The organism is Pseudomonas fluvialis (genome assembly GCF_014207935.1).
Taxonomy (GTDB): Bacteria; Pseudomonadota; Gammaproteobacteria; order Pseudomonadales; family Pseudomonadaceae; genus Aquipseudomonas; species Aquipseudomonas fluvialis_A.
In genome coordinates this window covers 56417-113162 of the sequence record NZ_JACHLL010000007.1, presented here as the reverse complement: position 1 = coordinate 113162, position 56746 = coordinate 56417, and the positions used below count along the sequence as shown (strand labels likewise).

Genomic DNA, 56746 nt, shown 5'->3' with positions numbered 1-56746 from the left:
CCGATGACGTCACCGCCGTAGCCACCTGGAACCCGCTGCTGGCCGAAATCGAAGCCACACCGAAAGTCAGCAAGGTGTTTGATTCCAGCCAGATCCCCGGCGAGATCATCGACCTGATGGTGGTCAACAGCGACACCCTCAAGGACAACCCGGAGCTAGGCAAGGCCCTGACCGGCGCCTGGTACGAAATCATGACCATCATGAAAACCGACAATGCCAAGGGCAAGGCCGCCCGCGAGCATATGGCCAAGGCTTCCGGCACCGATCTGGCCGGCTACGACGCCCAGCTGGCCGCCACCAAGATGTTCTATTCCGCCAAGGATGCCGTGGTCTTCGCCAACAGCCCGAAACTGCCGGCAACCATGACCAAGGTGGCGGAGTTCTCCTTCAGCCACGGCCTGCTCGGCGAAGGTGCGCAAAGCGCCGAAGCCATCGGCATGGCGTTCGCCAAGGGCGTGGTCACCGGCGACAAGAACAACGTCAAGCTGCGCTTCGATCCGAGCTACATGCAGATGGCGGCCGACGGCACGCTGTAAGCGCCTGCTGATAGCCCCCTCTCCCTCCGGGAGAGGGTTGGGGTGAGGGGAACTCCGAGCTGCTTGGAACCCCTCACCCCCGCCCCTCTCCCAAAGGGAGAGGGGAATGCCGAATCCCGAGGAAGCGCCATGCGCCTGATCAACCGACACCCGGACCGCGGCGGCCGCCTGCTGCTGATCCTGTTGCCCTTCGCCCTGCTGCTGTTTGCCTACTTTACGGGCTCGGCAGCACGGCTGACGGACAACCCCAACGACAAGCTGCTGCCCAGTGCCAGCCAGATGGTCAGCGCCATCGACCGCCTGGCCTTCACCGAGGACAAGCGCAGCGGCGAATACCTGTTCTGGCAGGACAGCGCTGCCAGCCTGTCGCGCCTGGGTATGGGCATCGGTATCGCGGCCCTGGCGGGGCTATGCCTGGGTATCGCTGCCGGCATCCTGCCGCTCTTCCGTGCGCCGCTGTCGCCGCTGCTCACCGTGCTGTCGATGGTGCCACCGCTGGCGATACTGCCGATCCTGTTTATCGTCTTTGGCCTGGGAGAACTGTCCAAGGTGATGCTGATCGTTATCGGCATTACTCCCGTGTTAGCCCGTGATCTGGATCAGCGCGCCCGCGAAATCCCTCAGGAAATCCTGATCAAGGCGCAGACCCTCGGCGCCAGCACCTGGACGCTGATTCTGCGCGTGGTGCTGCCGCAACTGCTGCCGCGCCTGCTGATCGCCCTGCGCCTGGTGCTGGGCTCGGCCTGGCTGTTCCTCATCGCCGCCGAAGCCATCGCCAGTACCGACGGCCTCGGCTATCGCATCTTCCTCGTGCGCCGTTACATGGCGATGGACGTGATCCTGCCGTACGTGGTGTGGATCACTCTGCTCGCCTGGCTGATGGACCTTGGGCTGCGCCAGCTCACCCGCCTGTGCTTCCCCTGGTATGAAGGAGCCAAGGCATGAGTGCGTTCATCGAGGTGAAGAATGTCTGGCAGGAGTACGGCGATCAGGTCGTACTCGAACGCCTGAACCTGTCGATCAACGAAGGCGAGTTCTGCACGCTGGTCGGCGCCTCCGGCTGCGGCAAGTCGACCTTCCTGCGCCTGCTGCTGGGCCAGGAACGGCCGAGCAAGGGGGAAATCCTGCTGGCCGGCCAAGCACTGCCCGGCGAGCCGGACAGCAGCCGCGGCGTGGTGTTCCAGCGCTACTCGGTGTTCCCGCACCTCTCCGTGCTGGACAACGTCGCCATCGGCCTGGAGCTGCCACGCTCGCCACTGCTCGGCAGGCTGTTCGGCGCCGCCAAGCGCGACGCCCGCGCCCAGGCCGAAACCATTCTGCGCAAGGTCGGCCTCGGCCATGCCCTGGACAAGTACCCCAGCCAGCTTTCCGGCGGCATGCAGCAGCGTCTGGCCATCGCCCAGGCGCTGATCATGAAGCCACGCGTGCTGCTGCTCGACGAACCCTTCGGCGCGCTGGACCCGGGCATCCGCAAGGACATGCACGCCCTGCTGCTGGAACTGTGGCACGAGACCGGCCTGACCGTTTTCATGGTCACCCATGATCTGAGTGAGGGTTTCAGCCTCGGCACCCGCCTGCTGGTGTTCGACAAGACCCGCATCGATCCGCATGCGCCGAACGCCTTCGGCGCGCGCATCACCTACGACATCCCCCTGAACAGCGACCGCCGCGCCCAGCGCGCCGCCGTCGCGGCGTTGCCGGCGCACATCACCGGCGACCTGCAACCGGCCCTGTAAGGAGCATCCCATGACCGCTGCACTCACCCTGCGCCCCACGCTGTACGAGGAACTCGTGCCCGGAGGCGGCCACACCTCCTTCGTCCTCAAGCGCGGCCAGCTGCTGCGCATCACCGATATCGAAGGCGGCGCCAACGTCAGCCTGCTGCTGCTCAATGCCCATGAGAAAAGCGAGCGCCTGAACCTGCCGGACACCCTCAAGTGCCAGCACACCGCCAGGCTCACCGCCGGCCACTGCCTGTACTCGGATATGGGCAGAATCCTCGCGGCCATAACTGCCGACACCTGCGGCTGGCATGACAGCATTGGCGGCCTGCTGAACGCGGCAGAAGTGGCCGAGAAGTACGGCCAGGGCCGCTATCAGGAGCTGCGCAACGGCTTCTTCCGCAATGGCATGGACAACCTGCTGGTAGAACTGGGCAAGTGGGACCTTGGCCTCGCCGACCTGCTGATGAACCTCAACCTGTTCAGCAAGGTCACGGTCGATGGCGACGGCTGTTTCCACTTCGAAGCCGGCAACTCCAAAGCCGGCGACTACATCGAGCTGTATGCGCCGATGGACACCCTGGTGGTGCTCACCGCCCTGGAACACCCGATGGACCCGAATCCGCAGTACGCGCCCAAGCCAGTGCAGCTCAGCTGGCAGCAGGTGCAGAGCGATGGCATCAGCGTGCTCTGCCGCACCTCGCGTCCGGAAAACGGCCGCGGCTTCCACAATACCGAACGGCTTTACCTGTAAGGAGCGGCGCCATGAGCCTGATCGAAAGCACCCTGCATCCCGAGGCCGCCGTGTTCCGCCATGTGATCCCGGCCGGCGAGCCATACCTGTTCGAGGTCAAGGCCGGGCAGACCCTGCGCCTACTCGACCTGGAAGGCAACCAGGCCGTCGACACCCTGTTCTTCAGCGCAAAGAACCCGCGCGAGCGCTACGACCCGCAGCGCACCCTGCGCAAGCAGAACAGCGTGTACCTGACCACCGGCACCGTGCTCTGGTCCAACCTCGGCAACCCGCTGCTGACCATCACCGCCGACACCTGCGGCCGCCACGACACCCTCGGCGGCGCCTGCGCCCAGGAGAGCAACACCGTCCGCTATGCCCTGGAAAAGCGCTACATGCACAGCTGCCGCGACAACTTCCTGCGCGGCGCGCTGCACGACGGCCGGCTGAGCAAGCGCGACCTCGGCGCCAACATCAACTTTTTCATGAATGTGCCGGTCACCCCGGAAGGCGGCCTGACCTTCGAGGATGGCCTCTCGGCCCCGGGCAAGTACGTGGAGCTCAAGGCGCACATGGACGTGATCGTGCTGATCTCCAACTGCCCGCAGCTGAACAACCCCTGCAACGCCTACAACCCGACTCCAGCCGAGGTGCTGGTATGGGAGTGAGATCACTCGGACAACCCCCTCTCCCTCTGGGAAAGGGCGGGGGTGAGGGGCTTTAACCTCGTTTCCTCACCCCAACCCTCTCCCCAACGGGGAGAGGGAGCAAAGCATTCACACCCCGGACGACCGTGGTGCAGACCGAATACCGGCGGGACGACCCGCCTCCTTCGAGGACTCCTCGAATGTTCGACAAACTCCTGATCGCCAACCGCGGCGCCATTGCCTGCCGCATCCTGCGCACCCTGCACCAGCTCGACGTAAAGGGCGTGGCCGTTTACTCCGAAGCCGACGTCGCCAGCCTGCATCTGCAGCAGGCCGATGAGGCCCATAGCCTGGGCGAAGGCCCGGCGGCCACTACCTATCTGGTGGTCGACAAGATTCTGGAGATCGCCAGGCGCAGCGGCGCCAAAGCCATCCACCCCGGCTACGGCTTCCTCTCCGAAAACGCCGCCTTCGCCGAAGCCTGCGAGGCTGCCGGTATCGCCTTTGTCGGCCCCACTCCAGAACAATTGCGCGTTTTCGGCCTCAAGCACACCGCCCGCGCGTTGGCCAAGCAGCACGGCGTGCCGATGCTGGAAGGCACCGAGCTGCTGGAAAACCTCGACGCCGCGCTCAGGGCCGGTGAAGCGGTCGGCTACCCGGTGATGCTGAAAAGCACCGCCGGCGGTGGCGGCATCGGCATGCGCGTGTGCCGCAGCGCGGAAGAACTCTCGGATGCCTTCGAGGCGGTCAAGCGCCTGGGCCAGAACAACTTCAGCGACAGCGGCGTGTTCATCGAGAAGTACATCCAGCGCGCCCGCCATCTGGAAGTGCAGGTATTTGGCGACGGCCAGGGTGATGTCCTCGCCCTCGGCGTACGCGACTGCTCGGTGCAGCGGCGCAACCAGAAGGTGCTGGAAGAAACCCCGGCACCCAACCTGCCGGCCGGCATGGCCGAGGAGCTCTGCGCGGCGGCGATCAAGCTGGCCAAGGCCGTGAATTACCGCAGCGCCGGCACCGTGGAGTTCGTCTACGACAGCGAGGCCGAGCGCTTCTACTTCCTCGAAGTGAACACCCGCCTGCAGGTCGAGCATGGCGTCACCGAGCAGGTGTGGGGCGTCGACCTGGTGCGCTGGATGATCGAGCTGGCGGCCGGCGATCTGCCGCCGCTGAGCGAACTGGCGCAAGAACTGAAACCCAGCGGCCACGCCATCCAGGCGCGCCTGTATGCCGAAGACCCGGGCCGCGACTTCCAGCCCTGCCCCGGCCTGCTCACCGCCGTCAGCTTCCCCGAAGCCGATGGCAAAGCTTTGCGCATCGATACCTGGGTCGAAGCCGGCTGCGAGATTCCGCCCTACTTCGACCCAATGATCGCCAAGCTCATCACCTGGGCGCCGACTCGCGAGCAGGCCAGCGCCGCCCTCAGCCAGGCCCTGGCCGATACCCTGCTGTACGGCGCGGAAACCAACCGCCAGTACCTGCGTCAGATCATCAGTGACGCGCCCTTCGCCGAAGGCAATCCCTGGACCCGCTGCCTGGAAGGCCTGGCCTACCGCGCCAGCACCTTCGAAGTGCTGTCTGCCGGCACCCAGACCACAGTGCAGGACTTCCCCGGCCGCCTCGGCTACTGGGCTGTCGGCGTACCGCCCTCCGGGCCGATGGACGACCGTGCCCTGCGCCTGGGCAACCGCCTGCTGGGCAATGACGAAGGCGCCGCCGGCCTGGAAATCACCATGAGCGGCCCGCTGCTGCGCTTCAACACCGAGGCGGTGGTGGCGGTGACCGGCGCCGATATCCCGGTGACGCTGGACGGTGTGGCGCAGCCGATAAACACCGCGCTGCTGATCAAGGCCGGCAGCACCCTGAGCCTCGGCACCATCGACGGCAGCGGCGCACGCGCCTATCTCACCCTGCGCGGCGGCCTGCAGGTACCGGAATACCTGGGCAGCAAAAGTACCTTTACCCTCGGCCAGTTCGGCGGCCACGGCGGCCGCGCTCTGCGTGCCGGCGATGTGCTGCATATTCCGCCTCTCGGCGATACGAGCAACGGCGCACAGTTGCCCGCCGCACTCTGTACTGCCCTGCCCGCCGTACGTGAACTGCGGGTGATCTACGGCCCGCACGGCGCGCCGGAATACTTCACCCCGGCCTATATCGACACCTTCCTCGCCACCGACTGGGAAGTGCACTTCAACTCCAGCCGCACCGGCGTGCGCCTGATCGGCCCGAAACCGGAGTGGGTGCGCGACAGCGGCGGCGAAGCCGGCCTGCATCCGTCGAATATCCACGACAACCCCTACGCCATCGGCGCGGTGGACTTCACCGGCGATATGCCTGTCATTCTTGGACCTGATGGCCCGAGCCTAGGCGGCTTCGTCTGCCCGGTAACCATCATCGAGGCCGACCTATGGCAGCTCGGCCAGCTCAAGGCCGGCGACAAGCTGCGCTTCGTGCCGGTGAATATCGACACCGCCCGCCAGCTGGCCAGGGCCCGCCATGCAGAAGTTGCCGGACTGCAGGCCGTGCCCGTCGACTGGCAGCCGATCCCGCTGGAGCCGCCAGTGGTGCTGGACATCGGCAGCCTCGACAAGCGCCTGGTAGCCCGCCTCTCCGGCGACACCCACCTGCTGCTGGAAATCGGCCAGCCGGAACTGGACCTCGTCCTGCGCTTCCGCGGCCATGCGCTGATGCAGGCACTGGAGGCGAAGAACCTCGATGGTGTGATTGATCTGACGCCCGGCATCCGCTCCCTGCAGGTGCACTACCAGCCGGAAACCCTGTCGCTAGCCAGATTGCTCGCTGCGGTGATCGGCGAGTGGGATGCGGTGTGCAACGCCACCGACCTGCGCGTGCCGTCGCGCATCGTCTACCTGCCGCTGTCCTGGGACGACCCGGCCTGCCAACTGGCCATCGAGAAATACATGACCACGGTGCGCAAGGACGCGCCCTGGTGCCCGAGCAACCTGGAATTCATCCGCCGCATCAACGACCTGCCCAACCTGGATGAGGTCTACCGTACGGTGTTCGATGCCAGCTACCTGGTAATGGGCCTGGGCGACGTCTACCTCGGCGCGCCGGTGGCCACCCCGCTGGACCCGCGCCACCGCCTGGTCACCACCAAGTACAACCCGGCGCGCACCTGGACTGCCGAGAACTCGGTGGGCATCGGCGGCGCCTACATGTGCGTGTACGGCATGGAAGGCCCCGGCGGCTACCAGTTCGTCGGCCGTACCCTGCAGATGTGGAACCGCTACCGCGAAGTGGCCGCGTTCAACGGCAAGCCCTGGCTGCTGCGCTTCTTCGACCAGATCCGCTTCTACCCGGTCTCGGCCGAGGAGCTGCTGCAGATCCGCCGCGACTTCCCGCTGGGCCGCTATGAACTGCGCATCGAGGACAGCGAACTGGCCCTGGCCGACTATCAGGACTTCCTGAGCCAGGAAGCCGCGGGCATCGACGCCTTCCGCAGCCAACAGCGTGCGGCGTTTGCCGCCGAACGCCAACGCTGGATCGACTCCGGCCAGGCGCATTTCGAGGTCGAGGAAGTCGGCCCGGATGTGGGCGAGGACGCCCCGCTCGGTGCCGGCCAGCATGGCATCGACAGCCACATCGCCGGCAACCTCTGGCAGGTGCAGGTGGAGACCGGCAGCACGGTGAAAGCCGGCGATGTGCTGGTGATCCTCGAGTCGATGAAGATGGAAATCCCCCTCACCGCCCCGCGCGACGGCGTGGTGCGTGAAGTTCGCGTGCAGCCCGGTTCCCCGGTGCGCGCCGGTCAGCGTGTTGTTGTTCTGGAGGAAGCCTGATGCCCGCCTTTGCCCATGATTTGCGCCTCGGCGCCCTGAAAGCCGCCTACACCAGCGGCAGCCTGAGCCCGCGCCAGCTGATCGGCGAACTGCGCGAACGCGCCGCCGCGCTGAATCCCGAGTTCAACCTGTTTATCCACCTGCTCAGCCAGGCAGAGCTGGAGCCCTACCTGGCCGCGCTGGACGCCAAGTCACCGGCCGAGCTGCCACTGTACGGCGTGCCCTTCGCCATCAAGGACAATATCGACCTGGCCGGCATCCCGACCACCGCGGCCTGCCCGGCCTTCGCCTATATCCCCGGAGAGAGCGCAAGCGTTGTCCAGCAACTGATCGCCCTCGGCGCCGTGCCACTGGGCAAGACCAACCTTGACCAGTTCGCCACCGGCCTGAACGGCACCCGCTCGCCCTACGGTGAATGCCGCAACAGCGTGCATCCGGATTACCCGTCCGGCGGCTCCAGCGCGGGCTCCGCCCTGACCGTGGCGCTGGGCGTGGCCAGCTTTGCCTTGGGCACCGACACCGCAGGCAGCGGCCGGGTGCCGGCGGCGCTGAACAACCTGATCGGCCTCAAGGCCAGCAAGGGGCTGATATCGACCGCCGGCGTGGTGCCGGCCTGCCGCACGCTGGACTGCGTGACCTACCTCACCACCACCGCCCTTGAGGCCAGCCAGTTGCTGGCGCTGACCGCCAAACTGGATGCGCGCGACGAATACAGCCGCGCCAACCCGCTGTGGAACGATGCCAGCGCCTTCGGCAAGCCGCGCGCTGGCTTTCGCTTCGGCGTGCCAGCGCAGCTGGAGTTCCTCGGTTGCCCGGAAAGCCCGGCGCTGTTCGCGCAGGCAATCGAGCAGTTGAAAGCCCTGGGTGGCGAAGCAGTGGAAATCGACTTCGCGCCCTTCCTCGAAGCGGCGCGTCTGCTCTACGAGGGCCCCTGGGTGGCCGAGCGCTACAGCGTCGCCGGCAAGCTGATCGAAGAGCAGCCGGATGCCGTACTGCCGGTGATCAAGGCCGTGCTGGAGAAAGCGCCCGCCGTCAGTGGCGTCGATACCTTCCGCGCCCAGTACCGCCTGCAGGCACTCAAGGCGATCTGCGACCGCATCATCGCCGATCTGGACTGTGTGCTGACCCCGGCCTATCCACGCCCGGTGACCCTGGACGAGCTGCACGCCGAACCGGTCAAGCGCAATTCGGACCTGGGCTACTACACCAACTTCATGAACATGCTCGACTATGCCGCCGTGGCGGTGCCAGCCGGCTTCATGCAAAACGGCCTGCCGTGGGGCGTGACCCTGTTCGGTCGTGCCTTCACCGACCAGTACCTGCTTGGTCTGGCCGATGCCCTGCAGCGCCAGCATGGCCTTCCTCTGTCCGGTGAACGCACATTGGAGTCGCCTGCCCCGGCCACCCTCGCCCGCCACGACAGCGCCCGCGTGGTGGTGTGCGGCGCGCACCTCGATGGCCTGCAGCTCAACTGGCAGCTCAGGCAACGCGGCGGCCGTCTGCTTGAGGCCACGCAGAGCTCGCCGGACTACCGGCTGTACGCCCTGGCCGGGGGCCCGGTGCAGCGCCCCGGGATGGTTCGGGTCGCCGAGGGTGGCGCGGCCATTGCCGTGGAAGTCTGGGAGCTGCCGAGCAGTGAACTGGGCTCCTTCCTCACCGGCATCCCGGCGCCCCTGGGGCTGGGCAAGGTGCAGCTGGCCGATGGCAGCTGGGAAACCGGCTTTATCTGCGAGGGTTATGGGCTCGCAGGCGCCAGCGACATCACCGCCTTTGGCGGCTGGCGCGCCTGGCTGGCCAGCCGCTGAAACACGCGGCACGGCGCCGCACTCGCTGGCGGCGCCGGCCTCTGCCACACTAGGGCATGTCTATCGAGCCTTGGAGCGCTCTGCATGCCGCTGACCAGCCGCCGCCATAGGACCCTTGTGCCACTGCGCCTGCTGTTGCTGTTCCTGCTGCTGGGCGGATTTCTCACCACCACCCTGTTCAGCTACTACACCTCGCTGAAGGCGGTACGCAGCAGCATCCTCAGCACCGAACTGCCGCTGACCTCGGACAACGTCTACTCGGAGATCCAGCGCGATCTGGTGCGCCCGGTGCTGATCGCCTCGATGATGGCCAACGACACCTTCCTGCACGACTGGATCAAGCACGGAGAGCAGGACGTCGGGCAGATCACCCGCTACCTGCGCGAGGTACAGAACCGCCACAACGCCTTCACCAGCTTCTTCATTTCGGAGAAGACCCGCACCTACTTCCAGAGCCGCGGCGTCCTCAAGCAGGTGGCCCAGGATGAACCACGGGATGCCTGGTACTTCCGCGTCCGCGAGCTGAATGAGCCCTACGAGATCAATGTCGACATCGACATGGCCAACCAGGACAGCATGGCCATCTTCATCAACTACCGGGTACTCGACGAGGCACAGCATTTTCTTGGCGTCACCGGCGTCGGCCTGTCCGTGGAAAGCGTGGTCAAGCTGATCGACACCTACCAGAAGCGCTTCGACCGCACCGTCTATCTGGTCAACCAGCGTGGCGTGATCAGCCTGACAGGCGAGGCAGGCGGGCCGTTCGGCAACCGTGCCGGCAAGGCAATTGCCGATATCGAGGGCCTCGACGGCCTGCTCGCGCAGATGCCCAAGTTGCAGGACGGCAGCTACGAATACGAGTACGAAGGCCACCGTTACTTCGTCAATGTGCGCTACATCCCCGAGCTGAAGAACTACCTGTTCGTCACCAAGCACGATGGCGGGCAGACCGCCGAAATCCGCCAGTCGCTGTGGCTCAGCGTGCTGATGTGTCTGCTGGTCACCGCCGTCGTGATGACCCTGTTCAGCCTGCTCATTCGCCGCTACCAGCTGCGCATCGAACGCCTGGCGGCCACTGACCAGCTCACCGAACTGCCCAACCGCCGCGGCTTCGAGATGCTCGCCGGGCAGGCCATCGAGGAGGCCCGCCGCGAGCAGCAGCCGCTCAGCGCCATCGTCATCGACCTCGACCACTTCAAGACCCTCAACGACACCCACGGCCACATGGCCGGTGACGTGGTGCTCAAGGGCTTCGCCAACCAGCTGCGGGCCTCCCTGCGCCGTTCGGACATCGTCTGCCGCTGGGGCGGAGAAGAGTTCATCGTGCTGTTCAAGAACACCCCTCTGGATACTGCCCGGCAACTTGCGGAAAAACTGCGCGTCCAGCTGGAGCAGCAGCACTTCTTCTGGGAAGACAAGGCGCTCAAGGTCACCATCAGCATCGGCCTGACCAACCTCACCGGCGGCGAAGGCCTGGATGGCCTGATCGCCCGCGCCGACCGCGCGCTTTACCGTGCCAAGCAGAGTGGCCGCAACCGGATTGCCAGCGAGCCAGGCGCCAGCGCCTGAAAACAGGGACGTCACCATGACCATCGACAACCGCGCGCAGGCCCAGCAGCGCAGCGACCGCATCGCCCAGTTCCGCGCCGAGCTGGACTGCCTGCAACGCGAGGGCGTGCTGCAACTGGCGGCCGATCAGCAGGCCCAGGTGCAGGGCTACCATCAGCACCTGCTCGGCGAGCTGGCCAGCCGCTTCGACATCGATCACAGCCGCCAGGCGCATCAGCTCTCGCTGGGCATGCGTATCGCCTCGCTGCTCGGCGCCCTGGCCCTGGCCGCCAGCCTGTTCTTTCTGTTCTACCGCTTCTGGGGCCTGTTCGGCAGCACCAGCCAGGTCGCCATCCTGATCGCCGCGCCGCTGGTCGGCCTGCTGCTCACCGCAGCCCTGCAACGCCTGGATGACAGCGGCTACTTCAGCAAGCTGGCGGCGCTGCTGACCTTCACCGCCTTTGTCCTCAACCTGGTCATGCTCGGTCAGATATTCAATATCACCCCCACCGATCAGGCCCTGCTGGCCTGGGCCGCGCTGGCCCTGCTGCTGGCCTATGCCTGTGAGCTGCGCCTGCTGCTCGGATTGGGCCTGCTCAGTGCCACGGCCTTCTGCGCCAGCCGCCTGCACAGCTGGGACGGCCTCGACTGGCTGGCCTGCATCGAACGCCCGGAGAACTTCCTGCTGCCGGCCCTGCTCATGCTGGCCAGCGCCGAACTGGCCGTGCAGCGCCGCTTCGCCGGTTTTGCCGCGATGTACCGGATGCTCGGTCTGGTCTGCCTGCTGCTGCCAATGTTGATCCTCGGCTACTGGGGGGAAGGCAGCTACCTGCGCCTGGACCCGGATTTGATCGAGGGCATCTACCAGTTGCTAGGTTTCGCCGTACCGGCGCTGGCCATTTACATCGGCATTCGCCGCCAACAGGCCGAGCTGATCAACGGCGGCACGCTGCTGTTCGTCATCGCCCTGTTCTGCAAGGTGTTCGACTGGTGGTGGGACTACCTGCCCAAGTACCTGTTCTTCTTCCTCCTCGGCCTGCTGGCCATCCTGGTACTGCTGGTGATGCGCCGCCTGCGCCGCAGCCTCGCCGTGGAGGTGCAGCCATGAAGCCGGCCCGCCTGCTGCTGGCCGCCGCCGGCCTGATCGTGATCAGCAATGCCCTGAGCCTGACTGGCGTGGCGTGGAACCGCAGCGGTACGCCGGACAGCCAGCTGCGCCTGTCCGAGCGGGAGCTGCCATTCGCCTGGCGCGAATTCGGCCCACAGGAAAACTCCAACCTGGCCCTGCGCCTGGACTGGCAACAGGAACAGCGCCGCGCCAACGACTGGCGCGGTCCCGACTGGCTGCAGCGCGATGCCCTGCTGGAGCTGGGTTTCGATGAGCTGCCAGAAGACGGCCAGGAACACTACGCCCGCTGGCGCCTGCAGGAGCGCAATGCCCTTGTGGTACTGGAATTCGATGGCCCGACCTACCAGCGCGAGCTGGCCCGTGCCACCGCCGAGCTGGCCGAAGCCCGCAGCAAGCAGGCCGCCGCCGAGCGCATCAAGGACCTTGAGCAGCAACTGCAACACGCCCGCGAGCAGGACAGTCGCCTCTATGCGGTGGCCGCCGGTCTCGACCGCGCCAGCCTGCGCCAGCGTTATCCCGACCGCCAGCGCTATGTCATCGTGCCGGCCCGCATCAGCGCCAGCCTCAACCAGCAGGACAAACGCTGGTACGTGCGCGGCCATATCAGTGAACTGCGCGTGGGCGATCTGTACCTGCCACTGGCCAGCCGCGACGCCCTGCGCGCCGAATATGCCCAACCCGAGCAACAGCGCGCCCACTATCAGGTGGAGCTGGCCTTCGGCCAGCGCCTGGAACCCTGGGTGCAGGATGTGCAGCTGGAGCCCCGGCATGACTGATACGCCCGTCGACCCGCAGCGTTGTCCGCTGTGCGGGTCGGCAAACCAGTGCACCCTGGCCAACCCGGCCACCGCCACGCTGCCCTGCTGGTGCTTCAGCGCGCCGATCAGTGCCGACGCACTGGCACGCATTCCCGTCGAGGCACGCCAGCAGGCCTGCCTGTGCCCGGCCTGCGCACAACTGGCCAGTCAGGCTGTAGATGCGTCTTGATCGTTTCCTCAGCAATCTGCCGCGCTTCAACCGTCAGGACGCCCGCCAGTTGATCAGCCAGGGCCGGATACGCCTGGATGGCCAGGAGTGCCGCGACGCCCAGGCCGAGGTACGCGAATTCAGCCGGGTACAACTGGATGATGAGCTGCTGCAGGCTGGCAAGGCGGCACGCTACTTTATGCTGCACAAGCCGGTAGGCGTGGTCAGCGCCACCTGCCATCCCGAGCACCGCACAGTGCTCGACCTGCTCGACGAGCCGGACAAGGATGACCTGCACCTGGCCGGCCGCCTGGACCTCAACACCAGCGGCCTGTTGCTGATCAGCAACGACGGCCTGTGGACCAGGCGCCTGACCCTGCCCGGCAGCAAGCAGCCCAAGGTCTACCGGGTGCAGACCGAGCAGCCGATCAGCACCGAGTACATCGAGGTGTTCGCCCGCGGCCTGTACTTCGCCTATGAAGACCTCACCACCCTGCCCGCCGAGCTGGAAATCCTCGGCAGTCACAGCGCACGTCTGACACTGCACGAGGGGCGCTACCACCAGGTCAAGCGCATGTTCGGCCACTTCCAGAACAAGGTCATCGGCCTGCACCGCGAGCGCATCGGTCCCTTGGAACTGGGCGACCTGCCGGTGGGGAACTACCGAGTGCTGAGCGACGAGGAAGTCGCCGCATTCTGAGAATGCCCAGGAATTTCAGCCGCCTGCTTCCCGGCCAAGGCCGATTCTGGTACAAAGACGGCCGTCCAAGCGGGCGTCGTATAATGGCATTACCTGAGCTTCCCAAGCTCATGACGAGGGTTCGATTCCCTTCGCCCGCTCCAGAATCAAAGCGTTAAAGCCCTGCTCATGCAGGGCTTTTTCGTTTCTGCTGCTTGCTGGTGTCGAAGAAGTGCCGAAATCTGGCCTTCGAGACACAGACAGGGCATATCGTAGAACGCCGCTAAACGCCTTTGCCCATCAGCCCTGGCTCTCGCCCCACAAGCGCCATAATCTGTGCGCCTGCCCACCCCACGATGAACGCCCCATGATCACCCTGCATCATTGCGTCAGCGCCAGATCCTTTCGCCCCCTGTGGCTGCTTGAAGAGCTGGGCCTGCCCTATGAACTACGCATGTGGCCCTTTCCGCCTCGCGCCGTGGCCCGTCACTACCTGGAAGAAAACCCACTGGGCACGGTGCCGCTGCTGGTCGACGGGCACGTACGCCTGACCGAGTCGGCGGCCATTTGCCAATACCTTGCCGCCCGGCACAGCCCCGGAGAACTGGATGTCACCGTCGATGAGGCGCATTTCGGGGCTTATCTGAACTGGCTGCACATGAGCGATGCGACGCTGACCTTTCCGCAGACACTGGTGCTGCGCTACCGCCACTTCGAGATAGGCGAGCGACTTCAGCCCCAGGTGGCCGAGGATTATGAACGCTGGTTCCTGGCCCGCCTGCGCGCGGTCGAAAGCACCTTGGCCACGGCAGATTTCCTCTGCGCAATGCGCTTCACCGCCGCCGATGTCGCCGTTGGCTACGCCCTGCTGTTGGCGGAGCATCTGGGCCTCGCTGAACAGTTCACGCCGCGCATTCAGGCCTACTGGAGTCGCCTGCAGGACAGACCGGCATTCCAGCGCGCCATCGCCCGCCAGCTGCAGGCTGCCCATGAGCAGGCAGTTCCGCTGACCCCAGCTCCCGATATTCGGCCCTAGGCTAGACTGAACACAGCAACAAGGGGAACCGGCTAAAGAACACGCAGAGTCCGCGCCAGAGCCGCCCCACCCCTGACCTGAAACCGAGATGCCGATGCCTCAGTCACGAACATTGCTGCTGTACCTGTTACTGCTTGCCAGCGCCGTCGAGGTAAGCCAGGCCTGTGAGAAAACCGTGCGCTGGGCCAACGACCCGCCTTACGACATACCTGATGCCACACAGCAGGTACGCGGCGCTACCTCTGACCTGATGCGTGAGGTTCTGGGACGTATGGGCTGTAAACCGCGCTTCGTCGAGCTGCCGTGGGCACGCGGCCTGCACAACCTGAAGAAAGGCAGCCTGGACATATTGCCGGGGGCTTTGATCACGCCTGAACGCGAAACCTTTGCCTACTTCTCACAACCCATCCACCGCTCCCCCAACGTGCTGTTCATGAGCCGTGATGCTGCCAGGCGTTTTGCATTTAACTCGCTTGGACAGATCAGCCACAGCAACTTTCGCCTGGGCATTCAGATCGACGTGACGTATAGCCGCGAATATGCCGAGCTGATCAAGCAGGCCGATTTCAAGGCGAGGACCTTGCCGGTCAGTGATCGCAAGGGGGCCTGGCAGATGCTCAGCGCCGGTCGCCTGGATGGCCTGATCGCAGACGAAGTGACCGGACTGATGGAGTTGCAGCAGCTTGGCCTGAACCAGCGGATTGTCCGCAGTCCGCTGGTGGTGTCTGAGGAGCCGGCGGTCGTGGCTTTCAGCCGCAAATCACTGCAGCCGGAGTTTGTGGAGCAATTCAACGCGGCACTGGCAGCGGTGGTGGCAGACGGCAGCTATGCGCGCATCACCCAGCGGTATTTGCCCTGTACGGTGGCCGCAGTCAACCTGGGTTGTCGAGTGGCATCGAGCGAATAGCATCATCAAACAGACTTAGCAGCTGGCGAGCTCACCCCATAAAAAAACCGCCCCGTGGGGCGGTTTTTTTTGGTGCGGCCACTTAGACCAGCTGCAGCACCTTGCTCGACGCCGTGCTGACTTCGCGGTACAGCGCCGGATCGTTTTCCAGGGCCTTGGCATCGGCCTTGAAGATGGCCTGCAGGCGCGCGCTCCAGTCTGCCGACTTGATCTTGTCGGCAAAGCAGCGCTCGATCAGATCAAGCATCGCCGATACCGACACCGAGGCGCCCGGCGAGGCGCCCAGCAGGGCGGCGATGCTGCCATCGGCGGCGGCGACGATCTCAGTACCGAACTCCAGCTTGCCGCCGGTATTCGGATCCTTCTTGATGATCTGCACGCGCTGGCCAGCCACTTCCAGACTCCAGTCTTCGGCCTTGGCTTCCGGGTAGAACTTGCGCAGGGAATCCAGGCGCTGCTCCATGGACTGCATCACTTCCTTGATCAGGTAGCGGGTCAGGTCCATGTTGTCGCGGGCCACGGCCAGCATCGGCAGCAGGTTGCCCGGGCGTACCGACAGCGGCAGGTCGAGGAAGGAGCCGTTCTTCAGGAACTTGGTGGTGAAGCCGGCATAGGGTCCGAACAGCAGGGACTTCTTGCCATCGACCATGCGCGCATCCAGGTGCGGCACGGACATGGGCGGCGAGCCGACTTCGGCCTGGCTGTAGACCTTGGCGTGATGCTTGGCGACCACCTCAGGGTTGTCGCAACGCAGCCACTGGCCACTGACCGGGAAGCCGCCGTAACCCTTGCCTTCTTCGATGCCGGACATCTGCAGCAGCGGCAATGCACCGCCACCGGCGCCGAGGAAGACGAAACCTGTGCTGATCTCACGGGTATTGCCGGTTTTCAGATCCTTGACCTTGACACGCCAACCCTTGCCCTGGCGGTCGAGGCCATAGACTTTCTGCGCGTAGCGGACGGAAACGCCCGGCTTGGTCTTGAGATGGTCGATCAGCTGATTGGTCAGCGCACCGAAGTTGACGTCGGTGCCGCCCTCGACACGGGTCGCGGCGATGCGTTCGTCGGCCTGACGGCCCGGCATCATCAGCGGCATCCAATCGTTCAGCGTGGCCTTGTCCTCGCTGAAGTCCATGGACTCGAAGCAGTGGTGGCCACGCAGGGCTTCGAAACGCTTTTTCAGGTAAGCCACGCCCGACTCGCCACTGACATAGGACAGGTGCGGAACCGGATTGATGAAGGTTTTTGGAGAACCGAAGGTGCCCTGCTCGGTCAGGTGCGCCCAGAGTTGCTTGGACACTTCGAACATGCAGTTGATGTGGATGGCTTTCTTGGTGTCAATCGAGCCATCGGCGGTTTCCGGGGTGTAGTTCAGCTCACAAAGACCGGCATGGCCGGTACCCGCGTTGTTCCACGGGTTGGAGCTTTCAATCGCCCCCGATTCCAGCAGTTCGACCAGTTCCAGCTTGATGCCGGGGTCGAGCTCCTTGAGCAGAGCACCGAGTGTTGCGCTCATGATGCCGGCCCCAACCAGCACCACATCTACTGCTTCGTTCACGTCATGCGCCATTTTAACGCTTCTCCAAAATCATGATCTGCCGCAGGTAATCGACGGCCGAGGCCTAGCGCGTGTCTGCGCGTTATCAAATGCAACCCGGACCGACGCAGTTTCGGAGTTTCTGCGCGCAAGCCAGGCGGCACTACCACACCGACCTGTCGGCACCACCTCTGTCGCCAGCGCTGAGTCAAGAGCGGGAGAAGGCGCGCCTTCTGGCTCAGCTAGCGGATTGACGATCATTTGGGCAGCGTTGCAACAGGCCAATCACGCAAGGATCTGGTCTTGTGAACCGAGGCGTGGATTTTCCGGCGCGAACAATACCATTAATGACGCTTTTTCAGACGCAAAAATTGCTTTTTTCCACTTCCGCTCATCCCCCTGGCTACGGCACGCCCTGGCAGGATAGCGCCCATCAGCGGGCTGAATGACCGCGCCCCCTTGGCTACAGGGCTTGGCCGGCGCCATACTAGAGCCCAGCACAGCTGCACCGCGGATCTACCGCCGCTTAATCGAGCCGTCACCTAGACGGGGCAAACTGTGCAACAGCGGGTCTGTCCTGACCCCATGCGACACAACTTCCTGGAAAATACTGTGACGAAAGAGCAACTACGCGCCGAACTGGAGCGTCAGGCCACACGTTACAAGGATGTTTACGGCGGTGAAGTGATCACCTACGCCGCTCAGCCGGACCCTGAGAAGAAGCCCTGGCGCAAACGCCCCAACCTCCTCGACCATGCGTTCGAGCGGGAACTGGAAAAGATCAGGAAAGAGCAGCAGGCCAAGGCCAATCCACTGGATTGACCAGGCTGCGCGCCGCGCCAGTCGCCAGACAGTCGGCTAGCGCCGTTTGCCGCCCAGCAGAGAGCCCAGCACACCGCGCACCAGTTGCCGGCCGATCTGGTTGGCCGCCTGGCGCATGGCGGTCTTCATCACCTGCCCGGCAAAACCGCCCAAGAGCTCGCCAGCCATGCTGCCCAGATCACTGCCGGTTTCGGCCGGCGAGGGCGCTGTCGCCTCGGACTGCTGAGCACGGGCGGTCAGGCGCTCATAGGCCGACTCACGATCAATCGGCTTCTCGTAACGCCCCAGCAAGGCTGACTGGCGCAGTAGCACCTGGCGCTCGGACTCACTGAGCGGGCCAATGCGCGACTGCGGCGGCGCAATCGCCACGCGCTGCACCATGGCAGGCGTACCCTTGTCTTCCAGGGTGCCGACCAATGCCTCGCCGATGCCCAGCTCGGTCAGCACCGTCAGGCTGTCGAAGGCCGGATTGGGCCGGAAGCCGTCGGCCACCGCGCGCAGGGCCTTCTGCTCCTTGGCGGTAAAGGCCCGCAAGCCATGCTGGATGCGCAGGCCAAGCTGGGCCAGGACGGCATCCGGCAGGTCGGCCGGCGACTGGGTGACGAAGAACACGCCGACGCCCTTCGAGCGGATCAGCCGCACCACCTGTTCCAGCCGCTCCTGCAGCGCTTTGGGGGTGTCGGCAAAAAGCAGATGCGCCTCGTCGAAGAACAGCGCCAGCAAGGGCTTGTCGGCATCGCCACGCTCGGGCAGCTGCTCGAACAGCTCGGCCAGCAGCCACAGCAGAAAGGTCGCATAGACCTTGGGCGCCTCGTGCACCAGACGGCTGGCATCGAGCAGATGGATGGCACCGCGGCCATCGGCGGTTGGTCGCAGAATGTCCTCCAGCTGCAGCGCCGGTTCGCCGAACAAGGCCTCCGCGCCCTGCTGTTCAAGGGTCGCCAGACGGCGCAGCAGCGCCTGCGACGAGGTGCTGGTAAACAGCGCGCTGTCCTCGCCGAGCAGCTCGGGGTGTTCTTTGAGGTGATTGAGCAGCGCCTTGAGGTCCTTCAGATCGAGCAGCAGCAGGCCTTCGCGGTCGGCCACCTTGAACGCCGCATAGAGCGCCGCCTGCTGGCTGTCGGTCAGCTCCAGCAGGGCACCGAGCAGCAGCGGGCCCATTTCACTGAGCGTGGTGCGCAGCGGATGGCCGGACTGCCCGGCGACATCCCACAGCGTGACCGGATAGGCCTTGGGCTGATGCCCCAGCCAGGGCATGCCGGCAATGCGCTCGGCGATCTTGCCCTGGGGATTGCCCGCGGCGGCCAGGCCGCACAGATCCCCCTTGATGTCGGCGGCAAACACCGCCACGCCGGCGTCGCTGAAGGCTTCTGCCAGGCGCTGCAGGGTCACCGTCTTGCCCGTACCGGTGGCACCGGCCACCAGACCATGACGGTTGGCCAGGCGCAACAGCTGCCCCAGCGGCTGTCCGTCGCTCGCCGCACCCAGCAGCAGTTGATCATTCGCACTCATTTGCCATCCCTCGGGTTAAAGCTTTACTCAATAGAAGCCGACAGCCTGTGTGCCGCTCCTGCCAGAGCCCCTCACAACAAAAGCCTGCGCCTCCAGCCATAAGAGATCAGCAGCCATGTTCCAGAACCTGAAGTTCAGCCACAAGATCCTGCTGGCCGCCTCGGCCATCGTGATCAGCACCTTCGCCCTGTTCTCCCTGTACAACGACAGCCTGCAGCGCCAGGTGATCCATGATGACCTCGAAAGCTACCTCAAGGACATGGGCACCACGACCGCCAGCAATATCCAGAGCTGGCTGTCCGGGCGCATTCTGCTGGTCGAGAGCGTGGCGCAATCGATCGCCACTGACAACAGCCAGGAGCGCCTGGAAAAACTGCTGGAACAACCGGCCCTGACCTCCACCTTCATGTTCACCTACCTGGGTGCCGAAGACGGCAAGATGACCATGCGCCCGGAGGACGAGCTGCCGGCCGACTACGATCCGCGCACCCGCCCTTGGTACAAGGATGCCGTGCAAGCCGGCTCGACCACCCTCACCGAGCCCTATGTGGATGCCTCCACCAAACAGCTGATCATCACCATCGCCAGCCCCGTGCGCGGCGCCGGCGTGGTGGGTGGCGACCTCAGCCTGCAGACACTGGTGCAGACCATCAACGCCCTGGATTTCGGCGGCACCGGCTATGCCTTCCTGGTCAGCGCCGACGGCACCATCCTGGTCCACCCGGACCAGGAACGGGTGATGCAGAAACTCGGCGACCTATTCCCGCAGAACACCCCGCGCATCGACGGCGATCTCAGCGAAGCCGCGGAGCACGACAGCCAGCGCATCGTCACCTTTGCCCCGGTGCAGGGCCTGCCCACCGTGAAGTGGTATGTCGGCCTGTCCATCGACAAGGACAAGGCCTACACCATGCTCGACCGTTTCCGCGCCTCGGCGCTGATCGCCACGCTGATTGCCGTGGCGGTGATCATCGGCCTGCTCGGCATGCTCATCCGCATTCTGATGAGGCCACTGCACAGCCTCAGCCGCGCCATGCACAACATCGCCGAAGGCGAAGGCGACCTGACCCGTCGACTGAGCGTGCTGAGCAACGATGAGTTCGGCTCCCTGGCCAGCGCCTTCAACCGCTTCGTCGAGCGTATCCATGCCTCGATCAGCGAGGTGGCCTCGGCCACCAGCCAGGTCAACGATGTGGCCAAGCGCGTGCTGCAGGCCTCCAACTCGTCGATGAGCAACTCCGACGAACAGGCCAGCCGTACCAACAGCGTGGCCGCGGCAATCAACCAGCTCGGCGCCGCCGCCCAGGAGATCGCCCGCAACGCCGCCGATGCCTCGCACCAGGCCTCCGACGCCCGTCATCAGGCCGAGGAAGGCCGCCATGTGGTGGAACAGACCATCACCGCGATGAACGACCTGTCGAACAAGATCCGCACCTCGTGCAGCAACATCGAGACGCTCAACAGCAAGACGGTCAACATCGGCCAGATCCTCGAAGTGATCAAAGGCATTTCCGAGCAGACCAACCTGCTTGCCCTCAACGCCGCCATCGAGGCGGCCCGTGCCGGCGAAGCCGGACGCGGCTTCGCTGTGGTTGCCGACGAGGTACGCAACCTGGCCCACCGCACCCAGGAGTCGGCCCAGGAAATCCAGAAGATGATCGAGGAGTTGCAGGTCGGCGCACGTGAAGCCGTCGGCACCATGACCGACAGCCAACGCTACAGCGAGGACAGCGTGCAGATCGCCAACCGCGCCGGCGAACGTCTGGGCAGCGTGACCCTGCGCATCGGCGAGATCGACGGCATGAACCAGTCGGTGGCCACCGCCACCGAGGAGCAGACCGCCGTGATCGACTCGCTGAACATGGACATCACCGAAATCAACAACCTGAACCAGCAGGGCGTGAGCAACCTGCACGCCACCCTGGAAGCCTGCGCCGACCTCGACACCCAGGCCAGCCGCCTCAAGCAGCTGGTCGGCAGCTTCCGCACCTGAACCCGGCTGGTTCAGCCACAAGGCCCCGCACTGCGGGGCCTTGTGCTTTCAGGGCTGATGCGACTCCAGAACCAGCGCCTCGAACTCCGTCAACGGCAGCGGCCGTCCGAACAGATAGCCCTGATAGTGCCGGCAGCCATTGGCCAGCAAGGCCTGGCGCTGCGCCTCGTTCTCCACCCCTTCGGCAATCACTTCCAGATTGAGGCTGCTGGCCAGGGCGCAGATGGCGCGAACGATGGCCAGACTGCTGGCAGCCTCCGGCAGACCCTGGACAAAGGACTGGTCGATCTTCAGTTGATCCAGCGGCAACTGCTGCAGATAGGCCATGGACGAATAGCCGGTACCGAAGTCGTCGATGGAGAAGCGGATGCCCAGCGCCTGCAACTGCGTCATGCGCACGCTGGCCTCGACCATGTCATCGAGCAGCAAGGACTCGGTGAGCTCCAGCTTGAGACGCTGCGGATTGGCTCCGCTGGCACTCAGCAGGTCCTGCAGGGAGCGGACGAAATTCTCCTGATACAGCAGCCTGGCACTGAGATTGACCGCCAGCGTCAGCTCGGCTAGCGCCGGTTGCTGCGCCCAGCGAGCCAGTTGCGCGCAGGCCTGGCGCAACATGCAGAAGTCCAGATCCTCTACCAAACCGGCGCGCTCGGCCAGGGGGATGAAGGCCGCAGGCGCCAGCAGCCCACGCTGCGGATGTTGCCAGCGCGCCAACACCTCGCCGCCGAGCAGGCCACAACCCTCGGCGTATTGCGGCTGGATGAAGAAACAGAACTCGTTGCCCTGCAGGCCCAGGCGGATCGACTCCTCCAGGCGCAAGCGCTCGCTGACGGCCCGCTGCATCTGCGGGTCGAAGAAGCGCAGAGTGTTCTTGCCCGCCGTCTTGGCCTCGTACATCGACAAGTCAGCGCGTTTCATCAGCTCGTCGACGCTGTCGCCCGCGTCGCTGAAAAGCACCACGCCGATGCTCACGGAACTGCGCAAGGGCAGCCCATCGAGCAGATAGGGACGGTCCAGATCGGCCAGGATCTTCAGGCCGACCTGCTCGACCTGGCTCGCCGACTCCTCGGAAGACAGGTCCAGGTGTTCGAGCATGATGACGAACTCGTCGCCGCCCAGGCGCGCCACCGTATCGCTGCCGCGCACACAGGCCTTGAGCCGCTCTGCCGCCTCGCGCAGCACCTGATCGCCGGCCTGGTGGCCGTGCACGTCGTTGATGTTCTTGAAGTTGTCCAGGTCAAGGAACATCAGCGCGCCGTACTGGGCCGTGCGCTGGCTGTCGGCCAGGGCCTGCTGCAGCCGGTCCTGCAGCAGGCGGCGGTTGGGCAGGCCGGTCAGCGGATCGAAGAAGGCCAGGCGCCGGATCTTGTCCTCGGCCGCCTTGCGCTCGCTGATGTCGGTGAGCGCCGCCAGGTAGTTGACCACCCGTCCGCCGCCATCGCGCACGGCGCTGATGGTCAGCCACTCGGGAAACACCTCGCCACCCTTGCGCCGGTTCCAGATCTCGCCTTCCCAGAAGCCCTGCTGGTTGATGCTCTGCCACATGCCCTGATAGAACTCGGTGCCCTGCTGACCGGAACTGAGCATGCGCGTCGGCTGGCCAATCACTTCCTCCGGTGCATAACCGGTGATCAGGCTGAAAGCCTGGTTGACCCGCAGGATGCGGGTGCTGGCGTCGGTGATGATCATGCCCTGCGCCGAATCGAAGGCGATGGCGGCAATCCGCCGTTCCATCTCCAACTGCGCCCGCTCGGTGATGTCGCGGGCTAGGAAAACCACAGCCCGCTTTTCGCCCAAAGGTCCATCCAAGCGCTGAGCACGCCCCTCGAACACCTTGTCACCGCCAAGGGTCGGCATGGAGTACTCGATGACCTGCGGCTCGCTGCTGGCCAGCGTCTGGCGGATGAAACGGAGAAAGCGCTCGGCCTCGCCCAGCGGCAACACCTCATGAAGCCGTTTGCCGATCACCTGTTCGCTGGGTGCATAGAGCAACTGTTGGTTGGAGGAAATCACCTCCAGATAACGGCCATCCTCGTCGATCACCATCAGCAGGTCGGGAATCGCCGCACTGATACTGCGCAGACGCGCCTCGCTACGCCGCAGATCCTGCTCGGTGCGCCGGCGCCGCTCGACATCCTGCAACAGCAGGCCCAGCAGCACCAGCGCCGGCGACAGCACCAACACCAAGGGCAGTGCCACCTCATCGAGTATCCGGGCAAACAGGGGGGCCGGTAGAAAGGACAGCAGCAAGAGTTCCAGCGAATGCAAGAACACGGCAAACAGCAACAGGTTCCGAGCCGTGATCGGCAACCGGCCACGCCGGTACAGAGCGCGGTAGGCCAGGCCCAGTATCACCGGCAGAATCACATTGCCGATGCCAACCAGGCTACCGACACCGCCCAGCCAGGCGCGGTAGCCGGCCGCCATCAGCCCGGCGATCAGCGCCACCAGCGGCCCACCGAACAGGCCGGCCATGCTCAGGATGACCGTGCGACCATCGAAGATCAGCCCGGACTCCAGCTTTACCGGCAGGTGCATGCCGACCACACAGGTCAGGCCAAACAGTACGCCGGAGCTGATGCGGGCCGGCAGCCGTCGTTCACCCCAGAGGCGGTCGTTGACCGTTTGCAGGTAACACAGGGCCAGCAGCAAGGCCGCACCCTGGACGAATTCGAGAATCATCAACAACCCTGTTGCATGCCGGTAGACGGGCGACGCCCGTCATCTGCCCCAGCATAGCCTGATCTCTAGGATGTTCGCAGCCCGATGCAGGCCACATGCCATCATGCTCCTGATTCAGTTCAGCAGAGGCTGCAGAGCCTCGGCCAGCAAGGGCGCCATGGCAATTGCATTGCTCGGGTGAGCGATGCAGTCGGTACTCCACACCTCCCCTACCCCGGCGGCCTTGATCACCGCCAGCGCATCGCCGGCAAACAGCGCATGGGTCACCGCCACATCCACCGAAGCGGCTCCGGCAGCCAGCAGCAGTTTGGCAGCAGCAGCCAAGGTGCGCCCTGAGCTGGCCACATCGTCCAGCAGCACGACCCGGCGACCGCTGAAGTCCAGTTCCGGCAGTTGAATCTGAACCTCCCGATCGCCCGAGCGAATCTTGCTGCATACCCCGTAATCGAACCCATGTACCTCAGCAGCAGATTCAATCCACTGCCGCGACTCGGCATCCGGGCCGATCAGCAGTGGCTGCTCTCGGCGCTCGGCAATCAGCCGTGCCAGCATCGGTGCACCGGACAGGGTCAGCGCCGCCTCGCCCAGCGGCACCGCCTGCTGCAGGCGCTCGATACGGTGCAGGTGCGGATCGACCGTGACCAGACCATCGTAATGTGCCGCAATGAACGGGCCGACGATGGTCTGGCTGACCACCTCGCCGGGGTTGAAGGCAATGTCCTGGCGCATATAGGCCAGATACGGCGCCACCAGCAGCAGGCGCTGTACGCCCAGCCGACGCGCCTCGGCCGAGACCAGCAGCAGCTCGACCAGCTTGTCGTTGGGCCGGTCCAGACTGCGGTACAGCACCACCTGGGCCGGCAGCGGCTGCCCCTCTCTCAGAGGCAGGCGCAAACGCAGTTCGTCATCAGGGAAACGATGGCGCTCGATACAGGCCGCACTCACAGCCAGCGCTTCGGCCAGGCGCAGGGCCGGCTCGCGTTCATCGGCGAAATACCAGACTTGGGTGTTCATCAGCACTCCACAAACAGCGGCGCCAGCTCCTCGGCGCGGCCCAGGGTAAACCCGTTGCTGCGCAGGCAGGCCTGGCGGGCAAACTCAAGATCAGCGGCGTAAGCGGCATACACGCGGTACAGCGGCTGGCCCTGGCTGACGGCGGCGCCCAGCTTGTGCAGCAGGTCGACACCGGCGCCCTGCACCTTCGGCGCACCGGCCAGACGGGCGATGCGCGCCAGCTGCAGGTTGTCGATGCCGATCACCACACCGTCCTGCGGCGCACAGACCTCGAAGGACAGCGGCGCCAGCGGCGGTTGCCGCCAGTCGAAGCTGCGCAGGCCCTGGGCCTGCATGATGGCGTGCATCTTGGCCAGGGCGCGGCCGGAATCGAGGATGTCGCGGGCAATCGCATAGCCATCGCCACCACGCACATCCGGGTCGAATTCGAGCATGCGCCCGGCCAGACGCAGCGACTTCTGCCGCAGGTCCTGGGGCGCCGCCGGATCGTTCTGCAGCACCTGCAGCACATCGCGCGCTTCCAGCACCGGGCCGATGCCATTGCCCACCGGCTGCCGGCCATCGCTGATCAGCACGTCGATGGCCAGCCCCATGCGCCCGGAGACGAACTCGAACAGTTTGCGCAGGCGCTGCGCCTCGGGCATCGAGCGCACCTTGGCGGTCGGCCCCACCGGGATATCCAGCAGCAGGTGGGTGGAACCGGCAGCCACCTTCTTCGACAGGATGGAGGCCACCATCTGCCCCGGCGAGTCGATCGACAGCGGCCGCTCCACCGAGATCAGCACATCGTCGGCCGGTGACAGATCGCTGGTGCCGCCCCAGGCCAGGCAGCCGCGGTGCTCGCGGACAATTTCCTCCAGACGGGCAAAGGGAATCTCGACATTGGCCAGCACCTCCATGGTGTCGGCGGTACCGGCCGGCGAGGTGATGGCCCGCGAACTGGTCTTGGGACAGAGCATGCCGTGGGCAGCGGCGATCGGCACCACCAGCATCGAGGTGCGGTTGCCGGGAATACCGCCGATGCAGTGCTTGTCCACCACCGGGTGCTCGTGCCAGTCGAGGCGGCGCCCGACCATGGCCATGGCATCGCTGAGGAAGTACACCTCCTCACGGTCCAGCTCGCCCTGGTTGCAGGCCACCACGAAAGCGGTCAGCTCGATTTTCGAATAACGGTGTTCGGCGATGTCGCGCACGATGCCGCGAAAATCCTCGCGGGTCAGACGTTCACCGGCAATCTTGCGGTGCAGGGCCGGGATCGAAGCCGGCGGCTCGGCCTGGGAAATGCTCGCCGGGTGACCATCGGCCACACCGAGCAGGGCAAAAGCATCCTCGGACAGCCCCAACTCGTCGACAGCGACGATGCAGCCATCGTCCACCACATTGAGGCTGGCCAGGATGCGCCGGCCATTGGCGCGCACCTCAACCTTGGACAGCGCCTGAAAACCCTCGGCGCGGTAGATCGCGCAGTCGCGGTGCAGATAGGCAACGTTCTCGCGGTAGGTATCGATGGCCACCCGACGCAGCTTGAGCGGCGCCGGTTGAGTCTCGCTGGATTTCGGCGGAGTGGCAGGCATGGCAAAGGCTCGGCAACAACACAGACCTTCTATGTACGGCCCGCCGCCGCGTCTGCCAAGCCCTGAGCGGCGCTAATCGCCATTGCCTTGCCATGGGTCATGGGTAATGCGTCATGGGTAATGCGTCATGGGGTCCGGCCGGCCGCCTGGCACATATCGATACAAGCTGTTGTACAAAACAATTGACTTGTACAACAACAAACCTATGATGAACTCAAGTTGTACAGAAAACCCTTCCTGTACAAGATCATCGAGGTTATCACCATGACCATCGCGCACCTGCCCAGGATCCGTATCGCCATCAGCGCCTGCCTGCTCGGCAAGGAAGTCCGCTACAACGGCGGGCACAAGGAGTCGCGACTGTGCAGCCATACCCTGGCCCAGCACTTCGAGTTCGTCCCGCTGTGCCCGGAAGTGGCCATCGGCCTGGGCATCCCCCGCGAGCCGATCCGTCTGGTCGGTGACCCGCAGCAGCCGCGCGCGCTGGGCACGGTGCGGCGTGAACTGGATGTGACCGAACCGCTGGCCGACTATGGCCGGCGCATGGCGGCCGAGCACGACGATATCTGCGGCTACATCTTCATGCAGAAGTCGCCGTCCTGCGGCGTCGAGCGGGTCAAGGTCTACCAGGCCAACGGCTACCCGGCCGACGGCGGCGGCAGCGGCATCTACGCCAGCGCCTTCATGCAGGCACGCCCCGACCTGCCGGTAGAGGAAGATGGCCGCCTCAACGATCCGGTGCTGCGCGAGAACTTCCTTACCCGCGTCTATGCCTATGCCGCCTGGCAACAGCTGTGCAAGGCCGGCTTGACCCGCAAGGGCATCATCGACTTCCACTCGCGCTACAAGTACCAGTTGATGGCCACCCACCCGCAGCAGTACCGCGAGCTGGGTCGCCTGCTCGGCAGCATCGGCCAGCACAGCGCCGAAGAAATCGGCCCGCGCTACTTCAGTCTGCTGATGGCCGCTCTGAAGAAGACCGCTACCCGGCGCACCCATTCCAATGTGCTGCTGCACCTGTCCGGCTACCTGAAGACGGCCCTGAGCCGCGAGGAAAAGGCCGAGATGCAGCAACTGATCGGCCAGTACCGCAACGGCATCATCCCGCTGGTGGTGCCCATGACGCTGCTCAAGCACCACTTCCGCCGCCACCCGCACTCCTACGTGGCCAGCCAGGCCTACCTGCAGCCCCATCCGGAAGAGCTGAGTCTGCGCAATGCCATCTGAAGCCTTCCAGCTACCGGACGACTACCAGGCAGCCCTGAATCAGGGCTGGCTGCCGATTCGCGACGTGGCCCGCCAGACCGGCGTCAACGCCGTCACCCTGCGCGCCTGGGAGCGTCGCTACGGCCTGATCGTGCCGGGCCGCACAGCCAAGGGTCATCGTCTGTACAACAGCGAACATGTGGCGCGCATCCAGGCCATCCTCACCTGGCTCAACCGGGGCGTCGCGGTCAGCCAGGTCAATGAACTGCTCAACAGCCGCAGCACCGCCCCGCAGCCCCAGGCCAGCCAGTGGAGCGAGCAGCGCCAGCAACTGCTCGAAGCCGTGCTGCAGCTGTCAGAGCGGCAGCTGGACGACCTGTTCAACCGCAACCTGGCCCTGTATCCGCCGCGCACCCTCTGCGAACAACTGCTGCTGCCGTTGCTGAGTGAGCTGGAACAGCGCTGGCAGGGCCAGTTCGGCAGCCAGCTGGAGTGGGTGTTCTTCCACTCCTGGCTGCGCAGCAAGCTAGGCGCCCGTCTGTATCACAACAACCGCCAGCACAGCGGCGCACCGCTGCTGCTGCTCAACCTCTCCAGCCTGCCGCTGGAGGCCGGGCTGTGGCTGAGTGCCTGGCTGGCGTCCAGCGCCGACTGCCCGGTGGAAGTGTTCGACTGGCCGGTGCCGCTGGGTGAGCTGAGCCTGGCCCTGGAACAGCTCAAGCCGCGTGCCGTGTTGCTCTACTCCAGCCAGAGCCTGGACAGCAGCGTGCTGCGCAAGCAGCTGCCACGCCTGGCCAGCACCAGCGCCATTCCGCTGCTGCTGGCGGGCCCGGCGGCGCGCATCCACCACGACGAGCTGCATGACATGCCCGGCCTGAGCCTGGCCGTCACGCCTCTCAACGCCCTGCACTGCCTGCAGGAACACCAACTACTGCCCGGAGCCGCGCAATGACCCAACTGCTCTGGCTGCGCAGCGACCTGCGCGCCCACGACAACACGGCCCTGTGCGCGGCCATGGCCGCCGGCCCGACCGTGGCGCTGTACCTGATAACCCCGCAGCAGTGGCTGGCCCACGATGACGCCGCCTGCAAGGTGGACTTCTGGCTGCGCAACCTGAGCGCCCTGCAACAGCAACTGGCGCTCCTGAACGTGCCGCTGCTGGTGCGTCACGCCGATACCTGGCGACAGGTGCCGGCACTGCTCGGCGACCTCTGCCAGAACCTGCAGGTCCGCGCCGTGCATGTGAACGAGGAATACGGCGTACACGAAAGCCGCCGCGACCAGGCCTGCCGCGAGCATCTGGCGCAGCAAGGTGTGGCCCTGCACAGCCACCTCGACCAGTTGTTCTTCGCTCCCGGCAGCGTGCTGACCCAGAGTGGTGGCTACTTCCAGGTGTTCAGCCAGTTCCGCAAGGTCTGCTACCAGCGACTGGCCACCGCCCTGCCCGCCTGCCGGCCACTGCCGGCGGCGCAGGCGCCGCTGCCGATCACCAGCGACGCCATCCCCAGCGAGGTGACCGGCTTTGCACCGCCCAGCGAGGCCCTGCGCCAGCTCTGGCCGGCCGGTGAAGACGAGGCCCTGCAGCGCCTGCAGCGTTTTGCCGGTGAACAGCTGGAGTGGTACGACCAGCAGCGCGACTTCCCCGCCACTCCTGGTACCAGCCAGCTCTCGGCCTACCTGGCCGCCGGCGTCATCTCGCCGCGCCAGTGCCTGCATGCGGCCCTGACCATCAACCGCGGCGAATTCGCCACTGGCAATCCCGGCGCCGTGTGCTGGATCAGCGAACTGCTCTGGCGCGAGTTCTACAAGCACATTCTGGTGGGCTACCCACGGGTTTCCATGGGCCGCGCCTTCCGCCGCGACACCGAAGCCCTGGCCTGGCGCCACGCCCCGGACGAGTTGGCCGCCTGGCAGGAGGGCCGCACGGGCCTGCCGATTGTCGACGCCGCCATGCGCCAGTTGCGCGATACCGGCTGGATGCACAACCGCCTACGCATGATCGTGGCCATGTTCCTCACCAAGAACCTGCTGATCGACTGGCGCGAAGGCGAACGCTGGTTCATGCGCCACCTGATCGACGGCGATCTGGCGGCCAACAACGGCGGCTGGCAATGGAGCGCCTCCACCGGCACCGATGCCGCGCCCTACTTCCGCATCTTCAATCCGCTCAGCCAGTCGGCCAAGTTCGATCCGGAGGGCCGCTTCCTGCGCCACTGGCTGCCGGAACTGGCTAGCCTGAACAAGCACGACATCCACAACCCCGACGCCCTCGACGGGCTGTTCGGCGTGGCCGGCTACCCACGACCCATGGTCGACCTGAGCAGGAGCCGCGAACGCGCACTGGCCGCCTTCAAGAACCTGGAGCCCGCCCATGTCTGAGTTTCTGCGTGACTTTGCCCGGCACTTTGCCGCACTGGGCGCCGATAACCTGCACCAGCTGGACGAGCTGTACAGCCGCGACGTGGTATTCCATGACCCGCTGCACCAGATCAGCGGCCTGGCCAACGTGCGTCAGTACTTCAGCGAGCTCTACGCCAACGTGCGCGAGCTGCGCTTCGACTTCCACGCCTTCGACCAGACCGGCGACAACAGCGGCTACCTGCGCTGGACCATGAGCTACCGCCACCCGCGCCTGGCCGGCGGCGGGCTGATCCGCGTTGATGGCTGCAGTCACCTGCAGTGGAGCGACGGCAAGGTCTACCGCCACCGCGACTACTTCGACGCCGGCAACCTGCTCTACGAGCACCTGCCACTGCTGGGCAGCGCGATCCGCTGGCTGAAACGGAGACTGGTATGAACGCACCCCGCCCCAACGCCGACAGCCAGCGTATCTGGCTGACCGGTGCCAGCAGCGGCATCGGCTTTGCCCTGGCCGAAGAACTTCTCGGCGCCGGCCATCACCTGGCCCTCAGTGCCCGGCGCAGCGGGCCGCTGCAACAGCTGAGCGAGCGCTTCCCTGGCCAGGTGCTGCTGGCGCCCGGCGATCTCGGCGATGCCAGCCAGGTCGAAGCCATCGGCGAGCGCATTCGCCTGCACTGGGGCGCGCTGGACATGGCCATCCTCAATGCCGGCACCTGCGAATACGTCGAGGCGGCCGACTTCCAGGCCGCCATGGTCGAGCGCGTGTTGCGTGCCAACCTGCTTTCGGCGGCCTACTGCATCGAAGCGGCCCTGCCGTTGCTGCGCGCAGGCCAGCAGCCGCAACTGGTGGCGGTGGGCAGTTCGGTGACCTATTTCCCCCTGCCGCGCGCCGAGGCCTACGGTGCCTCCAAGGCCGGCCTGCGCTACATGATGGACAGCCTGCGCATCGACCTGGCTCACGAAGGCATCGACGTCACCCTGATCAGCCCCGGCTTCGTCGACACTCCGCTGACGGCGCAGAACGACTTCCCCATGCCGCTGCGCTGGCCGGTGAGCAAAGCCGCCCGGCATATCGCCCGGCGCCTGCCCGCACGCCCGGTGGAGATCGCTTTCCCCACGCCCTTCATCGCCGGTCTGCTGCTGCTCGCCCACCTGCCCAGACGCCTGCAACTGGCCATCGGCAAACGCCTGGCACGCCCGGCCACCCCCACGCCAGTTTCTCCCAAGGATGAACAGCCATGAAAATCGCCATCATCGGCAGCGGCATTGCCGGCCTGACCTCGGCCTACCTGTTGCAGCGCGAACACGAGATCACCGTATTCGAGGCGCAGGACTGGATCGGCGGCCATACCCACACGGTGCCGGTGCGTCTGGATGGCCGCGAGTACGCGGTGGATACCGGCTTCATCGTGTTCAACGACTGGACCTACCCCAACTTCATCCAGCTACTGCAGCAACTGGGCGTCAGCTTCAAACCGACGGAAATGAGCTTTGCCGTGAGCGACCCGGACACGGGCGTGGAATACAACGGGCATGACCTCAACAGCCTGTTCGCCCAGCGCAGCAACCTGCTGTCGCCACGCTTCTGGGGGATGATTCGCGACATCCTGCGCTTCAACAAGGAAGCCCTGAGCGATCTGGAGCAGGGCCGCATTGCCGCCGACACCACCCTCGGCCAGTACCTCAGCCAGAACGGCTACGGCCAGCGCTTCATCGAGCATTACATCGTGCCGATGGGTGCGGCGATCTGGTCCATGTCACTGGCCGACATGCTCGGTTTCCCCCTGCAGTTCTTCGTGCGCTTCTTCAAGAACCACGGCCTGCTGTCGGTCAGCAACCGCCCGCAGTGGTATGTCATCGAGGGCGGCTCCAGCGCCTACGTGGCCCCGCTGACCAAGGGCTTTGCCGAACGCATCCGCCTCAACTGCCCGGTCAGCCGGGTCGAACGCGACGAGCAGGGCGTGACTCTGGAAAGCCCGGCCGGCCGCGAGCGTTTCGATGCGGTGATCTTTGCCTGCCACAGCGATCAGGCCCTGCAACTGCTGGCCGAACCCAGCGCCAGCGAAACGGAAATCCTCGGTGCCCTGCGCTATGCCGACAATGACGTGGTGCTGCACACCGATACCCGCGTGCTGCCCAAGCGGCGCCTGGCCTGGGCCAGCTGGAACTACCGCCTGGGTGGACCGACCCGGCAACCGGCGGCGGTCACCTACAACATGAACATTCTGCAGGGCATCGAGTCTGAGCAGACCTTCTGCGTCAGCCTCAACCAGACCGACGCCATCGACCCGGACAAGATCCTCGCCCGCTTCAGCTATGCCCACCCGCAGTACAGCCTGGCGGCCAGCGCCGCCCAGCTGCGCGGGGAGGAACTGCAGGGCCGGCAGCACAGCTATTTCTGCGGCGCCTACTGGGCCAACGGCTTCCACGAGGACGGTGTGGTCAGCGCCCTGCGCGTGGCGCGGCACTTCGGAGTCAGCCTGTGAACGGCGTACAGCACAGTGCGCTGTATCAGGGCGAGATACGTCACCGCCGCTTCGCCACGCGCGCCCATGCCTTCGAGTACCGCATCGGCCTGCTCTACCTCGATCTGGACGAGCAGGATGCCGTGCTCGGCCTCTCGCCACTGGCCGGTCGCGCCCGTCTGGCGCCCTTCGCCTTCCGCGAGACGGACTTCCTGCCGGAGCAGACCCGCGCCGGCCAGTCGCTCAAGCGCGCGGTGCAGCAGCAGGTCAGCCAGGCCCTCGGCCGTCTGATCGACGGACCGGTGCGCCTGCTGACCCAGCCCCGCAGCTGGGGGCTGGCCTTCAATCCGGCCAGCTTCTTCTACTGTTTCGACCGCGAGGAACGCCTGCAGGCGATTCTCTGCGAGGTCAGCAACACCCCCTGGCTGGAGCGTTATCACTATGTGCTGCCGGCCGAGGGCGACGGTCACCAGCATGTCGCCGTGGCCAAGGCCTTTCATGTCTCGCCCTTTCTGCCGCGCGACCTGGAATACCACATGACCTTCAGCCCGGCCGCTGCCCGCCTGGGCATTCACATGGAGGACTGGCAGGGCAGCGCCAAACTGTTCGACGCCACCCTCAGCCTGAGCCGCCAGCCGCTCAGCCGCGCCACCCTGCACCGCCACCTGCTGAGTTTTCCCTGGATGACCGCCAAGACCGTGCTGGCCATCTACTGGGAGGCCCTGCGCCTGCTGCTCAAACGCATCCCGCTGTTCACTCATCAACCGGCACTGGGCACGCAACGCGTGGCCATGCCTCTGCGCAAGGAGTCCGCCGATGAAAAGCTCTAGCCTGACCGACAAATCGTCTCTACTGGCCAGCAGCGGCCTCGCCGCCGGGCTGCTGCGCAGTGCCGTGTTGCGCCAATTGGAGCAACTGCGCCATGGCCAGCTACGGCTGATCGACCAGGGCGAAACCCGGGTATTCGGCGATCCGCACAGCAGCCTGCACGGCGAAATCGAGGTGACCGACCCGGCACTCTGGGGTCTGGTGGCCGGCAATGGCTCGATCGGCGCCGGCGAAGCCTATATCCACGGCTACTGGCGCACGCCGGACCTGACCGCCGTGGTGCGCGTGTTCGTCAGCAACCTGGACGTACTCGACGGCATGGAGCGCGGCCTGGCTCTGCTCGGCCGTCCGCTGCTCAAGGGCCTGCACTGGCTCAACCGCAATACCCGCAGAGGCTCGCAGAAGAACATCGCCGCCCACTACGACCTGGGTAACCAGCTGTTCGAGCAGTTCCTCGACCCGACCATGATGTACTCGGCGGCCATGTTCCCCCATGACGGCGCCAGCCTGGAGCATGCCCAGCTGCACAAGCTGGAGCGCATATGCCAGAAGCTCGCGCTCAAGCCCGAGGATCACCTGCTGGAAATCGGCACGGGCTGGGGCAGCATGGCGCTCTACGCGGCGAGCCACTATGGCTGCCGGGTGACCACCACCACCCTGTCGCGCGAGCAGTACGCCTACACCGAGCAGCGCATCCGCGATCAGGGCCTGCAGGATCGCATCACGCTGTTGCTGTGCGACTACCGCGACCTCACCGGCCAGTACGACAAGCTGGTGTCGATCGAGATGATCGAAGCGGTCGGCCACCGTTTCCTGCCCACCTATTTCGACAAATGCAGCCACCTGCTCAAGGACGACGGCCTGATGCTGCTGCAGGCCATCACCATCCGCGACCAACGCTACGAGCAGGCCAAGCGCTCGGTGGACTTCATCCAGCGCTACATCTTCCCCGGCGGCGCCCTGCCCTCGGTGCACAAGATGCTCGATATCGTCAGCCGCCAAACCGACATGAACCTGCATCACCTAGAGGACTTCGGCCTGCACTACGCGCGCACCTTGCGCCACTGGCACGACAACCTGAAGGAGGCACGCCCGGCCCTGCAGCAGCTTGGTTATGACGAGCACTTCTACCGCCTGTGGGAGTTCTACCTGTGCTACTGCGAGGGCGGCTTCCTCGAGCGCACCATCGGCACCGCCCAGCTGCTGCTGGCCAAGCCGCAAGCACGCCCGGCGCCACTGCTCGGCAACCTGAGCGCCTGAGCATGCGCTGGCAGCTGCTGGCCAATGCGCTGCTGTTCCAGCTCGGCTGGTTGGCCTGCATCTTCGCAGCCAGTCAGCCCTGGTGGTTGCTGGGCGGGCTGGCCTGCCTGGCGGCGCAACTGTGGCTCAGCCACGAGCGCCAGAGCGACCTGCGCCTGGTGCTGACCGTCACCCTGCTGGGCAGCCTCCTCGACAGCCTACTGCTCAACCTCGGCCTGTTCGATTTTGCCGGTGACAGCTGGCTGCTCCCAGCCTGGCTGGCGCTGCTCTGGGCCCTGCTGGCCACGACCCTGCGCCACAGCCTGGCCTGGACCGCCAAACCCTGGTGGCTGGCCAGCCTGCTAGGCGCCACCAGCGGCCCGCTCTCCTACTACGCTGGCGCGCAACTGGCCGATGTTGGTCTGCCGCTGGGTACCACGCCCAGCCTGTTGCTGCTCGGCCTGCTGTGGGCCGCCTGGCTCCCCGCCCTGCACACCCTGGCCCGCTGCCTGGCAGCGCCACCAGCCGTCACCTCCTCACCCGCCCCGGCAAAGTTTGACTAGGCTCATAGACATATCCGTCTGACAAGCCACCACTGGTTGCAGGCGCATCACTCTGCGTTGTCGCCGCTGCCAGGGAGGCTCCATGAAGCAGACCGAACAAACGCTGCTGGAACAGATGCGCATCACCGAGTTCGAGATCCACTCGCGCCAGCAATTGCTGGGGCTGGTGGAGAGCGACTTTCAGCTGCTGCACAACTACCGGGGCCTGATCGAAAGCCAGGTGGATGCCTTGGTCGATCAGTTCTACCAGATGCAGACCAGCGTGGCGGAAATCGCCCTGCTGATCGGCGATGCCGATACCCTGGGACGCCTGCGCAGCGCCCAGCGCAAGTACGTGCTCGACCTGTTCAGCGGCCTGTACGACGTCGAGTACGTCAACAACCGCCTGCGCATCGGCCTGGTGCACAAGCGTATCGGCGTCGAACCCAAGCTCTATCTGGCCGCGATCAGCACCCTCAAGACCCTGCTGTTCGATGTGCTGCGCCAGCAACTGCCAAAAAGCCCAGAGCGCCAGCAACTGCTCAGCGTGCTCGACCGCCTGTTCCTGTTCGACATCACGCTGGTGTTCGAAACCTATATCCGCAGCCTGGTGATGGAGATCGACATCTCCCGCGAGAAGTCCGAGAACTACGCCCGCATCCTGGAGGACAAGGTCCGCGAGCGTACCCGGCAACTGGAGGAAATGACCCGCACCGATCCACTGACCGGTCTGTTCAACGTCCGGACCCTGCACGAAAGCCTGACCCGCGCCGTGCGGGCAGCACAAAGGCGCAGCGAGCCGCTGGCCGTGGCCTACCTGGACATCAACGACTTCAAGGACATCAACGACACCCAGGGCCACCAGCGGGGCGACGAAATTCTGCAGATGCTTGGGGCGGCGATCAAGCAGGTGTCGCGCATGGAGGACAGCTGCTTCCGCTACGGTGGCGACGAGTTCTGCATCATCCTGCCCAACTGCCGCGAGGAGCTGGCCGCCGAGATCTACATCTCGCGCCTGAGCAGCGAACTGGGCAAGGTCCTGCCCGGCCTGCAACTGAGCGTCGGCGTGGTACAGACAGGGCCCGCCGAATTTGCCGAACCCGAGGCACTGATTCGCGAGGCCGACCGACGCATGTACACGGCCAAGCACATGCTGAAGAATCTAACGCCTGGCTGAGCCGCTCGGCAACTCGCCGCGCCAGCCCTACTCATCTGCCGTACACTGGCGGCATGAGCCAGATCCCCCTGACCAATCTGCCCATCGACCCGAGCATCAGCTGCAGCACCTGCGCGGCCTGTTGCTGCCAACTGGAAGTCCTGCTGCTGACCGACACCGGCGTGCCCGAGCGTTTCATCAGCACCGACGACTGGGGCGGCGAAACCATGCTGCGTCTGGATGACGGCTGGTGTGCGGCACTGGACCGCGACACCATGCGCTGCACCATCTACGAAGTGCGCCCGCTGGTCTGCCGCGAATTCGCCACCGGCTCGCCGGAATGCCTGGACGAACGCCGTGGCATGGACAGCATCTACCGCTGACCTCAGGCAATAAAAAACCGGGCCTTGACCCGGTTTCTTTGGCCACATACCGATCAGAAACGGGTGCGGTAATGCAGGGTGTACGCCTCGGCGCCATCGTTGGGCTGCTTGAGGCCGGCGTTGGAGTAGTGGATGGCGCGCACGCCAATCTCCTGGCCGGCGAAGCGCACGCCGGCACCCAGGCGGTCTTCGAACTGGAAGGACGAACTCAGATCGTTGTCTTCCAGCTCGGTGCTGGAAAACAGAGCTACGCCGATACCAACTTCGATATAGGGTTTTACCGTTTCCCCGGCGAACTCGTAGACGAATACCGGCGTGAAGGAAACGCTGTGGTTGCTCGCGGTTTCATCACCGTCCCAGTAGGTGTACCCCAGATCCCAGTAGCCGGTCAGACGACCGCTGTCGCTCTGCATCCAGGCACTGTCCCAGTCCCACTGGCTGCCCAGGCGATAGACCATGGTGGAATCGCCACTCTGGCCAATGGCCGCGGTCACATCGGCGGCCTGCGCACTCAGCGCGTGGCCCAGAACCAGAGCCGCCACGGCGGCCAGCGAAGTCAGTGCTTTCATTCAACTTTCCTTATTGCCTGAGAGTTATGCGCAGTTTCCGGGTGAAACAGTTATCTGGGTGAAGTATAGAAATCTTTAGCCCCTTGCAAAGCCGGGTCATTCCAGCAAGGCGTTAACCGGCGCCGGGCTGCCCCACAGCAGCGGCAGGATCTGTTCCAGCTGAGCCGGAGCACCACTGCTCCAGAAGTGTGCCGAGTGGGTAGCCGACTGCGGAGCCAGAGCATCGTGCTGCTCGAGCAGACGCTGCAGCTGGCGGGCCACCGCCGCGCCGGTATCGATCAGGGCCACATCGGCGAGCACCAGCTCACGCAGCAGCGGTTTGAGGAAGGGGTAATGGGTACAGCCGAGAATCAAGGTGTCGCACCCGGCGGCCAGCAGGGGCTCCACATAACCCTGGAGCAACTGACGTACAGGCAGGCTGTCGAGATCGCCCGCCTCGACGCACTCCACCAGCCCCGGACAGGGCTGGGTCACCACCCGCACATCACTGGCAAACCGATCGAGCAGGGCCGCGAACCTGGCGCTTTTCAGGGTGCCGGTGGTGGCCAGCACACCCACCACGCCGGAGCGGGTGGCTGCAGCCGCCGGCTTGACCGCCGGTTCCATGCCGACAATCGGCAGCTGCGGGTAACGCTCGCGCAAATCCGCCACCGCCGCCACCGTCGCGGTATTGCAGGCCAGCACCAGCGCCTTGGCGCCCTGCTCCAGTAAAAACTCCGCAATCTTCTGACTACGCTCGCGGATAAACTCGGCGCTCTTCTCGCCGTAAGGCACATGGCCGCTGTCGGCGACATAGAGCAATGCTTCGTTGGGCAGTTGCGCGTGAATCTCGCGCAGCACCGACAGCCCGCCGACGCCGGAGTCGAATACGCCGATCGGCGCGCTATTGGCCATGCTGCGCTCCGCACACCGTACAGCCCGGATCGCGCTTGACCCGCAGCTCGCGGAACTGGCTGCTAAAGGCATCGATCAGCAGCAGGCGGCCCACCAGTGGCTCGCCAAAACCGGCCAGCAGCTTGAGCGCCTCCAGCGCCTGCAGACTGCCCACAACGCCCACCAGCGGCCCGACCACGCCAGCCTCGCTACAGGTCAATTCGGCCTCACTGCCATGCCCATACAGGCAGTGGTAGCAGGGGCTGTCGCTGCGACGCGGATCGAATACCGCCAACTGCCCTTCCAAACGAATGGCTGCACCGGAGACCAGCGGCTTGCCGGCAGCCACGCAGGCAGCATTGACCGCCTCGCGGGTGGAAAAATTGTCCGAGCAGTCCAGCACCAGATCGACCGCCGCCACCGCGGCAGGCAAGGAATCGGCATCCAGCCCCTGGGCATACAGCTGCAGGCTGATGGCCGGATTGATCGCACGCAGACGCGCCGCCGCCGACTCGACCTTGGGCTGGCCGATGCTGTGGCTGTCGTGAGCGACCTGGCGCTGCAGGTTACTCAGATCGACCCGGTCGAAATCGGCCAGGTGCAGTTCGCCCACACCAGCCGCGGCCAGGTACAGCGCCACCGGAGAACCCAGCCCTCCGAGACCGATGATCAGCACACGACTCTGTTTGAGGCGCAGCTGTCCGGCGATATCGATCTGCGCCAGGAGGATCTGCCGGCTGTAGCGCAGCAGATCGTCGTCCGTCAGGTCCATGCTCATGCCTGCCAGCTCCCCAGTGATATTCGCTCGTGCCCGCCCAGGTCGCGGCGGCTTTCCACCTGAGCAAAGCCGCGTGCCAGCAACAGCTCGCGCACGGCTGCGGCCTGGTCATAGCCATGTTCCAGCAGCAGCCAGCCGCCATGTTCCAGATGATCCGGCGCCTGCGCGATGATTTCGCGCAAGTCTGTCAGGCCGTCGCGGCCGGCCACCAGCGCGCTGGCCGGCTCGAAGCGCACATCGCCCTGGCTCAGGTGCTGGTCATCGCTGCGGATGTAAGGCGGGTTGCTGACGATCAGGGCAAAGCGCTGCCCACCGAGGGCGCTGAACCAGTGACTGGGCTGGAAGCTGGCATTGCCCAGTTGCAGCGCCGCGCGGTTGCGCTCGGCCAGCGCTACTGCCTCATCAATACGATCGACACCCGTCAGCCGCCAGGCCGGGCGCTCGCTGGCAAGCGCCAGGGCAATCGCACCGGTGCCGGTGCCCAGATCCAGCGCCGCCAGTGGCGTAGCCGGCAACAGCTGCAGAGCGGTTTCCACCAACAGTTCGGTATCGGGGCGGGGAATCAGGGTATGCGGCGCCACTTCCAGCTGCAGGCTCCAGAAGCCCTGCCGGCCCAGCAGGTAGGCCACCGGCTCGCCCTGGCGACGACGCGCCAGCAGCGCCTGGAAGGCTGTCACCTGTTCGGCGCTGGGCTCATGTTCGGGCCAGGTGCGCAGGTAGCTGCGCGGCTTGCCCAGCACATGGGCCAGCAGCAGCTCGGCATCCAGACGCGCACTCGGCGAATCGGGCAAGTCAGCCGCCGCCAGCAACGCATCCACTCGGGCCATGTCAGTCTCCCAGTGCCGCCAGTTGGTCGGCCTGGTATTCCTGCAGCAAGGGTTCGATGACCTGCTCGACGCCGCCGGCAATCACTTCGTTGAGCGAGTACAGGGTCAGGTTGATGCGGTGATCGGTGACCCGCCCCTGAGGGAAGTTGTAGGTACGAATGCGCTCGGAACGGTCTCCCGAACCCACCAGCAGCTTGCGCGTGTCGGAGATTTCCTTGTGCGCGGCAGCTTCCTGCTGGTCCTTGAGCTTGGCCGCCAGCCAGGCCATGGCCTTGGCGCGGTTCTTGTGCTGCGAGCGCTCTTCCTGACATTCCACCACCGTGCCGGTGGGAATGTGGGTGATGCGGATGGCCGAGTCGGTGGTGTTGACGTGCTGACCACCGGCGCCGGAGCTGCGGTAGGTGTCCACGCGCAGGTCGGCCGGATTGATGTCGATGGCCGCCTGCTCGTCCGGCTCGGGCAGTACCGCCACGGTGCAGGCCGAGGTATGGATACGGCCCTGGGACTCGGTCTCCGGCACACGCTGCACGCGGTGGGCGCCGGACTCAAACTTCAGCTTGGCGAAGACGTTGTCGCCTTCCACGCGGCTGATCACCTCTTTATAGCCACCGTGTTCACCGTCGCTGGCCGAGAGAATCTCGACCCGCCAGCCCTGGCGCTCGGCATAGCGCGAATACATGCGGAACAGGTCGCCGGAGAAGATCGCCGCCTCGTCGCCGCCGGTACCGGCGCGGATTTCCAGATAAACGTTGCGCCCGTCGTTGGGATCCTTGGGCAACAGCATGCGCTGCAGGCTGTCTTCCAGCTCGGCCAGGCTGTTCCTGGCCGACACCACTTCCTCTTCGGCCATTTCGCGCAGGTCTGGATCGCTGTCCTTGAGCAGCGCCTGGGCACCGGCCAGGTCTTCCTGCACCTTGCACAACTGACGATAGGCCTGCACCACCGGCTCAACCTCGGCGTATTCCTTGGAATAGGCGCGGAACTGCGGCTGGTTGCTGATCACTTCGGCGTCGCCGAGCAGCGCGGTGAGCTCCTCGAAACGATCCTGCAGGGTGGCCAGTTTGTTCAGCAGTGAAGCTTTCATGATTTGCGCTCACCCTCGTCGAGGGCAAAAAGTTCCTGGGCCAGGGCCAGCGCATCCAGGCGGCCCTCGGCGGAGAGTTTCTTCAATTGCACGCTGGGCGCGTGCAGCAGCTTGTTGGTCAGGCCGCGGGCCAGCTGTGCCAGCACCTCGTCGGCCGGGGCACCGTTTGCCAGCTGGCGCTGCGCCTTCTGCAGTTCGTCGTCGCGCAGGGTTTCGGCCTGCTGGCGATAGGCCTTGAGCACATCCACGGCCGCCAGCTCGCGAAGGCGAGCCATGAACTCTTCCGCGCCCACGGCAACCATTTCCTCGGCCGCCCGCGCCGCGCCCTGACGGCTCTTGAGATTTTCCTCGATGACTTCGTGCAGGTCGTCCACCGAGTACAGGTAGACGTCATCCAGCTCACCGACCTCGGGCTCGATGTCCCGCGGCACGGCGATATCGACCATGAAGATCGGCTTGTGCCGGCGTTTCTTCAGCGCCCGCTCGACCGCGCCCTTGCCAAGAATCGGCAACTGGCTGGCGGTGGAGCTGATGACGATGTCGCTGTTGATCAGCTCATCGGGGATATCGGCCAGCAGGATGGCATGCGCGCCGAACTGCTCGGCCAGCGAACTGGCGCGCTCCAGCGTGCGGTTGGCGACGACAATGCGCTTGATGCCCTGTTCATGCAGGTGACGGGCAACCAGGGTGATGGTCTCGCCGGCACCGATCAGCAGCGCCTGGCTGCGGTGCAGATCGGCGAAAATCTGCTTGGCCAGGCTGACCGCCGCAAAGGCCACGGACACCGGGTTCTCGCCAATGGCGGTGTCGGTGCGCACGCTCTTGGCGGTGCTGAAGGTGGCCTGAAACAGGCGCCCCAGCAACGGCCCGACGGTACCGGCTTCGCGCGCCACTGCGTAGGCTGACTTGAGCTGACCGAGAATCTGCGGCTCGCCGAGGATCATCGAGTCCAGCCCGCAGGCCACGCGCATCATGTGGCGCACCGCCTGCTCGTTCTCGTGCACGTAGGCACAGGCCTGCAGGTCGCTCAGGGGCAGTCCGTGGTAGCCGGCCAGCCAGGCCAGCACCGCCTGCACATCCATCTCGTCGAGCTTGAGATACAGCTCGCTGCGGTTGCAGGTCGAAAGAATCGCGGCTTCGCTGCTGGGTGTCAGCCGGCAAAGCTGCTGCAGTGCCTCCACCATCTGCTCCGGGGTGAAAGCCACGCGTTCGCGCACCGCCACCGAGGCAGTCTTGTGGTTGATACCGAGGGCGAGAAAGGCCATGCAAGGTCGCTGCAGACAAATTAAGCCGGACATTGTCCTACTTCACCGCCTGCCGGACAACCACCCCTCCCCCTCCTGCCACACCCATCCGCCGATAGGCATCGGGCCGTGGGCTTGCCCTGTGGCTTGTGTCATCATGCCGCATCTGCAGGAGAGCACTCTTTTCCACTATGAACAGACCCCTAGTGTTGCTGGCCGCCTCGGTATTGCTGAGCGGCTGCCAGATGCTGGCCAAGCAGCCCAGCCCAGCGCCTGAGATCGCCGAGCCCGCCCAGGCCGCTCCGGCCAAACCCAAGGTCTATCGCTCGTTCAGCGAGGAAGCCCTGTATTCGCTGCTCACGGCGGAACTCGCCGGCCAGCGCAACCGCTTCGATATCGCCCTGGGCAACTATGTGCAGCAGGCTAATGCCACCCAAGACCCCGGTGTCGCCGAGCGGGCCTACCGCATCGCCGAATACCTCGGCGCTGAACAGGCGGCCCTCGACAGCGCCATGATCTGGGCCAGCAACGCCCCGGACAACCTCGACGCCCAACGCGCCGCCGCCATCCAGCTGGCCCGCGCCGGCCGCTACGATGACTCGATCCGCTATATGGAGAAGACTCTGCTGGCCGACGGCGATACTCATTTCGACTTCCTCGCCCTCTCGGCTGCCGAAACCGACGCCGACACCCGCGCCGGCCTGCAGCAGAGCTTCGAGCGCCTGCTGAAGAAACACCCGGACAATGCCCAGCTGATTTTTGGCGAAGCCGTGCTGCTGCAGCAGGATGGCAAGTCGGAGCAGGCTCTGGAGCTGCTCGACGAGCTGCCGGACAGCGAACAGAAGGTCGCCCCGCTGCTGCTGCGCACCCGCATTCTGCAGAGCCTCGAGCGTGGCGATGAAGCCCTAAAGCCGCTGCGCCAGGGCCTTGAGCAGGCACCCGACGACAAGCGCCTGCGCCTGGCCTACGCCCGCCTGCTGGTGGAACTAGGCCAGCTGGAGGAGGCCAAGACCGAGTTCTCCACCCTGGTCCAGCAGTTCCCCGATGACGATGATCTGCGCTTTTCTCTCGCGCTGATCTGCATGGAAGCCGAGGCCTGGAACGAAGCCCAGGCCTATCTGCAGGAGCTGATCGAGCGCGAAGCCCACGTCGATGCTGCGCACTTCAATCTTGGCCGCGTGTACGAGGCACTGGAGCAACCGGAAAGCGCGCTGATCGAATACCACCTGGTCGGCCCCGGCAAGGACTACCTGCCCGCCCAGCTGCGCCACAGCGAACTGCTGATCGAGGCCGAGCGTCTGCCCGAAGCACGCAAGTCACTGGCCAAGGCACGTGAAAAGCAGCCGGACTACGCGATCCAGCTGTACCTGATCGAAGCCGAAGCCCTGAGCAAGGCTCAGCAGATCGAACCCGCCTGGCAGCTCATCGAGCAGGCACTGACGGAGTACCCCGACGATCTGAATCTTCTGTATACCCGCGCCATGGTGGCCGAGAAACGCGGCGACCTCGACCAGCTGGAGCGCGACCTGCGCTTCATTATCGAGCGCGAGCCGTCCAACGCCATGGCCCTCAACGCCCTTGGCTATACCCTGGCCGACCGCACCAGCCGCCTGGATGAAGCCCGCACCCTGATCGAGCAGGCCTACCAGCTCAACCCGGAAGACCCGGCCATTCTCGACAGCCTGGGCTGGATCAACTTCCGCCAGGGCCGCCTGGACGAAGCCGAGACACTCCTGCGCCAGGCCTTCGAGCGCTATCCCGACCATGAAGTGGCGGCGCACTTCGGCGAAGTGCTGTGGACTCAGGGCAAGCAGGACGAAGCCCGTGAGGTCTGGCAGAAAGCCTTCGAAGAAGAGCCGGACAGCCCGATTCTGCGCAGCACTCTCAAACGCCTCACCGGCAGCGAGCAACCCTGATGCGCTGCCTTCGACTCGCCGCCCTAGTCCTCACAACCCTGCTCGCCGGCTGTGCCGGCCTGTTGCCGCAGGAAAGCCTCACCCAGGGGCAGGGCAACCCGGCGCTCTGGCAGCAACACCGCCAGCAGATCGCACAGATCGACGGCTGGCAGATCAGCGGCAAGGTCGGCATTCGCGCCCCGCAGGATTCCGGTAGCGGCACACTGTTCTGGCTGCAGCGCCAGGACTACTTCGATATCCGTCTGTCCGGCCCACTGGGCCGCGGCGCCGCCCGCCTGACCGGCCACCCGGGCGACACCGTACTGGAAGTGGCCAACCAGGGCCGCTATCAGTCCGACTCCCCCGAAGCGCTGCTGGAAGCCCAGCTGGGCTGGCGCCTGCCGGTTTCCCACCTGTTCTGGTGGGTGCGCGGCCTGCCCGCCCCGGACAGCAAGAGCCAACTCAGCCTCAACGGCAACAGCCAACTTGGGCAACTGCAGCAGGACGGCTGGCAGATCGACTACCTCGCCTACACCGAGCAGAACGGTTACGTACTACCGCAGCGCCTGAAACTGCAGGGGCACAACCTGCAGGTCACACTGGTCATCAAGGACTGGCAACCACGCCACCTCGGTCAATGAGTTCCATGCAGCACGCCACTCTTACCCTGCCGGCCCCGGCCAAGCTCAACCTGTTCCTGCACATCACCGGGCGCCGCGCCGACGGCTACCACGAGCTGCAGACCCTGTTTCAGTTTCTCGACCACGGTGACGAGCTGGGCTTTGCCCTGCGTGAAGACGGTGAAATCCACCTGCGCACGCCGATCGATGGCGTGCCACACGACAGCAACCTGATCGTCCGCGCCGCCCGCCTCCTGCAACAGGAAAGCGGCACCGCACTGGGCGCCGACATCTGGCTGGACAAGCGCCTGCCCATGGGCGGCGGCATCGGCGGCGGCAGTTCGGACGCCGCTACCACCCTGGTCGGCCTCAACCACCTGTGGCAGACGGGACTGGATGAAGACCGCCTCGCGGCCCTCGGCCTGCGCCTGGGCGCCGATGTGCCGGTGTTCGTGCGCGGACGCGCGGCCTTTGCCGAAGGCGTTGGCGAACAACTGCTGGCTGTCGAGCTGAGCGAACCTTGGTTCCTCGTGGCAGTTCCGCAAGTCTTTGTCAGCACAGCAGAAGTTTTCTCCGCCCCCGAGTTGACACGCAATACGCCGCCCATTAAAGTTCGCAGCCTTCTTGAGGGGGGTGGTCATAACGACTGCCAACCGGTGGTTGAAGCGCGCTATCCAGAAGTCCGTAACGCGCTGATCTTGTTGAACAAATTTGTTCCAGCAAGACTGACCGGAACTGGAGCTTGTGTGTTTGGGAGCTTCCCAAACCGGGACGATGCTGATAAAGTCGCCCGCCAACTTCCAGCCACTCTGCCGAGCTTTGTCGCTCAGGGTCGCAACATCTCGATGCTGCACCGCAGGCTCAAAGAACTGGCATAAAGAAGTTGTTTGCTGTGTTCAGGTTGTACGACACAGGGGCGTCGCCAAGCGGTAAGGCAGCAGGTTTTGATCCTGCCATGCGTTGGTTCGAATCCAGCCGCCCCTGCCATAACCTCCCAGAGGTTGGCGCACAACCAAAACAGCATCGAGTTGCACGATACAGGGGCGTCGCCAAGCGGTAAGGCAGCAGGTTTTGATCCTGCCATGCGTTGGTTCGAATCCAGCCGCCCCTGCCATATTCCAGGAAGCTGTTCAAAAATCTGCGTTAGCGGCCTTTTTGAACAGCTTTTGTTTATTAGGCCCACCCTTAGCCGGCAGGTACCGTCCGTGTCCAAGATGATGGTCTTCACGGGGAATGCTAACCCCGATCTCGCGCGCCGCATCGTGCGTCAGCTGCACATCCCCCTGGGCGACTGCTCCGTAGGCAAGTTTTCCGATGGCGAAGTCAGCGCTGAAATCAACGAGAACGTGCGCGGCAAGGACGTCTTCATCATCCAGCCGACCTGTGCGCCGACCAACGACAACCTGATGGAACTGGTGGTAATGGCCGACGCCTTCCGCCGTTCCTCGGCGACGCGCATCACCGCCGTCATCCCCTACTTCGGCTATGCCCGCCAAGACCGCCGTCCGCGTTCAGCCCGCGTGGCCATCAGCGCCAAGGTCGTGGCCGACATGCTGACCGTGGTCGGTATCGACCGCGTACTGACCGTCGACCTGCATGCCGACCAGATCCAGGGCTTCTTCGACATCCCGGTGGACAACATCTACGGCTCACCGGTGCTGATCGACGACATCGAAAGCCAGCGCTTCGAAAACCTGATGATCGTCTCCCCGGACATCGGCGGCGTTGTGCGCGCACGCGCAGTAGCCAAGTCCCTGGGTGTTGACCTCGCGATCATCGACAAGCGTCGCGAGAAGGCCAACCACTCCGAAGTGATGCACATCATCGGTGACGTCCAGGGCCGTACCTGCGTACTGGTCGACGACATGGTCGATACCGCCGGCACCCTGTGCCACGCCGCCAAGGCTCTGAAAGAGCACGGCGCTGCCCAGGTCTACGCCTACGCGACTCACCCGGTGCTGTCCGGCCGCGCCATCGAAAACATTGAAAATTCCGTGCTGGACGCACTGGTGGTGACCAACACCATCCCGCTGTCCGCCGCGGCACAAGCCTGCTCGCGCATCCGTCAACTGGATATGTCGGCGGTTGTGGCTGAAGCGGTACGCCGCATCAGCAACGAAGAATCGATCAGCGCCATGTTCCGCTAAGGAACAGGCCTGACGAACACGGCCCCGCAGTTGCGGGGCTTTTTTGCCTGACCACTGCGATCGCTGGTCGCAAGCGCCGCAAGTGGCTGGATATTTGGAGAAGTAAAATGACTGTTGAATTTGCCCTGAATGCTGAAGTGCGTTCCGACCTGGGGAAAGGTGCGAGCCGCCGCCTGCGTCGTAACGCCGCCATGGTCCCGGCCGTAATTTACGGTGGTGACAAAGAGCCGGCTTCCATCAGCCTGCTGGCCAAAGAAGTGGCCAAGCTGCTGGAAAACGAGGCTGCCTTCAGCCACGTGATCGCCCTGAACGTTGCCGGTGCTACCGAAACCGTTCTGATCAAGGCCCTGCAGCGTCACCCGGCCAAAGGCTACGTGATGCACGCTGACTTCATCCGCGTGGTTGCCGGCCAAAAGCTGACCGCTCACGTTCCGCTGCACTTCATCAACCAGGAATCCTCGGTTGGCGTGAAGCAGCAAGGTGGCGAAGTGTCCCACACCATCGTTGAAGTTGAAGTTTCCTGCCAGCCGCAAGACCTGCCGGAATTCATCAACGTCGACCTGGCCAACGTCGAAGTCGGTCAGATCGTTCACCTGTCCGACCTGACTCTGCCGAAAGGCGTTGAGCTGGTGGCCCTGGCCCACGGCAACAACCTGGCCGTTGCCAACATCCACGCTTCCCGCGTGAAGGAAGAAGGCGCCGAGTAATCACTCCGGCCCCTGCTTTCTAGAAGAGGGCTCCTGTCGTGACTGCCATTCAACTGATCGTCGGCCTGGGTAATCCAGGCCCGGAATACGACCAGACCCGGCATAACGCAGGAGCCCTTTTTGTTGAGCGCGTAGCTGCCCAAATGGGCACAGCACTGAGCGCCGACAGAAAGTATTTCGGCCTGACCGGCAAGTTCAGCCATCAGGGCCGCGACGTTCGTCTGCTGATCCCCACCACCTACATGAACCGCAGTGGCCAGGCCGTGGCGGCACTGGCGAACTTCTTCCGGATCACTCCGGACGCCATTCTGGTGGCCCACGACGAACTCGACATGCCTCCGGGTGTCGCCAAGCTCAAACAGGGCGGCGGACACGGCGGACACAACGGGCTGCGCGACATCATTGCCCAGCTCGGCAACCAGAACAATTTCCATCGCCTGCGGCTTGGCATCGGCCACCCCGGGCACAGCAGCCAGGTTTCCGGCTACGTCCTCGGCCGCGCTCCGCGCAGCGAACAGGACCTGCTGGATGCCAGCATCGATTTCGCCCTCGGCGTACTGCCGGATGTGCTCGCAGGCAACATGACCAAAGCGATGCAGACCCTGCACAGCCAGAAGGCCACCTCCTGATTCTTTACCGCCAGCGCGCGCGAGGGACACACCATGGGATTCAACTGCGGCATCGTCGGCCTGCCTAACGTCGGCAAGTCCACCCTGTTCAACGCCCTGACCAAGTCCGGCATTGCCGCCGAGAACTTCCCGTTCTGCACCATCGAGCCGAACAGCGGCATCGTACCGATGCCGGATGCCCGCCTGGATGCCCTGGCCGCCATCGTCAAACCCGAGCGCGTGCTCCCCACCACCATGGAGTTCGTCGATATCGCAGGTCTCGTGGCCGGCGCCTCCAAGGGCGAAGGCCTGGGCAACAAGTTCCTCGCCAATATCCGCGAGACGGATGCGATTGCGCATGTCGTGCGCTGCTTCGAAGACGAGAACGTCATTCACGTCTCCAACAGCGTCGACCCCAAGCGCGACATCGAGATCATTGACCTCGAACTGATCTTCGCCGACCTCGACAGCTGCGAGAAGCAACTGCAGAAGGTCAGCCGCAATGCCAAGGGCGGTGATAAGGATGCCCTGGCACAGAAAGCCATCCTCGAAAAACTGATCCCCCACTTCACCGAAGGCAAGCCTGCACGCAGCCTGATGAAGAACATGGGCAACGATGAGAAGCAGATCATCCGCGGCTTCCACCTGCTCACCAGCAAGCCGGTGATGTATATCGCCAACGTTGCCGAAGACGGCTTCGACAACAACCCGCACCTCGACGTGGTCAAGGCCATCGCGGAGGAAGAAGGCGCCATCGTTGTCCCAGTGTGCAACAAGATCGAAGCGGAAATCGCCGAACTCGAGGACGGCGAAGAAAAGGACATGTTCCTTGAAGCCCTCGGTCTCGAGGAGCCGGGTCTGAATCGCGTGATCCGCGCCGGCTACGAGTTGCTCAACCTGCAGACCTACTTCACCGCAGGTGTAAAAGAAGTACGCGCCTGGACCGTCCGCATCGGCGCCACCGCCCCCCAGGCCGCAGCAGTCATCCACACCGACTTCGAGAAAGGCTTTATCCGCGCCGAAGTCATCGCCTACGACGACTTCATCCAGTACAAGGGCGAAGCCGGGGCCAAGGAAGCCGGCAAATGGCGCCTGGAAGGCAAGGAATACATCGTCAAGGATGGCGACGTGATGCACTTCCGCTTCAACGTCTAAGCCGAAATTAAGATCCTATCGGATCTTACTGGTCACAGAACCCCTTGAAGAATAAGGCCTCAAGGGGTTTTTCTTTTCCGAAAAGGTCCGATAAGAATCTATACGATCCGCATATTTACCGGGTACGCTACCGGGTATCTAAAAAATCACCCACCAATATAACCGGGTATAACAGGATTGAGCAGCCATGCCGCTTACCGATACCGAATGCCGTACCGCCAAGCCCAAGGAAAAGCCCTATAAGCTCACAGATGGCAATGGCCTTTACCTGGAGGTGAAGCCTAACGGGGTTAAGGCATGGCGCTATCGGTTCGAGCTAAGCGACGGCACTGGCAGGAAGGAAAGCGTGTTCGCGATTGGGGACTATGCAATCGCGCCCAAAGGGGAATCACCCGAGCACGCCGAGGAGCGCCGCAAAGGGCGCCGCTTCACCCTTGCAGAGGCGCGCGATGAACGCGTGAAGGCCCGAGCCCTAGTCATACAGGGCATCAATCCCGCACACCACCGGCAACAGGAGCGGGTGAAGCGCAACCACGAGAAGGCCATTACGTTTGAAGCCGTCGCCAAAGAGTGGCTTTCACTGAAGGACTGGGAGGAGATCACCAAGTCCAGAAGACTCAACATGCTTGAACGCGTCGTATTCCCAAAAATAGGCGATCTGCCGATCAAGGCCATCACCCCCGTGCACATTCTTGAAGTGCTCAGAGCAGCTACTCAAGACAATGGCCCATCTGTTGCTCAGGAAGCCAAGCGGAGCATGTCCGGAGTTTTCGAGCTGGCAATTTCAACATTGCGAGCCAGCACCGACCCGGTACACCCCGTTCGAAAAGCCCTGCCAGCCAACAAGACTCAGCACAAACGCCCTCTCTCCACCGAAGAAATTGGCCAACTGTTACGCGATGTCGAATCTCACGGTGGGCGCCATGAGACGCTCTGCGCCTTCCAGCTCATGTGGCTGACTCTGTGTCGCCCTAATGAAGCTGTAGAGGCTCAGTGGGCCGAATTTGACCTGGAGAAGGCGCTTTGGCGTATTCCCGCCGAGCGGATGAAAAAGCGTAAAGAGCACACAGTGCCACTGCCGCGACAGGCAGTAGAAATGCTGCGAAGCCTGCACTCCATCACAGGGAAATACACCCACGTATTTCCTCACCGCGACGTGCGCACCCGCCCAATGGTCGCGGCCTCATTCCGCCAGATGCTTAATGTCCTTGGCTGGGGAGGTAAATACAGCCCGCATGCCACGAGGACAACTGGCAGCACCAGACTCAATGAAATGGGCTATACCGCAGACTGGATCGAAAGACAGCTCGCACATACCGAGCAGAATGCAGTCCGCCGCACTTACAACCATGCTGAGTACTTGAGCGATCGGGCCATCATGATGCAGCAGTGGGCGGACAATCTGGACAGCTGGAAAAAAGAAAACCCTTAGGCTGACTTGAAAGACACGTCCTGGATCACTTCCACACCAGCAGGCCTTTTAACCATCTCTGAGTCATCAACGCTCAGCCCCTGATTACCTAAACCAAAGGACACCACCCAAACAAACTGACCAAACTCCGAGTCAGCAGTGAAGGTTACTGACCATTCCTCCGAATCATCTTTATTTTTCAGACCTGATTGCTTTTTCAGATCCCCCTGGGACAGCTGGCTAACAGAAATTTGATGTTCATTGCCGCCCATCTCGAAAACGAGTTCACCTACTGGTTTAACGTGCATAGCTCCTCCCATATCTAAGCAGAGGACTATAAACGAGCCGCTTAGCTGGCACTACCGAGTTAAGCGTAGACGCCTGAAGATGGCGTGGTGGAGCGAACACATCCAGCAAGCAGCCACCGGCAATCTTTCGATGTCAGATATCAAGGAAAATCGGGACACAAAAGTCGTTTCGATTCGCTGACAAGCTTATCCCTGACCAGGAGCAAGCAATGCGGCTCCTGGCCAAGGACACCCAACAACCGCTAAGTATCTGGCACCGAACGGATATTGCTTACCAGACGCCTGACAGCATGCAGGAAGTTATCAAATGCGCGGTAGTCGCTTGGAGTGCAAGGCACGCTGACAAAGCCTCTTCCTTCGGGCGGGCGAATGCGGCCATGAGAACGCCCCGACTGATATGACCAACCCTCAGCGAGAAGACGCCTAATCAGCAGATTGATGTCCTTGGATGAGCTGTATCTTCTCATTCTAGCCCCACCACCAACGCGTCTCTGTACCTCGCAGCATATGTTCCGGCCGAAAATCGCCATTCAATGAACGCACGCTCGGCACCAATCACGTCAATAGGGTTGCTGTAGTGGTAACCCTTCTGCCCGGCAGTGTTCTGAAAGAAGCGTCCCAACGGATCGACCATGATGTACGACTCACTCATGTCGTCGTTGTTCTCGACGCACATCACCTCTCGAAGTGCGTCATGGCGAGCGACGAAGGCGAGAAAGTCTTCGGAGGAAACGGCCAGATCACTTGTTACTACCTGCAGCATGCGTAACACTTTCCATCGGTCTGGCATAAGCGCATGCATGATCGGCGTCATGTCTTCTTGGTGGTTCAGTGCATTGACCACTGTATTAACCTTCAATCGCATAGCCGAATTCTGCGTCTTTGCGCGGACCAGCACTTCGGAGAGCGAGTCCACGTCCAGCAAAGAGCCACGACTGTCGACGCGGCCAATGCCAATGTTCCTGGATGGATCCGCTGAGTCCAGACTCAGTCCGAGCATGGAAACCAGGGGTGCGAGTCGGTCAATCAAATCGTTAGTGAGCCGGCTACCATTGGTGATAATGGACGCACCCATCCCCTTACTTCTCGCATATTCCAGTGCCCGAAGCAGAGCATCGTGATACAGCAGCGGCTCTCCACCGGCCAGATTCAAACGAATGCTGGACCATGTCATGTGCTGACTGAGCGGATTGGCATCGTTCTCCGGATGAAAGAATGCCTGCAGTTCATTGAGCAAATTACGGACGCGAGTCCAGTCATGCAGCAACTCCCTGCCGGCACCATCCCATTTCGCATAGCAGTAGCGGCACTTGTAGTTACAAGCCTCGGTGATGTGCCAGTTGATAACTAATTCGGAAACGTGAGGACGCATAGCCCCCTCTCCACTTCGGAGATACACCATGATTCAGCTCCTGGTGAAAGAGGGTTAGGCGTCGAGATGGGCGACGTAGCAAAGCCGGAAACCGACCTTGACGCCCTTGTAGCTCATCGTCATATGAACAGGGCAGAGATTGCGCTCAATGGAGCCACCAACAATAGATTGACCGGTTGCTACAGAGGCAATCGGCGCTGCGCCATGCTGATAGTCAGACAGCCACTCACCGAAACCCGGTACAGTGAGGAACGCGACTCCTTCGTCGTTGTCGAGCCATTTCAGGTTCGATCCGTAGCGCATGGAGCCATCAGGCCGATGGCAATGCGAGGAGTTACCACCCAGCCTGCCATCCCCACCGACAATGCCCCAGCCCAACTGTTCATAAATAGGATCGTCAGGCATCTCTCCCTTTTTCACGATCAGCAGGCGCGAAGATCGCACATGGCTAAAGTCCATCGGCGGCGGAGCGAGCTGTCGCCACTCATCGATGGTCATCAGTCGGACGGGAAGCCCCGTGCGTGCCTCATAGTCACGGCAATAGGCGACCGCATCCAGCCAGGTCACACTCGCCGGAAGATCGCTCGAATCCATGTTGATAGCGCTCAGGTCGTCAATCTTATTTTCGCGGGTCTTGCGTGCTTTCTCCTGCCTGATCTGCCCCCAGTTCGTCCTGCTGCAGAAATCAAAAAAGTCTGCGATGGTCACGAGGGGAGACACCATCAAGCAGCTCTCACCGAACCGGTGCGGGATAAAGCGATCAGATACGGCCCCGGTTGCCGGGCGGGGAGACCGATAGCCCAGGCTGGCAATGAGCTCACGCTGAATCAGCTTCGCATAACCAGGCCAATTGGCTGCCGTTCCACCTTCGGCGTAATGACGCGATTCTGCATCGTGCTCCAGTTTTTCCGCCCAAGTGCCGGTTGCAAAGTACAAATGCCCGTCCAGCTTGCTCCGGTCCATAGCCTTGGGGACTTCGTCCTTATTAAAGAACGGGTAAAGCGGGTTGGAGGAAAACTCCTTGTCGCGCTGATCACGGACAACCCAGTCAAAAGCGCCATTAGCACCTTTCAGGAATATAAGGTTGGCATTTCCTGGAATTGGTAATACGTCCACCCAGCCGTCATCGGAGCCTTCAATTTCTTTACGGAACAGCTGGAACAGCTGCAGCTCAAATGCCAGATCTTCTTCGGACATGTTGTAACTGCGCATCACCGGCTCACCCACCGCCGGTTCCATCAAGTTACTGCCCATCATGTTGTACATGCAGCCGATGAACTCGCTCACCGCGTTGAGCATCAACATCCGCCCAGTCATGTCGAGATAATCAAGACCACAACCATCCTGCATGTACTCCGCACGTAAGAGGATCTTGTCCTCATACTGCTCACAGAAAGCGTATCGCTGCTGGTCTGTGCAAAATGCGTATCCAGCTGCCTGGTCAAAATCCAGACGACCATACGCGCGCGGGGCGAACAGGCAGGAGCCAACGCCGGTAAAGATCCGCTTGGGCAATGGCAGATCGGAATTAAACAACCGATCCGCTAACTGCCGAGCCGCCAGAGAATCCACCCCTCTCGGCGAGTACGGCCACTTAATGAGATCAGTCGGCACCGACATGCCGTGCTCGAACAGAAAGTCGGCAACCTTATGCTGCTCGACCTCGCGCCAGTGGGTAGATGACTGCGCCCCGAGGGTGCGGGCAAGTGCGTCCTGTAATGCAACCGACCTGACGGAGCGAGCAATCTGCCTGGGAAAGGGCCGCGACCAACGACTGCGCAGTTCGTCTACAGCACCACAAATGTGGTCGTGATGAAGGCCTTCGATTCGCATGGACCAGAAGCGATCAGAACCCCCGCCTGTGGTGTTCGGCTTCTCAGTCAGGACATGGACGTCACGCGATGCACGCAACAAATCAGACATATTCATAGCTCTCTCCAGTAAAGCCACGGCAACAAAGTACCGTGCTGCCTCAGGCAACAGGTCATGGTCAGCAGGGATTTGGAGAGAGAGGGCAAGGCCCTTTGAGCTGATCAACTGAGGAGGCAACTGCTCAGCCGTGGTTGCTCAGGCACCACACGCATTTGGCGATGTGCAGATCATATTATCGAATATGGCCTGAGTACAAGGCCTCGATTGCTGGCGATTCGATTCGAAAAAATCTCAGCCACACATAACTGCCGTGACATCACCACCAAGAAGGTTCGAACCATGTCATTGCACTGCCCTCGCTGTCACTCCCACAAAATTGCTTCATTCCATCAAGCCATGAAAGTTGGCGCTGCCATCGGTACCGTAGGCGGTGTTGCGCGAGGCGTCAGCGCTGCACTGGCTGCCGGCCAAGCAGGTGCGCTGATTGGAACTATCGCAGGGCCTTTCGGCATCACGCTCGGCTATTTATCAGGTGCCATCCTCGGCGGCCTGGCCGGCGGGGTTGGAGGCTGCGCGCTCGGTGCACAGCTGGGCGATACGCTCGACCGCCACGTATTGGCTCACAACCTCTGCCTGCTCTGCGGTCACCGCTTCAACCTGCCGACCTGATTCGGCTGCCTTCATCTCTCATCCATCACTGATTGCCGGTGCTGCGCTCTGTGCAGCGCTTTATGCCGGCCTGCACCCAAAGGAAATTCGTCATGGCTCATCAAATCGAACAAATGGCCTACGTAGGCTCTACCCCCTGGCACGGCCTGGGCAACAACCTGCCGCAGAAGCAGCCCATCGAAGTCTGGCAACGTGAAGCCGGCATGGACTGGCAGATCCTGGAAAGCCCCGTGCACTTCAAGTCGGACGCCATCGGCCATCTGGGCGCGATCCACTCCTTCCCCGAACAGAAGGTGCTCTACCGCTCGGACACCAAGGCGCCGCTGTCGGTGGTCTCGCAGCGTTACCACACCGTGCAGCCAAAGGATGTGCTGGAGTTCTACCGCGACCTCACCGAAGTCTCCGGCTACGAGTTGGAAACCGCTGGCGTGCTCAAGGGCGGGCGCAAGTTTTGGGCTCTGGCGCGGACCGGCCAAGGTGCTGCGTTCAAGGGCAACGACCAGGTGAATGGCTACCTGCTGTTGGCCACTTCCTGCGACGGCACTCTGGCCACCACAGCAACGCCCACCACCATCCGGGTGGTCTGCAACAACACGCTGACTATCGCTCTCGACGGCACCAGCCGTGCAATCAAGGTGCCGCACAGCACCCGCTTCGATGGCAATCTAGTCAAGAAGCAGCTTGGTGTAGCCGTCTCGCAATGGGACGACTTTATGTACCGCATGCGCCATCTGGCTGAACGCAAGGTTCAGTGGCATGAGGCAATGGGATTCTTTCTGAACGTGATGTGCGAGACCAGCCCGACCGGCGCCCTGCCGGAGCAACTGCCCAACGAGCGCGCCCTGCGCAAAGTGCAGGAGCTGTATGAAGTTCGTGGCCGAGGCAGCCAGCTGGATTCAGCACGTGGCACTGCCTGGGGCCTGCTCAATGCAGTGACCGAATACGTCGATCACGAGCGCCGGGCACGCAGCACCGAGTATCGGCTCGACTCGGCCTGGTTCGGGCAGGGTGCCCAGATCAAGCAACGCGCTCTGGATACAGCCCTGCAACTGGTCGCCTGACCTTTTTACCTACTCCACCCCATAACGCCCGACCCGCTTCGTTGCAGGTCGGGCGTTTCTATTTCTGCAAGGTGAAAGCTATGAAAGCTACTTCATTGAATCGCAGCACCAGCAAATCCCGCCCGGCCCTGCGCCTGGTCAGCACCAAGGAGCTGCCGCGCGAGGACTGGCTGCAGATCCGTAAGCAGGGTATCGGCAGTTCGGATGCAGCCGCAGCTGTAGGCCTCAACCCATATAAGTCGCAGCTGGAACTCTGGATGGAGAAGACTGGGCGCGATTCCGGCATGCCCAAAGCCGATCCCCAGGATGAGGAAAGCCCGATGTATTGGGGCAACGTTCTGGAGCCCATCGTGGCCTGGCATTACAGCAAGCGCACGAAGAACAAGGTACGGCGCATCAATTCCGTGCTTCAGCACCCGGATCCGGAGCTGCCCTGGATGCTGGCCAATATCGACCGCGAGGTCATCGGGGCGAACGATGTGCAGATCCTCGAATGCAAGACTACCGGCATAAACGGGGCACGCCTCTGGAAAGAAGGCGTACCGGAGTATGTGCAGTTGCAGGTGATGCACCAGCTCGCCGTCACCGGCAAGCAGGCAGCGGATGTAGCGGTACTGCTTGGTGGTCAGACACTGGAGATCCACCGCATTGAGCGGGATGAGCAGATGATCGCTCGCCTGATCGAGCTGGAGCGTAAGTTCTGGCACTACGTGGAGACTGATACG

52 protein-coding genes, 3 tRNA genes and 1 pseudogene (2 of these 56 cut by a window edge) are annotated in these 56746 nt (G+C 63.7%); 42 read left to right on the top strand and 14 right to left on the bottom strand.

Annotated elements, in window-relative coordinates; all coding sequences use genetic code 11:
- The 15 genes from HNP49_RS17425 to HNP49_RS17355 form a co-directional block, all read left to right on the top strand.
- On the top strand, positions 1 to 536 hold the 3' portion of the coding sequence (locus HNP49_RS17425) for a putative urea ABC transporter substrate-binding protein (RefSeq protein WP_184685395.1). The gene continues 532 nt to the left of window position 1, outside the view; the window shows 536 of its 1068 coding nt (coding positions 533-1068); its start codon lies beyond the left edge, outside the window; the stop codon is at positions 534 to 536.
- Positions 537 to 665: 129 nt separating this feature from the next.
- Positions 666 to 1481: an ABC transporter permease gene (locus HNP49_RS17420; RefSeq protein WP_184685393.1), complete on the top strand. Its 816-nt coding sequence runs from the start codon at positions 666 to 668 to the stop codon at positions 1479 to 1481.
- Positions 1478 to 2272 carry an ABC transporter ATP-binding protein gene (locus tag HNP49_RS17415; protein WP_184685391.1) on the top strand — a complete coding sequence of 265 codons (795 nt, stop codon included), beginning with the start codon at positions 1478 to 1480 and terminating at the stop codon, positions 2270 to 2272. The genes HNP49_RS17420 and HNP49_RS17415 overlap by 4 nt, the downstream gene beginning before the upstream one ends.
- A gap of 10 nt (positions 2273 to 2282) precedes the next feature.
- On the top strand, positions 2283 to 3011 hold the full coding sequence (locus tag HNP49_RS17410; protein WP_184685389.1) for an urea amidolyase associated protein UAAP1: 729 nt from the start codon (positions 2283 to 2285) through the stop codon (positions 3009 to 3011).
- 11 nt (positions 3012 to 3022) lie between these two features.
- Positions 3023 to 3658 carry an urea amidolyase associated protein UAAP2 gene (locus tag HNP49_RS17405; protein ID WP_184685387.1) on the top strand — a complete coding sequence of 212 codons (636 nt, stop codon included), beginning with the start codon at positions 3023 to 3025 and terminating at the stop codon, positions 3656 to 3658.
- Between the two features lie 179 nt (positions 3659 to 3837).
- Entirely contained in the window at positions 3838 to 7437 is a 3600-nt protein-coding gene (gene uca, locus HNP49_RS17400; protein ID WP_184685385.1) for an urea carboxylase, read from the top strand.
- Complete coding sequence (gene atzF, locus HNP49_RS17395; RefSeq protein ID WP_184685383.1) at positions 7437 to 9242, top strand: allophanate hydrolase; 1806 nt, start codon at positions 7437 to 7439, stop codon at positions 9240 to 9242. The genes uca and atzF overlap by 1 nt, the downstream gene beginning before the upstream one ends.
- Positions 9243 to 9326: 84 nt before the next feature.
- Complete coding sequence (locus HNP49_RS17390) at positions 9327 to 10811, top strand: diguanylate cyclase (RefSeq protein WP_184685381.1); 1485 nt, start codon at positions 9327 to 9329, stop codon at positions 10809 to 10811.
- A 16-nt stretch (positions 10812 to 10827) separates the two neighbouring features.
- Positions 10828 to 11898, top strand: a complete 1071-nt coding sequence (locus tag HNP49_RS17385; RefSeq protein ID WP_184685379.1) for a DUF2157 domain-containing protein — start codon at positions 10828 to 10830, stop codon at positions 11896 to 11898.
- Positions 11895 to 12695 carry a DUF4824 family protein gene (locus HNP49_RS17380; protein WP_184685377.1) on the top strand — a complete coding sequence of 267 codons (801 nt, stop codon included), beginning with the start codon at positions 11895 to 11897 and terminating at the stop codon, positions 12693 to 12695. Before HNP49_RS17385 ends, HNP49_RS17380 begins: the two co-directional genes overlap by 4 nt.
- A complete protein-coding gene (locus HNP49_RS17375; protein WP_184685375.1) occupies positions 12688 to 12906 on the top strand; it encodes a cysteine-rich CWC family protein in 219 nt (72 codons plus the stop codon). The genes HNP49_RS17380 and HNP49_RS17375 overlap by 8 nt, the downstream gene beginning before the upstream one ends.
- The gene (locus tag HNP49_RS17370) at positions 12896 to 13585 is read left to right on the top strand and encodes a pseudouridine synthase (protein ID WP_184685373.1); all 690 of its coding nucleotides are present in this window, start codon (positions 12896 to 12898) and stop codon (positions 13583 to 13585) included. The genes HNP49_RS17375 and HNP49_RS17370 overlap by 11 nt, the downstream gene beginning before the upstream one ends.
- Before the next feature lie 69 nt (positions 13586 to 13654).
- Positions 13655 to 13728, top strand: a tRNA-Gly gene (locus tag HNP49_RS17365).
- 203 nt (positions 13729 to 13931) lie between these two features.
- The gene (locus HNP49_RS17360) at positions 13932 to 14600 is read left to right on the top strand and encodes a glutathione S-transferase family protein (RefSeq protein WP_184685372.1); all 669 of its coding nucleotides are present in this window, start codon (positions 13932 to 13934) and stop codon (positions 14598 to 14600) included.
- A gap of 94 nt (positions 14601 to 14694) precedes the next feature.
- A complete protein-coding gene (locus tag HNP49_RS17355; RefSeq protein WP_184685370.1) occupies positions 14695 to 15507 on the top strand; it encodes an ABC transporter substrate-binding protein in 813 nt (270 codons plus the stop codon).
- 82 nt (positions 15508 to 15589) lie between these two features.
- On the opposite strand, the gene mqo is transcribed toward HNP49_RS17355, so the two are convergent.
- Entirely contained in the window at positions 15590 to 17077 is a 1488-nt protein-coding gene (gene mqo / locus HNP49_RS17350; protein WP_184685368.1) for a malate dehydrogenase (quinone), read from the bottom strand.
- Between the two features lie 579 nt (positions 17078 to 17656).
- Here mqo and HNP49_RS17345 point away from each other — a divergent pair.
- Positions 17657 to 17866 carry a hypothetical protein gene (locus HNP49_RS17345; protein WP_184685366.1) on the top strand — a complete coding sequence of 70 codons (210 nt, stop codon included), beginning with the start codon at positions 17657 to 17659 and terminating at the stop codon, positions 17864 to 17866.
- 36 nt (positions 17867 to 17902) lie between these two features.
- On the opposite strand, the gene HNP49_RS17340 is transcribed toward HNP49_RS17345, so the two are convergent.
- Positions 17903 to 19378: a helicase HerA-like domain-containing protein gene (locus HNP49_RS17340; RefSeq protein ID WP_184685364.1), complete on the bottom strand. Its 1476-nt coding sequence runs from the start codon at positions 19376 to 19378 to the stop codon at positions 17903 to 17905.
- A 115-nt stretch (positions 19379 to 19493) separates the two neighbouring features.
- On the opposite strand from HNP49_RS17340, the gene HNP49_RS17335 reads away from it, so the two are divergent.
- Positions 19494 to 21371, top strand: coding sequence for a methyl-accepting chemotaxis protein (locus HNP49_RS17335; protein ID WP_184685362.1), 1878 nt, complete (start codon positions 19494 to 19496; stop codon positions 21369 to 21371).
- Between the two features lie 48 nt (positions 21372 to 21419).
- Here HNP49_RS17335 and HNP49_RS17330 read toward each other — a convergent pair whose 3' ends face one another.
- From HNP49_RS17330 to HNP49_RS17320, 3 genes are all read right to left on the bottom strand, one after another.
- Positions 21420 to 24053: an EAL domain-containing protein gene (locus HNP49_RS17330; protein WP_184685360.1), complete on the bottom strand. Its 2634-nt coding sequence runs from the start codon at positions 24051 to 24053 to the stop codon at positions 21420 to 21422.
- Positions 24054 to 24167: 114 nt separating this feature from the next.
- The gene (locus HNP49_RS17325) at positions 24168 to 25067 is read right to left on the bottom strand and encodes a ribose-phosphate diphosphokinase (RefSeq protein WP_184685358.1); all 900 of its coding nucleotides are present in this window, start codon (positions 25065 to 25067) and stop codon (positions 24168 to 24170) included.
- On the bottom strand, positions 25067 to 26641 hold the full coding sequence (locus HNP49_RS17320; protein ID WP_184685356.1) for a thymidine phosphorylase family protein: 1575 nt from the start codon (positions 26639 to 26641) through the stop codon (positions 25067 to 25069). Before HNP49_RS17320 ends, HNP49_RS17325 begins: the two co-directional genes overlap by 1 nt.
- 264 nt (positions 26642 to 26905) lie before the next feature.
- Here HNP49_RS17320 and HNP49_RS17315 point away from each other — a divergent pair, with 264 nt between their 5' ends.
- The 11 genes from HNP49_RS17315 to HNP49_RS17265 all read left to right on the top strand — a co-directional run bounded on the left by HNP49_RS17315 (position 26906) and on the right by HNP49_RS17265 (position 36821).
- Positions 26906 to 27868, top strand: a complete 963-nt coding sequence (locus HNP49_RS17315; protein WP_184685423.1) for a DUF523 and DUF1722 domain-containing protein — start codon at positions 26906 to 26908, stop codon at positions 27866 to 27868.
- Positions 27858 to 28799: a MerR family transcriptional regulator gene (locus HNP49_RS17310; protein ID WP_184685354.1), complete on the top strand. Its 942-nt coding sequence runs from the start codon at positions 27858 to 27860 to the stop codon at positions 28797 to 28799. The genes HNP49_RS17315 and HNP49_RS17310 overlap by 11 nt, the downstream gene beginning before the upstream one ends.
- Positions 28796 to 30226 (top strand): deoxyribodipyrimidine photo-lyase, encoded by a 1431-nt coding sequence (gene phrB / locus HNP49_RS17305; protein ID WP_184685352.1) that lies wholly within the window; start codon positions 28796 to 28798, stop codon positions 30224 to 30226. The genes HNP49_RS17310 and phrB overlap by 4 nt, the downstream gene beginning before the upstream one ends.
- Positions 30219 to 30644, top strand: coding sequence for a nuclear transport factor 2 family protein (locus HNP49_RS17300; protein WP_184685350.1), 426 nt, complete (start codon positions 30219 to 30221; stop codon positions 30642 to 30644). The genes phrB and HNP49_RS17300 overlap by 8 nt, the downstream gene beginning before the upstream one ends.
- Positions 30641 to 31450 carry an SDR family oxidoreductase gene (locus tag HNP49_RS17295; RefSeq protein ID WP_184685348.1) on the top strand — a complete coding sequence of 270 codons (810 nt, stop codon included), beginning with the start codon at positions 30641 to 30643 and terminating at the stop codon, positions 31448 to 31450. The genes HNP49_RS17300 and HNP49_RS17295 overlap by 4 nt, the downstream gene beginning before the upstream one ends.
- Positions 31447 to 32694 (top strand): NAD(P)/FAD-dependent oxidoreductase, encoded by a 1248-nt coding sequence (locus HNP49_RS17290; RefSeq protein ID WP_184685346.1) that lies wholly within the window; start codon positions 31447 to 31449, stop codon positions 32692 to 32694. Before HNP49_RS17295 ends, HNP49_RS17290 begins: the two co-directional genes overlap by 4 nt.
- The gene (locus tag HNP49_RS17285) at positions 32691 to 33503 is read left to right on the top strand and encodes a DUF1365 domain-containing protein (protein WP_184685344.1); all 813 of its coding nucleotides are present in this window, start codon (positions 32691 to 32693) and stop codon (positions 33501 to 33503) included. The genes HNP49_RS17290 and HNP49_RS17285 overlap by 4 nt, the downstream gene beginning before the upstream one ends.
- On the top strand, positions 33490 to 34761 hold the full coding sequence (locus HNP49_RS17280; RefSeq protein WP_184685342.1) for a cyclopropane-fatty-acyl-phospholipid synthase family protein: 1272 nt from the start codon (positions 33490 to 33492) through the stop codon (positions 34759 to 34761). Before HNP49_RS17285 ends, HNP49_RS17280 begins: the two co-directional genes overlap by 14 nt.
- Positions 34762 to 34763: 2 nt before the next feature.
- On the top strand, positions 34764 to 35303 hold the full coding sequence (locus tag HNP49_RS17275; protein ID WP_184685340.1) for a DUF2878 domain-containing protein: 540 nt from the start codon (positions 34764 to 34766) through the stop codon (positions 35301 to 35303).
- An 82-nt stretch (positions 35304 to 35385) separates the two neighbouring features.
- On the top strand, positions 35386 to 36459 hold the full coding sequence (locus HNP49_RS17270) for a GGDEF domain-containing protein (RefSeq protein WP_184685338.1): 1074 nt from the start codon (positions 35386 to 35388) through the stop codon (positions 36457 to 36459).
- Positions 36460 to 36512: 53 nt separating this feature from the next.
- Positions 36513 to 36821, top strand: a complete 309-nt coding sequence (locus HNP49_RS17265; RefSeq protein WP_184685336.1) for a YkgJ family cysteine cluster protein — start codon at positions 36513 to 36515, stop codon at positions 36819 to 36821.
- A 53-nt stretch (positions 36822 to 36874) separates the two neighbouring features.
- Here the strand turns inward: HNP49_RS17265 and HNP49_RS17260 are convergent, their stop codons facing one another.
- The 6 genes from HNP49_RS17260 to hemA form a co-directional block, all read right to left on the bottom strand.
- Positions 36875 to 37390 carry an acyloxyacyl hydrolase gene (locus HNP49_RS17260; protein ID WP_184685335.1) on the bottom strand — a complete coding sequence of 172 codons (516 nt, stop codon included), beginning with the start codon at positions 37388 to 37390 and terminating at the stop codon, positions 36875 to 36877.
- 96 nt (positions 37391 to 37486) lie between these two features.
- Positions 37487 to 38284, bottom strand: a complete 798-nt coding sequence (murI, locus tag HNP49_RS17255) for a glutamate racemase (protein ID WP_184685334.1) — start codon at positions 38282 to 38284, stop codon at positions 37487 to 37489.
- Complete coding sequence (locus tag HNP49_RS17250; RefSeq protein ID WP_184685421.1) at positions 38274 to 39035, bottom strand: molybdopterin-synthase adenylyltransferase MoeB; 762 nt, start codon at positions 39033 to 39035, stop codon at positions 38274 to 38276. The genes murI and HNP49_RS17250 overlap by 11 nt, the downstream gene beginning before the upstream one ends.
- Before the next feature lie 2 nt (positions 39036 to 39037).
- A complete protein-coding gene (prmC, locus tag HNP49_RS17245) occupies positions 39038 to 39868 on the bottom strand; it encodes a peptide chain release factor N(5)-glutamine methyltransferase (RefSeq protein WP_184685332.1) in 831 nt (276 codons plus the stop codon).
- Position 39869: 1 nt separating this feature from the next.
- Positions 39870 to 40952 carry a peptide chain release factor 1 gene (gene prfA, locus HNP49_RS17240; RefSeq protein WP_184685331.1) on the bottom strand — a complete coding sequence of 361 codons (1083 nt, stop codon included), beginning with the start codon at positions 40950 to 40952 and terminating at the stop codon, positions 39870 to 39872.
- The gene (gene hemA / locus HNP49_RS17235; RefSeq protein ID WP_184685329.1) at positions 40949 to 42217 is read right to left on the bottom strand and encodes a glutamyl-tRNA reductase; all 1269 of its coding nucleotides are present in this window, start codon (positions 42215 to 42217) and stop codon (positions 40949 to 40951) included. Before hemA ends, prfA begins: the two co-directional genes overlap by 4 nt.
- A gap of 170 nt (positions 42218 to 42387) precedes the next feature.
- Here hemA and HNP49_RS17230 point away from each other — a divergent pair, with 170 nt between their 5' ends.
- From HNP49_RS17230 to HNP49_RS17185, 10 genes are all read left to right on the top strand, one after another.
- Entirely contained in the window at positions 42388 to 44112 is a 1725-nt protein-coding gene (locus HNP49_RS17230) for a tetratricopeptide repeat protein (RefSeq protein ID WP_184685328.1), read from the top strand.
- A complete protein-coding gene (lolB, locus tag HNP49_RS17225; RefSeq protein WP_184685326.1) occupies positions 44112 to 44732 on the top strand; it encodes a lipoprotein insertase outer membrane protein LolB in 621 nt (206 codons plus the stop codon). The genes HNP49_RS17230 and lolB overlap by 1 nt, the downstream gene beginning before the upstream one ends.
- A gap of 5 nt (positions 44733 to 44737) precedes the next feature.
- Positions 44738 to 45589: a 4-(cytidine 5'-diphospho)-2-C-methyl-D-erythritol kinase gene (gene ispE, locus HNP49_RS17220; RefSeq protein ID WP_184685325.1), complete on the top strand. Its 852-nt coding sequence runs from the start codon at positions 44738 to 44740 to the stop codon at positions 45587 to 45589.
- A 34-nt stretch (positions 45590 to 45623) separates the two neighbouring features.
- Positions 45624 to 45698, top strand: a tRNA-Gln gene (locus tag HNP49_RS17215).
- 52 nt (positions 45699 to 45750) lie between these two features.
- Positions 45751 to 45825 (top strand) — tRNA-Gln (locus tag HNP49_RS17210).
- Between the two features lie 91 nt (positions 45826 to 45916).
- Positions 45917 to 46858: a ribose-phosphate pyrophosphokinase gene (locus HNP49_RS17205; RefSeq protein WP_184685323.1), complete on the top strand. Its 942-nt coding sequence runs from the start codon at positions 45917 to 45919 to the stop codon at positions 46856 to 46858.
- 107 nt (positions 46859 to 46965) lie between these two features.
- Entirely contained in the window at positions 46966 to 47565 is a 600-nt protein-coding gene (locus HNP49_RS17200; protein WP_184685322.1) for a 50S ribosomal protein L25/general stress protein Ctc, read from the top strand.
- A 38-nt stretch (positions 47566 to 47603) separates the two neighbouring features.
- Positions 47604 to 48194 carry an aminoacyl-tRNA hydrolase gene (gene pth, locus HNP49_RS17195; protein WP_184685321.1) on the top strand — a complete coding sequence of 197 codons (591 nt, stop codon included), beginning with the start codon at positions 47604 to 47606 and terminating at the stop codon, positions 48192 to 48194.
- Between the two features lie 33 nt (positions 48195 to 48227).
- Complete coding sequence (ychF, locus tag HNP49_RS17190) at positions 48228 to 49328, top strand: redox-regulated ATPase YchF (protein WP_184685319.1); 1101 nt, start codon at positions 48228 to 48230, stop codon at positions 49326 to 49328.
- Positions 49329 to 49515: 187 nt separating this feature from the next.
- Positions 49516 to 50760, top strand: coding sequence for a tyrosine-type recombinase/integrase (locus tag HNP49_RS17185; RefSeq protein ID WP_184685318.1), 1245 nt, complete (start codon positions 49516 to 49518; stop codon positions 50758 to 50760).
- Here the strand turns inward: HNP49_RS17185 and HNP49_RS17180 are convergent.
- The gene (locus HNP49_RS17180) at positions 50757 to 51047 is read right to left on the bottom strand and encodes a hypothetical protein (protein WP_184685316.1); all 291 of its coding nucleotides are present in this window, start codon (positions 51045 to 51047) and stop codon (positions 50757 to 50759) included. The genes HNP49_RS17185 and HNP49_RS17180 overlap by 4 nt on opposite strands.
- Before the next feature lie 58 nt (positions 51048 to 51105).
- Here HNP49_RS17180 and HNP49_RS18775 point away from each other — a divergent pair.
- Positions 51106 to 51228 (top strand): annotated as a pseudogene (locus tag HNP49_RS18775) (integrase); the annotation flags it as partial.
- Between the two features lie 282 nt (positions 51229 to 51510).
- On the opposite strand, the gene HNP49_RS17175 reads toward HNP49_RS18775, so the two are convergent.
- The gene (locus HNP49_RS17175) at positions 51511 to 52419 is read right to left on the bottom strand and encodes a viperin family antiviral radical SAM protein (RefSeq protein ID WP_221445284.1); all 909 of its coding nucleotides are present in this window, start codon (positions 52417 to 52419) and stop codon (positions 51511 to 51513) included.
- 54 nt (positions 52420 to 52473) lie between these two features.
- Positions 52474 to 54348: an SUMF1/EgtB/PvdO family nonheme iron enzyme gene (locus HNP49_RS17170; protein ID WP_184685313.1), complete on the bottom strand. Its 1875-nt coding sequence runs from the start codon at positions 54346 to 54348 to the stop codon at positions 52474 to 52476.
- Between the two features lie 339 nt (positions 54349 to 54687).
- Between HNP49_RS17170 and HNP49_RS18770 the strand changes: the two genes are divergently transcribed.
- The 3 genes from HNP49_RS18770 to HNP49_RS17155 all read left to right on the top strand — a co-directional run.
- The gene (locus HNP49_RS18770; protein WP_260407245.1) at positions 54688 to 54960 is read left to right on the top strand and encodes a hypothetical protein; all 273 of its coding nucleotides are present in this window, start codon (positions 54688 to 54690) and stop codon (positions 54958 to 54960) included.
- Between the two features lie 92 nt (positions 54961 to 55052).
- Positions 55053 to 56021 (top strand): DUF932 domain-containing protein, encoded by a 969-nt coding sequence (locus HNP49_RS17160; RefSeq protein ID WP_184685305.1) that lies wholly within the window; start codon positions 55053 to 55055, stop codon positions 56019 to 56021.
- An 80-nt stretch (positions 56022 to 56101) separates the two neighbouring features.
- Positions 56102 to 56746 carry the 5' portion of a YqaJ viral recombinase family protein gene (locus tag HNP49_RS17155; RefSeq protein ID WP_184685304.1) on the top strand. The gene runs 360 nt beyond the window's last position, so only the first 645 of its 1005 coding nucleotides appear in the window; it begins with the start codon at positions 56102 to 56104; its stop codon lies beyond the right edge, outside the window.

Bases quoted from the DNA above. Each gene is read 5' to 3' on its own strand.
- HNP49_RS17420 (WP_184685393.1), top strand. From the start codon at position 666: ATGCGCCTGATCAACCGACACCCGGACCGCGGCGGCCGCCTGCTGCTG.
- HNP49_RS17415 (WP_184685391.1), top strand. From the start codon at position 1,478: ATGAGTGCGTTCATCGAGGTGAAGAATGTCTGGCAGGAGTACGGCGAT.
- HNP49_RS17410 (WP_184685389.1), top strand. From the start codon at position 2,283: ATGACCGCTGCACTCACCCTGCGCCCCACGCTGTACGAGGAACTCGTG.
- HNP49_RS17405 (WP_184685387.1), top strand. From the start codon at position 3,023: ATGAGCCTGATCGAAAGCACCCTGCATCCCGAGGCCGCCGTGTTCCGC.
- uca (WP_184685385.1), top strand. From the start codon at position 3,838: ATGTTCGACAAACTCCTGATCGCCAACCGCGGCGCCATTGCCTGCCGC.
- atzF (WP_184685383.1), top strand. From the start codon at position 7,437: ATGCCCGCCTTTGCCCATGATTTGCGCCTCGGCGCCCTGAAAGCCGCC.
- HNP49_RS17390 (WP_184685381.1), top strand. From the start codon at position 9,327: ATGCCGCTGACCAGCCGCCGCCATAGGACCCTTGTGCCACTGCGCCTG.
- HNP49_RS17385 (WP_184685379.1), top strand. From the start codon at position 10,828: ATGACCATCGACAACCGCGCGCAGGCCCAGCAGCGCAGCGACCGCATC.
- HNP49_RS17380 (WP_184685377.1), top strand. From the start codon at position 11,895: ATGAAGCCGGCCCGCCTGCTGCTGGCCGCCGCCGGCCTGATCGTGATC.
- HNP49_RS17375 (WP_184685375.1), top strand. From the start codon at position 12,688: ATGACTGATACGCCCGTCGACCCGCAGCGTTGTCCGCTGTGCGGGTCG.
- HNP49_RS17370 (WP_184685373.1), top strand. From the start codon at position 12,896: ATGCGTCTTGATCGTTTCCTCAGCAATCTGCCGCGCTTCAACCGTCAG.
- HNP49_RS17360 (WP_184685372.1), top strand. From the start codon at position 13,932: ATGATCACCCTGCATCATTGCGTCAGCGCCAGATCCTTTCGCCCCCTG.
- HNP49_RS17355 (WP_184685370.1), top strand. From the start codon at position 14,695: ATGCCTCAGTCACGAACATTGCTGCTGTACCTGTTACTGCTTGCCAGC.
- mqo (WP_184685368.1), bottom strand. From the start codon at position 17,077: ATGGCGCATGACGTGAACGAAGCAGTAGATGTGGTGCTGGTTGGGGCC.
- HNP49_RS17340 (WP_184685364.1), bottom strand. From the start codon at position 19,378: ATGAGTGCGAATGATCAACTGCTGCTGGGTGCGGCGAGCGACGGACAG.
- HNP49_RS17335 (WP_184685362.1), top strand. From the start codon at position 19,494: ATGTTCCAGAACCTGAAGTTCAGCCACAAGATCCTGCTGGCCGCCTCG.
- HNP49_RS17330 (WP_184685360.1), bottom strand. From the start codon at position 24,053: ATGATTCTCGAATTCGTCCAGGGTGCGGCCTTGCTGCTGGCCCTGTGT.
- HNP49_RS17325 (WP_184685358.1), bottom strand. From the start codon at position 25,067: ATGAACACCCAAGTCTGGTATTTCGCCGATGAACGCGAGCCGGCCCTG.
- HNP49_RS17320 (WP_184685356.1), bottom strand. From the start codon at position 26,641: ATGCCTGCCACTCCGCCGAAATCCAGCGAGACTCAACCGGCGCCGCTC.
- HNP49_RS17315 (WP_184685423.1), top strand. From the start codon at position 26,906: ATGACCATCGCGCACCTGCCCAGGATCCGTATCGCCATCAGCGCCTGC.
- HNP49_RS17310 (WP_184685354.1), top strand. From the start codon at position 27,858: ATGCCATCTGAAGCCTTCCAGCTACCGGACGACTACCAGGCAGCCCTG.
- phrB (WP_184685352.1), top strand. From the start codon at position 28,796: ATGACCCAACTGCTCTGGCTGCGCAGCGACCTGCGCGCCCACGACAAC.
- HNP49_RS17300 (WP_184685350.1), top strand. From the start codon at position 30,219: ATGTCTGAGTTTCTGCGTGACTTTGCCCGGCACTTTGCCGCACTGGGC.
- HNP49_RS17295 (WP_184685348.1), top strand. From the start codon at position 30,641: ATGAACGCACCCCGCCCCAACGCCGACAGCCAGCGTATCTGGCTGACC.
- HNP49_RS17290 (WP_184685346.1), top strand. From the start codon at position 31,447: ATGAAAATCGCCATCATCGGCAGCGGCATTGCCGGCCTGACCTCGGCC.
- HNP49_RS17280 (WP_184685342.1), top strand. From the start codon at position 33,490: ATGAAAAGCTCTAGCCTGACCGACAAATCGTCTCTACTGGCCAGCAGC.
- HNP49_RS17275 (WP_184685340.1), top strand. From the start codon at position 34,764: ATGCGCTGGCAGCTGCTGGCCAATGCGCTGCTGTTCCAGCTCGGCTGG.
- HNP49_RS17270 (WP_184685338.1), top strand. From the start codon at position 35,386: ATGAAGCAGACCGAACAAACGCTGCTGGAACAGATGCGCATCACCGAG.
- HNP49_RS17265 (WP_184685336.1), top strand. From the start codon at position 36,513: ATGAGCCAGATCCCCCTGACCAATCTGCCCATCGACCCGAGCATCAGC.
- HNP49_RS17260 (WP_184685335.1), bottom strand. From the start codon at position 37,390: ATGAAAGCACTGACTTCGCTGGCCGCCGTGGCGGCTCTGGTTCTGGGC.
- murI (WP_184685334.1), bottom strand. From the start codon at position 38,284: ATGGCCAATAGCGCGCCGATCGGCGTATTCGACTCCGGCGTCGGCGGG.
- HNP49_RS17250 (WP_184685421.1), bottom strand. From the start codon at position 39,035: ATGGACCTGACGGACGACGATCTGCTGCGCTACAGCCGGCAGATCCTC.
- prmC (WP_184685332.1), bottom strand. From the start codon at position 39,868: ATGGCCCGAGTGGATGCGTTGCTGGCGGCGGCTGACTTGCCCGATTCG.
- prfA (WP_184685331.1), bottom strand. From the start codon at position 40,952: ATGAAAGCTTCACTGCTGAACAAACTGGCCACCCTGCAGGATCGTTTC.
- hemA (WP_184685329.1), bottom strand. From the start codon at position 42,217: ATGGCCTTTCTCGCCCTCGGTATCAACCACAAGACTGCCTCGGTGGCG.
- HNP49_RS17230 (WP_184685328.1), top strand. From the start codon at position 42,388: ATGAACAGACCCCTAGTGTTGCTGGCCGCCTCGGTATTGCTGAGCGGC.
- lolB (WP_184685326.1), top strand. From the start codon at position 44,112: ATGCGCTGCCTTCGACTCGCCGCCCTAGTCCTCACAACCCTGCTCGCC.
- ispE (WP_184685325.1), top strand. From the start codon at position 44,738: ATGCAGCACGCCACTCTTACCCTGCCGGCCCCGGCCAAGCTCAACCTG.
- HNP49_RS17200 (WP_184685322.1), top strand. From the start codon at position 46,966: ATGACTGTTGAATTTGCCCTGAATGCTGAAGTGCGTTCCGACCTGGGG.
- ychF (WP_184685319.1), top strand. From the start codon at position 48,228: ATGGGATTCAACTGCGGCATCGTCGGCCTGCCTAACGTCGGCAAGTCC.
- HNP49_RS17185 (WP_184685318.1), top strand. From the start codon at position 49,516: ATGCCGCTTACCGATACCGAATGCCGTACCGCCAAGCCCAAGGAAAAG.
- HNP49_RS17180 (WP_184685316.1), bottom strand. From the start codon at position 51,047: ATGCACGTTAAACCAGTAGGTGAACTCGTTTTCGAGATGGGCGGCAAT.
- HNP49_RS17175 (WP_221445284.1), bottom strand. From the start codon at position 52,419: ATGCGTCCTCACGTTTCCGAATTAGTTATCAACTGGCACATCACCGAG.
- HNP49_RS17170 (WP_184685313.1), bottom strand. From the start codon at position 54,348: ATGAATATGTCTGATTTGTTGCGTGCATCGCGTGACGTCCATGTCCTG.
- HNP49_RS18770 (WP_260407245.1), top strand. From the start codon at position 54,688: ATGAAAGTTGGCGCTGCCATCGGTACCGTAGGCGGTGTTGCGCGAGGC.
- HNP49_RS17160 (WP_184685305.1), top strand. From the start codon at position 55,053: ATGGCTCATCAAATCGAACAAATGGCCTACGTAGGCTCTACCCCCTGG.